The organism is Parabacteroides sp. AF48-14 (assembly GCF_003477465.1).
GTDB lineage: Bacteria > Bacteroidota > Bacteroidia > Bacteroidales > Tannerellaceae > Parabacteroides > Parabacteroides acidifaciens.
The window spans coordinates 1-57,671 of the sequence record NZ_QUDI01000020.1 but is presented as its reverse complement, the minus strand read 5'-3'; the positions used below and the strand labels follow the sequence as shown (position 1 = coordinate 57,671).

Below are 57,671 nucleotides of genomic sequence, written 5' to 3'. Positions count from 1 at the left end.
GGATCAAGCCGGTTGTCGAAAACAAGCAACAAGTAGACTGGATCCGAGCCTCGCATCCCCTGCTCTACCTCTCGCTGCAAAAACAGAACAAACAGGTCGTTCCGCTCGACATTATGCTGGAAGAGAACAAGCGGCTGCTCATCATTTCCGGTCCGAACGCAGGCGGAAAATCAGTCTGCCTGAAAACAGTCGGGCTGCTGCAATATATGCTGCAATGCGGGCTGCTTATCCCGGTATATGAAAGTTCGAAAACAGGCCTGTTCGACAACCTGTTTATCGATATCGGTGACGAACAAAGCATCGAAAACGACCTGAGCACATACAGTTCCCACCTGACGAACATGAAGTTCTTCGTGAAGAACTGCAACAGCAAGACGCTGATCCTGATCGATGAGTTCGGCAGCGGCACGGAACCGCAGATCGGCGGAGCCATTGCCGAGGCCCTGCTGGACCGTTTCAACCGGAACCACAGCTATGGCGTCATCACAACCCATTACCAGAATCTGAAGCATTTCGCGGAAGATACAGAAGGGATTGTCAACGGAGCCATGCTCTACGACCGCCACCTGATGCAACCCCTGTTCAAGCTGTCGATTGGAAATCCGGGTAGTTCTTTCGCTGTCGAAATAGCCCGGAAAATCGGTCTGCCGGAAGATGTCATTGCCGACGCATCCGCCAATGTAGGTTCCGACTATATCAATATGGATAAATACCTCCAGGATATTGTGCGCGACAAACGCTATTGGGAAAGCAAACGGCAGAACATCCGCCAGCAGGAGAAAAAGCTGGAAGATATCACCGCCCGCTACGAGCAGGACCTCGAAGCCGTAAGCAAACAACGGAAAGAGATCATGCGGACCGCCAAGGAAGAAGCACAGCGCATCCTCGCCGAAGCCAATGCCAAGATAGAAAACACGATCCGCGAGATCAAAGAGGCCCAGGCGGAAAAAGAGCAGACCAAGCTGGCCCGCAAAGCACTGGAAGAGTTCAAAGCTTCCGTGATAGCCGCCGAAGAGGAAGACGACAAAATCGCCCGCAAAATGGCCAAACTGCAGGAGCGCAAAGAGCGTAAGAAACAAAAGCAGAACACGCCGGCATCCAAGCAGACCTTCAACCGCGATATCATAGAAGTGGGCGACAATGTCCGCCTCAAAGGACAAATGTCTGCCGGGACAGTTATGGAACTGCAAGGCAAACAGGCTGTCGTAGCCTTCGGCATGATCAAAAGCACCGTCAAACTGGATCAACTGGAAAAGGTCAGTAAAGGCCAGATCAAGAAGGAAATCCAGAAAAGCACCTTTGTCAGTGTCCAGACAGCCGACGATATGCACGAAAAGAAATTGAACTTTAAGCAGGAGATCGATGTTAGAGGTATGAGGGGAGACGAAGCATTGCAGGCGGTGACCTACTTTGTCGACGACGCCATACAGGTCGGTGCGGCCCGCATACGCATCCTGCACGGAACAGGGACAGGCATCTTGCGCCAGTTGATACGCGACTACCTGCACTCCGTACCCGGCGTCCGCCAGTATCACGACGAACATGTCCAGTTCGGAGGTGCCGGCATAACTGTCGTAGAACTCGAATAAAAAACATAAGGGTATGAGGCGAAAAGAATCCGTGCGCCTACACAGGCACAAGCATATTTCAAACCGGCACCTGGCCGAACGGTATTATTATGCAGGTGAACATGAAACAGTCACGAACATTCGCCTCACCCAATATAACGCCACCAACCTGCACACACGGAATCTCAGAACAGACGAAACATCATTCCGCAAATTGGCCGATGCAAACAGCATCAACTGGTTTCAAGTGAGCGGCCTGACCGATTCGGAAGCGATCACCCGTATGGTCAACGAGTTCGGGATGCATAACCTGGATGCCAAAGACATCCTGACGCCCCAGCACGTGGTCAAAATAGAAGAATACGACAAGCACACGCTTATCATACTCAATTCTTCCTATTACAATGCCAATATGGAACTCAACTCCGAACATATCAGCCTGTTGATTACGGGAAATGTCGTGATCAGTTTTACGGAAAGCAATAATCCGGTGTTTGAAGACGCCTACAAAGCATTGGAATCCAATATGCTGAATATCCGGAAGAAAGGTAGCGGGCTGCTGTTGGCATTCCTGCTTAACACTATTATCGCCAACCTGGTGGAAGCGGCCTCCAAAGTGGAAGAGATGCTTGAAGACATCGAGGAAACCCTGCTCGACATCAAAAACGACCAGGGAAACATGGGGCAGTTGATCCAACAACACCGGAAAGAATATATGATTATCAGGAAAAACAGCCAGCCGCTGAAAGAACAGTTTGCCAAACTGCTGCGTACCGAAAACGGGCTCATAAGCCCCGACATCCTGCCGATCTACAACGATCTGTCCGACCAATTGCTATTTGTTATCCAGACAACAGAGAGCTGCCGGGAAATTATCTCCTCTCTGGTCGACCTGTACATATCCAATAACGACCTGCGCATGAATGCGATCATGAAACGCTTGACTATTGTTTCCACACTCTTCATTCCGCTCACATTCCTGGCAGGTATATGGGGTATGAATTTCAAGATTATGCCGGAGTTAGACTGGAGATACGGATATGGCATAGCCTGGTCGCTTATGCTGCTCACAGCAATTGTAACCTGGCTATACATGCGGAAAAAAGACTGGTTTTAGAGTCCGTAGTTCCGTTTGAACATATAATACGTATTTCTGGAGACATTAAAACGCTTGCAAATCTCAATCACGGTGTCTCCGCGTTCGAGCATGCTGATCACCTCCTCTTTATGCGCATCCAGGAAAGATTGTTTAGCGGCCGATCCTTTCGGACGTCCTAAAGGACCTCCCGTATTCTTCTTGTGGGTCAAGGCCTCTTTTGTCCGGGTGGACATCAAACTATGTTCGATCTCGGTTACCAGATTGAATACACTTCCCATAACCGGAAGATTTAAGGCGCCATCCAAGGCATACCGGTCTTTTATACTGTAGACCTGAACTCCTTTTTCCATGCAGCGGCTCATGATTGCCATGACCTCCGACAAAGTGCGTCCAAGGCGGGAAATGTCCAAAAATATCAGCGTATCCCCTTTTTGCATACGGTCTACAACCATATCGATATTACGTTCGTCTTCCTTTCCTTTACCGAAACCGATAGTGACATCCGTAACCCACTTATCGACATTCATCTGATGATCCGACGCAAAGCGTTTTATTTCATCTTTCTGTATTTCAAGATGTTCTTTGTTAGATGTTCCAACTCTCAAATAAGCTATTATCATATTTCCAGAAACTTAATAATTAAAAAAACATAGAACCAATGTTTAATTTTCGGTGAAGATACGAAAAGTAATAATAGTACAATAGCTAAACTTTCCATTTTATTTCAAGAAAATGTTAGGAACCCTCTCTTTTCCACCACAAATCGAGTCGTATGCGAACAGTTATTCCACTAAAAATGACAGCCCGGACAAAATACCGGATAACCGGCGATTTATGACCCTTTCAATATCTTTCCAACTTCTATGAAATTCATATTTTTTCGTTAGCTTTGCAGTTTCAACCGTTAAATAACAATTTTCAGAAATGAAGCAGCACCTTAAACCGATCATGTTTGTCGGAACTTGTTCCGATGCAGGTAAAAGCGTTATCAATGCAGCATTTTGCCGCATATTCAAACAAGACGGATATCATCCGGCTCCATTCAAGGCGCAAAACATGTCGCTGAACTCCTACTCCACTCCCGAAGGCGGAGAAATGGGGCGTGCCCAGGTCGTACAGGCGGAAGCCTCGGGGATCGCCCCGCATACGGATATGAATCCGGTGCTGCTGAAACCGACGAACGATAAGAACTCGCAGGTCGTACTGAACGGACGTCCGGTCGGGAATATGTCGGCCAAGGACTATTTCGGTATGAAAAGCCAGAAGGAGAAACTGTTCGAAGAAGCAGTGAAAGCCTTCAAACGCCTGGAAAGCCGCTACAACCCGATCGTACTGGAAGGCGCCGGAAGCATTTCCGAACTGAACCTGCGCGACCGCGACATCACCAATATGCGGATGGCCATGCAGGCCGAAGCAGCCACTTTCCTCGTTGCCGACATAGACCGGGGTGGTGTCTTCGGCTCAGTCTACGGAACAATCGAACTGCTGAGACCGGAGGAACGAGCTTTGATGAAAGGTATTATCATCAACAAATTCCGGGGCGACTCTTTTCTGTTTGATGACGGCAGAAGGATAATCGAAGAGCTGACAGGTATCCCTGTGGTCGGCGTCATCCCCTGGTTTCGCGATATCAAGATCGAAGAAGAAGATTCGGTCGCCCTCGACATGAAGCACAACACATACCGGGATGGAAAAATCAACGTGGCGATTATCCTGTTAAAACGGATGTCCAATTTCACTGATTTCGATGTGCTCGATATGGACCCCCGTTTCAACGCCTATTACACGAACAACATCGACGAAATAGAAAAAGCGGACATCATCCTGCTACCCGGCTCCAAAAATACGCTTTCCGACCTGCAAAGCCTGCGGGCGAACGGCATAGCCGACGCAATCATACGCGCTCATAAAGCAGGCAAAAAGGTGATCGGAATCTGTGGAGGCTACCAGATGATGGGCGCACGGCTGGAAGACCCGGACGGGATCGAAGGCTCTCTGCCGGCTGTCCCCGGATTGGGGTTATTGCCGCAATGTACGGTCATCGAACAAGAAAAAGTAACCCGGCAAAGCTCCTTCGCTTTCCTGCCCGGAAAACATATAGAGACGCACGGTCACCACGTAGAGACGCACGGCCGTGCGTCTCTACAACAACATTGTCGCGGCTATGAAATCCATATGGGACGAACCACCCTGCTCGGTGACGCACCCGAAAGCCCGGTGGCAATCCTTAGCGACGGACGGACGGACGGCTACTATCTGGACAATAGCTGTTGGGGCAGTTATATACATGGAATACTGGACAATCCGGAAGTACTGGACAACCTGGCCGAAGGTTTCGACAAGACAGCCGAAAGCGCACCATTCGATTATGCCGCCTTCAAAGAAGAACAATATGACAAGCTCGCTGCCTTAGTACGCGAACATGTCGATATGGAGTATATCTACCGGCAGTTACTTTAAACGGTCCACCCGGGCCACGTCATCCATTTTCACACAGACTGTGGCCCCCAACTGTTCAAGGTAAAGGAGCAGATGGTTCTTCTTGACCTTCTTCACCTTACCGGACACGTGCTTCATCGCCCCGCAAAGGATTTCCACCTCTTCGCCGGGACACAACGTATGGTTGGAGGCTTGCTCGAGAAACTCTTTTATGGCGTCGATCTCCCTTTGGCGCACGATGGCCGGTTTCCCGTTATAGTAGACAATACGGGCAACACCGTACACCCGGATCAAATTCCTTAACTCCGGATCGGTACAACGTACGAACAAATAAGAATTGAATAACGGGACCTCCACAATCTTGACGCGGTCCGACCAGACCCGGGGTGCACGATGAAGCGGAAGCCAGCACTCCACTCCCAACGCATCGATCCGTCCTTTCACCTGTTTTTCCGCACGCGGAGATGTATATAAAACATACCAATTAGTCTTATCTGCAACCTTCATGAACTCTTTTTTCTCTTTGATCCATACACAAAGATACAATAAATCCCCGACATAAGAATATATCCTCCAAATTCGCTTGAATCTCAATAAATATCTATAAATTTGCATTAATCAATGAATATGTCTGTTTCAAAATGAATACATACGAATACACACGAGAAGATCTGATAGAAGAAAACATCAGCTCCAGCAAAGTCTTGGTCAATACAATCGCATTGCGGAGAACGATCTCGGATGTCCTTACCCTTTTGCTTAGCGCCAATGACAATGCAGCCATTGACAACGCCTTATTATCCATTCTACGTTTTTTTGAAGTAGAACGCGTATATATCGGTATTTTTGACGAAACTTGTTCCGTTGTCGACTTCACCCACGAAGTCACGTCCGACGGAATAATCTCCATGCGGGAAGATATTTTGCGGCAATTGACCGACGAGGATATTCCCTGGTGGATCGAACAAATTAAAACAGGAAAAGATATCATAATTTTCGATACGGCAAAAATGCCGGAAGAAGCGGCCACCGAACAACATATGTTGAAGCTGCAAGAAGTTCTTTCTCTTTTGGCATTGCCGGTTTCCAGCGCAGGTAAAATCTGCGGATTCATCGGTCTGGACTCTGTCCGCCGACACCGTACCTGGAATGCCCTCGACATTGAAAACCTGCGAATATTGGCAGATATCGTATCTATTGCCATTGAACGGGAGCACGACAAGCATGTCATGGAACACTCGGCAAACCTGATGCTGAAAAGCGAAGTCAAATTCCGTATCATCTTCGAAAAGTTACCCTGGGGAGTCGAACTGTATGATGCCGACGGCACCATGCTCGACCTGAATGATGCCGATTTAGAGATATTCGGAACGACACGCGAGAATGTGATCGGCGTTAATATGTTCCAAAATCCGAACATCCCGGAATGGGTTAATCAGAAACTGAAAAAGGGAGAAGACGTGACCTTCACGCTGGACTACAACTTCCATATTGTCAGAGAAGAGGGATATTACCCCACATCCATCGAAGACGAAACCAAGCATCTGCTGGTGAAAGGTGTAGCCTTAAAAGACATCCAAAACAAGATATTCGGATACCTGTATATCGTTTTCGACAACTCGGAGGACCACCATAAAACAGAACAGATCGAATACAACCTGATAAAACTGAGAACTGCCGTCGACACCGGCGAATCTTTCATCTGGGAATATGACACAGCCAAACAAACCTTTTCAGTGGATTTAAGCCTGAATAAAAACATAGACAAAAATTCTGCCCTTTCCTACCTGAAAAAGCATCAGCCCAGAACCCTGGAGGATTTTATCAGCACGCTTCATCCGGACGACATAGACAAGATTTACAACCGGAAACTCAAGCGCCTGATGAACGGAGAGATAGACAGCTATATTGCCATCTACCGGCGTATCTTGGGAGGAAAACAGTTTTGGCTCAACTCCAATGTCCGCGCCTACAAATTTAATGAAGACGGCACGCCCAGCAAGATCATCAGCTATACCTCCAACATCACCGAGCAGCGTGAAAAGGAAAACGAACTGATCCGCGTCAAGGAAGCCGACAAACTGAAATCAGCTTTTCTTGCCAATATGAGTCATGAGATCCGCACACCGCTGAACGCCATTGTCGGCTTTTCCGATATCGTAGCAGAGACATCGGACGAAGAAGAACGAAAAGAATACCTGGAAATCATCCATAAGAACAACGATCTGCTTCTCCACCTGATAGACGATATCCTGGATTTTTCCAGAATAGAATCGGGCACATTCGACTACCATATTACCGAAACGGATATCAAAGAAATCTGCGGGGAGGTATTCTTAGCAAGCTCGCTGAAGATGAAACCGGGTGTAACGTTGGTATTCGATAAGGACCTGCCTTCCATCCGTTTGAAAACCGATCCCCAGCGCATCATGCAGGTTGTGTCGAACTTCGTCAACAACGCCATCAAGTTCACCGAAGAAGGAAGCATCACAATCTCTTATAAAAAAGAAGGGAACAACCTGCGCGTGAGCGTACAGGACACCGGTATCGGCATTTCCGAAAAAGACCGCTCCCGCATATTCGAGCGTTTCATTAAAATAAACGAATTCAAACAGGGAACCGGCTTAGGCCTCACAATCAGCAAAACAATCATCGAAAACCTGCAAGGCACAATCGGGGTAGATTCGGTTCAAGGCTCAGGCTCCACTTTCTGGTTCACTTTGCCACTTACTTTTTGAACCAAACAGACCTCGTAGAGGCGGTTCGCGAACCGCCCTGCAAATTTTAAAAATAGACAATAACCCCCTGTTTCGACTATTTTTCTATTTCGTCCGAAATCTTGATCGATTTTGGATTGACTCTTTTTGCGGTTCAAGCTCCCCTTTCTGACAATAGGAAAAACGAGGTGCGCAGCCTGTTTCGAAAAGCATTCTTTTTGATTGACAGAAAGCATAAATGCCGTCAAAGTGATAAACCTTAACTCCCGGAGAATCGAATATTTGCGGACGAAGGTGGACGGCGTTCCAAATATCCCAAGGAAATTTTGGAGGCTTGTTGCGATGAGGTGCGCAGGAAATTGCCTTGAAGTAACGCTTCATCGCTCTGAAGTGACTTCGTGCTATATGAAGTCAACCTCAGAGCAACAATGTTCCGGGTCAGAGCGATAAAGTCCCTCTTCATGCGATAAGGTGCCGGAACATAGGAAAAAGCCCCTTTTTGACAGTTGAAAAGTGGGTTGACGTTTGTTTTGTTTCGGATGTTTTTTTACCCTGAAAAACACGTTTTTTACAATAAGCCCCATGCCGCAGGAGGTTCAACACTTGCCAAATTTGAGGATAACTCGGACAGTCTTATCATACAAAAAAAGCCTGAAGTCGCAAAATCGCGGCTCCAGGCTTCTTATCAGGTTGTATAATCTTTTTACTTATTATTCAGGCATCGGGGCGGCTGAAGGCGGCGGGGTTGCGAGGCCCCATTCCTTATTCGCTTTCGGACCCATTTTCACATTCAGGATACCGCCGGATGCAATCTGGCTGTGCTCAAACCACGGCTGGTTCAACACTGCACCATTTAAGGAGGCAGACTGTATATATTTGTTCTTGTCGGAAGCACCGTCTGCTACGATCTCGAACACATTACCGTTACCCAGGTCGATCTTCACACTCGTAAAGACCGGACTACCGACATTATAGGTGGGCGATCCCGGAGTAACCGGATAAAATCCCATCATGCTGAACACGACGAATGCAGACATTCCGCCACCGTCTTCATCACCCGGAACACCCATCAGGTCGTTGCGGAACCATTGATCCAGCAACACGCGGATGCGCTTCTGCGTCTTCCAGGGCTGTCCGGCATAATTATACAGATACGGGATATGAAGGCTCGGCTCGTTTGCCATCGAGAACATGCCGACATTACCGGTATGATCCGGCAGGAAGGAATAGAATTGCCATTTGGACATACCTAACGGCGTGTCGAACATCGAGTCGAGATCGGCTGTAAAGGCTTCGTTGCCACCGACAAGCGAAACCAGGTCGCCGATGTTATGCTGCACGTCCCAACGATAGACATAACCGTTATTTTCGTCATAATAATCGCGTGCACCCAGACCACCGGAATAGCGATAGTCCACGTCTTCGATAAACTTGCCGTCTTTATCCTTCGGATGGAAGAAACGGGTGGCAGGGTTAAAGAGGTTCCGGTAGTTGTAGGACTGGCGGAGGTAATAGTCCGCCTCATCTTTCTTGCCCAACTCGGCGGCGATCTGCGACAGACACCACTGGTCATAGGCCGTACCCAACGTAACGGCTACCGGCTGACGTTTTTCCCAGGGAGAGACATTTGCGACTGTTTCCTTTTCTCCGGGTTTCAAAGCCGGGATATAACCATGTTCGCGGTAGAACTCGTCCAACCAGCCGGATGGAGCGCCTGACCAGGGGATCAGGGTCTTTTCTTCGATACCGGCTTTGGCAGCCTGATACGCTTTTTCCAGATCGAAACCGCGCACGCCTTTCCGCCAGGCGTCGATGACAGTTGCCACGGCATGGTTGGAGTTCATGCGGCGTGAATCGCCTGTCACTTCCGGGAAAGTAGGCATCCAGTTCGTTCCCATCTGCTGTGCCATCAGCAGGTAGGAGTTGATGATATCCGTCTCGCGCTCGTTGTCGATCAGGATACGGAGCGGATGAGTCGCCCGGTAAGTATCCCAAATCCAGTCGTCGGTATAAAACGAATGGCCGCCGTCGTCGTGTATCTTTCCGTCGAAAGCGCTGTAATACTTTCCGTCTTCGCTCAGGTTGACCGGACGTTCATAGCAACGGTACAAAGAGGTATAAAAGACAGTCTTGTCGTTCTCTGTTCCTCCCGTCACCTGGATTTTACCTAACGCATCGTTCCAGTCGTTACGGCCGACCTCGGCAATCGCATTCACATCATAGGAAGCGATCTCGCGTGCCAAGTTCTTTTTTGCCTGCTCGGCGCTGATGAACGAGATTCCGTAGCGAACGCCAACCTCTTTCTGTTTGCCGTAAGCCAAGACCAGGGCTGCGTTACGACCTTCGGCTGAAGATTCGCCGTACTTCACCGCTCCGTCTGCCAGGACACCGCATTTCTCCGGCTTCTTATCCGTTTCGGCATACAGGTAAACCTTTGTTTTCTTATCCACATACTGGAAACCGCTGACTGCATTTTCCTCCCATTTCAATGCTCCGTTGCGGCTATTGAAAACCAAATAGGCCGGAGCGTCTTTCTCGAATGTGAGGCTGTAAACCGCACTCTGGTGGGAAGGCGCAAAGTCCACATCGATGTTGGCATCGTCCAGGTAGACCTGATACCGGTAAGGCACGATCTTTTCCTGGTCGTAGCTATATTCGATGACCGGCTTCAAGCCGTTCTCCGTTCCCTGATAAGGGCTCAGGTTGAAAGCCGAACTTCCGCGGTGGCTGGTCACGATCAGCGGCAGTCCGCTCAATTTATCACCCGTAAAATCTCCCGTTCGGGATAGACACGCATCATGCTGTTAGGCAGATGAACAGTCGGATAGGTCGGGACCAGCAAGTGGCTGATGTTTCCCATATAGGGATTGACATATTCCACCGGGCCTTTCTCCATGCCGTCTGCCACAGCTTGTTTCCCTTTGACATAATACTTGTTGAATACCAACACCAAGGCAACCCCTACCAGGATGCCGAATAAAAACTTACCAATTTTTTGTAATCGCTCCATCGTTTATCTCTTTTGTTTATCGTTCACCGAGAATGAATACGGGAAATCTTCCGGGTTCACGCCTCTCTGCATATTCGGCTTGTCGCCCGTCTGGATGTCCAGCACACCGCCTTTCAACAGTTCGAAGTGTTCCAGGTAGTTCTTCGTATAGTTTTTCCATTGAATGTCATCGATTCAATGTAGATGTTCTTGTCGCTGTTGGCGGGAGCATTGATCACCAGATTCTTTCCGTTCTCGAAATGCAGTGTGGCTTTCTTGAACAGCGGAGCGCCGAGCACGTACTGTGTCGTCCCCGGAGCAACCGGATAGAATCCGAGGGCGGAGAAGACATACCAGGCGGAAGTCTGCCCGTTATCCTCGTCACCGCAATAACCGTCAGGAGTCGGCGAGTACATACGGTTCATCACCTGACGCAACCAGTATTGGGCTTTCCAGGGTTCGCCTGCATAGTTATACAGATAGATCATGTGCTGGATCGGCTGGTTGCCGTGTGCATAGTTACCCATGTTCATAATCTGCATTTCGCGGATTTCATGGATCACCTGTCCGTAATAGCTGTCGTCGAATACAGGCGGCACGGCAAATACGGAATCCAGCATGGCCACAAACTCTTTTTTCCCGCCCATCAGGTCGATCAGTCCCTGCGAGTCATGGAAAACAGACCAGGTGTAGTGCCAGCTGTTGCCTTCCGTGAAAGCATCGCCCCATTTCAGCGGAGAGAAGGGAGCCATAAAGGTACCGTCCTGGTTCTTACCGCGCATCAGCTTGGTTTCCTTGTCGAACAGGTTCTTATAGTTCATAGCCCGCTTTGCATAGAGGTCCAGTTCCTTTTTAGGACGGCCCAGATCTTTGGCTATCTGGTAGATGCACCAGTCGTTATAGGCATATTCCAGTGTGCGGGCTGCATTCTCGTTGATTTTTACATCGTAAGGCACATAGCCCAGCTTGTTGTAGTATTCATATCCGAGACGGCCGGTAGAGGAAACGGTCGGATGTACATTTTCCGTTCCGTGGATCAGGCCTTTATAGAGCGTTTCCAGGTCGTCCACCTTTATGCCTTTCATATAGGCATCGACCAATACGGAGGCAGAGTTATTACCGACCATACAGCCGCGATGTCCCGGACTTGCCCATTCGGGAAAGAACCCGCTTTCTTTATAGGTATTAATCAAGCCTTCCTGCATCTCCTTCGCCATCGTCGGATACATCAGGTTCAGGAACGGGAACAGGCAACGGAATGTATCCCAGAAACCGGTATCGGTAAACATATAACCCGGCAGCACCTCGCCGTTGTACGGGCTGTAGTGCACCACTTTTCCGGCAGCGTCGATTTCATAGAACTTGCGCGGGAACAGCAGTGAGCGGTACATACAGGAATAGAACGTGCGGAACTGGTCCGTCGTCCCTCCTTCCACTTCGATCTTGCCCAATTCCTTATTCCAGGCATCCTTGCCTTTCTGAACCAGCGTATCGAAGTTATCGTTGCCCAACTCCTTCATGTTGACGGCTGCCTGGTCGAAGCTGATAAAAGAGGAAGCCACTTTTGCATGTACAATTTCTCCTTTAGCCGTCTTGAAACCGATTACCGCTCCGACATGGTCGGAAGTCTGCTCGCGTGCGCCTTCTTTCAGGGCTGCATCCGCAAAGGTCGCTTCGTAGGTGAACGGTTTATCGAATTCGATGATGAAATAGTTCTTGAAGTTATCCGGAACACCGCCACTATTCTTGGTCGTATAGCCGATGATCTTGTTTTCTTCCGGGATCACCTTTATGTAAGATCCCTTATCGAGTGCATCCACTACGATGTAAGAATGTTCGTTTTCAGGGAAAGTGAAGCGGAACATGGCGGCACGGTCGGTCGGTGTCAGTTCGGTCTTCACGTCGTGCTCGGCCAGATAGACTTCGTAATAATACGGTTTGGCGATTTCGCTTTTATGCGAGAACCAGCTGGCACGTTTATCCTCGTTGAATTCCGGAGCGCCGACAACCGGCATGATGGCAAACTGACCGTAGTCGTTGATCCAGGGACTCGGCTGGTGGGTCTGCTTGAAACCGCGTATTTTGTTGGCGGTATAAACGTATGCCCATCCGTCGCCCATCTTTCCGGTCTGCGGTGTCCAGAAGTTCATCCCCCAGGGACGCGCAATGGCAGGATAGGTATTACCGGTCGACAATTCAAAAGTCGACTGTGTCCCCATCAAAGGATTCACATACTCCACCGGGTCGAAAGCCGCATCTGCCGCAACGGCAGGCCTTCCTAAGCTGGTTAGCATAGCAATAAGGCAAAGGCCCATATACTTTTTTTCTTCATAATATCGTTACTATTTATATTAAAAATTTAACCATGAATATCTTATAGCGTTTATTATTCAAACGACTCTAATTCATACAAATATAATGATTATTCCAATAATAAAAAAGCGCTGAAAAAAAAGGGGAGACAAATAGAACTGTCTCCCCTTCCAATAAATCCGTCTATATTTTGATTTCCGGTTTATCCCTCCGGATAAACGCCGTCATTTATTTAAGAGAATAGCCGTCATTCTGGGTCAGACTCGGGTTGCGTTGGATTTCATTGATAGAAATCGGCCATAACAGGTCTGTTTTCTTAAATGTGGCTCCCGATGCATTTGTAGCACCAATCAGCTCTTGGAAATCAACTTTGCCCGCTTCCGTCTCGGAGATTACCGGGAATTTGCCGGTACGCAGACAGTCATCCCAAATCTTAAATTCCAACGGGAACTCGCGCAAACGTTCCAACCAACATTCTTTTATAAATAAATCTTTCGACAGGGCCTGCAACTCGCTTGCATATTGTGCGACGGTCTTGCCATTCATGTCGGCACGGGCTTTCACCTGCGCCAGGCAGTTGGCAGCTTCAGCCGTAACACCAGTGCTTTGTGCTATGGATTCGGCGGCAACCAACAACGCTTCCGCATAACGGAAGAAGTTCTGGTCTTTCGTTCCGCGTCCTGTTGTCAACAAAGCCTCTTCATCAAACCAATACCAACAGCCGGCTGCCGATTTCGATTCCCATACAGCTCCGGTATTCGGGTTCGTGTATTTCCAATGGAAGAACTGATTCGGCTGGATACGCAAGTCTTCCTTGTCATATACATTCAAGAAGCGGTTGGTAGGACCGTACACGCGTTCCATGATCGAATAGGTTCCGAATGTAGCCACGGCAGAAGCATCGCAGGAATAAGTAGGCCACCAGTCGCCGGTATGAATAGAAGCATCATATTCGACAGCATAGATCACCTCATCCAAATCGTCTGTCGTACGAAGTTTATTAAAGGCGCTATTCATGGCAAGATCCTCGTTAGCCGTCAGTTTGTGGGGAGATTCCACAACCATTCTGGCATAAGTGGCGGCATCCGCATACTTGCCTTGCTGCAAATAAACATCGGCCAGCATCATGGCAGCCGCATATTTCGTAATACGATGTGCGTTATCTGCAAACTTGGCAGCGGGAAGGACCTCTACGGCTTCTTTCAAATCCGCCTCGATCAATGTATAAACAGTTTCAACCGGAGTACGTTCGAGATACAGGTTTTCGATCGACTCATACGGTTCGGTCGGCATCGGGACTGCTCCTAACATTTTCACCAGGTAAAAATAATTGAATGCGCGGAAGAATTTTGCTTCTGCAATCAACCTCGCGGATGTCGATTCACTCATTGCGATGTCCGGAATATGCTTGATCGCGCCGTTCGCAATATTGATAGATTTATAACACTCATCCCAAACGCCATCTATCATACTGGATACAGTACTGGTATTCTGCTGGCGGGTCAGTTCGCGTGCATATTTACAAACAACTTCCTGTCCTTCATAACTGTTCGTAAAATATCCGGTCAGCATACCGGAGATCGAAGCGTTCGGACCAATATAAGCAGAGGGAGCCTGCGCGATACGCATAACAGCCCCATTGCGATACAAGTAATTGACATTCGCCTCTGCCTGTTCTGCAGTCTTGTAATAGTCAACGGAAGTCAAGGAAGATTTAGGATTTTCATCCAGGAAATTACAGGACGTCATACCTGCCAGGCCGACGCATAATATAGCGATTGTTAATATCTTTCTCATTTTCTTCATCTGATTAATTGTTGATTAAAAAGTCACATTCACACCGAACGTAAATGTCCGGGCTCTCGGATATGAGAAGAAGGTCATATTCTGACCGAATTTGTCCATCTGGGAAGAGCTTTCAGGATCATATCCGTTAAACTCTTTCGAGCAAAGCAAGAATGCATTGTTCACATTTGCATACAAGCGCAAACCTGATAAACCGAGAGATTTAATCATATTCGGCTCAAAGTTATATCCGAGCTGAATCAGGTTACAACGCAGGTAAGAACCATCGGCCACCCACTGGGAATCTGTTTTTGTATCCTGTCCTGCATGGTCAATACCGTTATGCTTGCCGCTGCTCAGGTAAATCATCTGCTGCATCGCATCCGGATTTGTTCCGTCATAAGCATCATACAAGATGTTGCTCAAACCGTTGGTAATACCAAAACGGTCGTAGGTAGAGTGATAGAAACGTTGCAAGGTTTCGACACCCCAGACAAACTGCATATCGACAGTCAAATCAAAATTCTTATAGCTGAATGTATTCACAAAGCTACCGGTCCAATCAGGCAAACCTTTACCGATGATCTCTTTTTCTTCAGAACGTTTGGCACGTCCGATCTGATTCTTCTCGCAGTTTCCTGCTTCAAAGTCTTCCTTGGTATATACGCCGTAACGTTTATATCCGTAGAAACTACCCATACTTTCGCCGACACGCAGGATGCTACCTCCGTTTACCCAATCGTACATGTAGATGTCCTCGTCGTTATCGCCCAATGCCAGGATTTCATTTTTATTGTAGTTCAGATTCAGCGTAGAAGACCATGTAAAGTCGTGCGTCTGTACAGGCGTACCATTAATCATGATATCCAATCCCTGGTTTCTTACCGAGCCGATGTTCTTGAATACGGAACTGAAACCGGTTGCATGGGGCAACGGACAATCCAGCAACAAATCTGTCGTTTTCTTATTGTAGTACGAAATATCAAAGTTCAGACGGTTCTGAAACAGGCCCAAATTGAAACCGACATCGAACTGTCCGGTTTTTTCCCATTTCAAATCCGGATTGCCCATTGTATTGATATACGACCACGGTCCTCGTTTGCCATCCAGCAAATCGGTTCCTGCATCCACATTTGCCAACGATTTGTAAGGATCGATTTCCGAGTTACCGGTCAGACCATAGCTGGTATGCAATTTCAGGTTACTGATCAGTTCGCTGTCTTTCAGGAAGTCTTCCTGTGAGATATTCCATGCCAAACCGGCAGAAGGGAAGAATGCATATTTATTGTTTTCACCGAATTTAGAGGAACCGTCGACACGGGCCGTCACTGTTGCCGAATAACGGTCTTTATACGTGTAGGCAAAGCGCAGGAAGTAAGAGTTCATGGCCCATCTGTTCCAATCGGATTCGGGAGCCGAAGGATTTGTTCCTACCTGCATATTGTTTTCTTCATAGAAATCATCCGAGAAACCTTCCGTATATGAGCGGTCATAGCTTCTTGTACGTTCCTGCCAGGACAGACCGGCCATGGCATTCAAACGGTGTTCACCAAATACTTTATTGTAAGTCAGGTAAGTTTCTTCCTGCCAGTATAAGGTATTAGTATGATTGATTTCGGCACGTCCCTGTTGCTGCATGGAGATGTTGTTCAGGTCGCGGGCTGAATATTCCTTATAAGTACGCTGGTGAGAGTCGATACCCAACTGGGTTTTCAGATCCAGGCCATCCAACAAATGGAATGTCAGGGCCATATTTCCGAATATCTGGGTGTTATATCTCATTCTTTTCTGCTTTTCCAGAATCATGACCGGATTCGACATACCTTCCAATCCGAACATATTGCTCTGTGTCATTGAAGTCGTACTGGTCGTATATTTGCCGTCCATATCCCGCACCGGATACCAAGGCACCATTTCAATCATGGTACGGCGTGCATCCTGTCCGCCTCCGTCTTCCGGCGTATAGCGGCCCCAAGTATGGTTCACCAACAAGTTAACGGCTGTCGACAACCAGGTAGTCGGATTGGCATCATAGGCTACTTTGGCATTCAAACGCTTGTTGTAAGTATTCATCACAATACCCTGCTGATCCGTATAGTTCAGGAAAGCACCCATAGAAGAGTTCTTGCCGGCCTGCTGGATATTGATCTGGTGGTTATGGGAGATAGCAGTACGTGTCGCTTCTTTCTGCCAATCCGTATCATAGAGCGGATTGCCATTAGCATCAAAATAATTCCGGTCACTGAACCAGTAAGAGCGATCCAAAGACCAATCCTTGCCCATGTATTCATTCTCATTGGCCAGACCGATCATGAAGGCATCACACCACTCCTGTGAATTTAGAAGATCCATGTAACGCGCCATCTGGCTAAGGCTTACAGATCCCTGATAGCTTACCTGCGTACCTTCGCCGCCTTTTTTACCACGTTTGGTTGTCACCATGATTACACCGTTGGCACCGCGCGCACCATAAATGGCAGCGGCAGAAGCATCTTTCAAGACTTCCATGCTTTCGATATCGTTCGGGTTAACCAACTGGAAATCTTCCATAACGACACCGTCCACTACATACAACGGATCGGAAGATGAGTTGATAGTAGCCATACCACGGATCACTACACGATTGGCATAAGCACCCGGCTGGCTGGAGTTTGAAAAGATATTTACACCGGACACTTTACCGCGAAGGTTTTCCAGTGCGCTGAAGTTTTGCGACTTTGCCAATTCTTCGCCTTTGGCTACTCCGATAGAACCTGTAACATCCGATTTACGCATCGTACCGTAACCCACAACTACGACCTCTTCCAAAGCCTGTGAGTCTTCCGTCAGCATGACAGTAAAGGATGTCTGGTTTCCAACCGGCAGTTCCTTTGTCAGATAACCGATAAAAGAAACTTGCAGGACAGCACCCTCCGGCACATCGGAAATCGTAAAGTTTCCGTCCATATCCGTCATCGTGCCGTTAGTCGTGCCTTTAATAATGACATTGGCACCGGCTACCGGACCAAATTCATCATTTACAACACCGGTAATCGTTTTGCCATTCTGGGCTACGACCGGACTTGCGTTCTTTGTCAAAACGATATAATCGTTTTCAAACGCATACTTTACATTCGAACGACCGAATGCTTCACTTAAATACTGAGCGACAGTTTTATTCCCTGATTTAACAGAAACTGTTTCGTTCGTATTCACTTCATTTTTACTATAGACAAACAGATAATCCGTTTGTTTCTCTACCTGATCGATAAACTCACCGATCGTCAAATTCTTTCCGCTGATATTGACCCTTGCATTTTGCGAACTCGTTTTGGCTGCAAATGAAGAGAATACGCAAAGGAAAAGAAGGAAGGCTGAAATTCTCATGACATTTAGAAATTTCGGTTCTTTTTTCATAACTTTGCTTCGTTTACTTGTTAATACTTAATTTGTTGGAATTTTGTGTTAGCTTTAGGGCCGGTAGGTGCGGGAACACTTATCGGTCCTTTTTATATTTTCTGTTCTCTAAATCATAGGCAGTAGCATTAAATTAAAGATTAGACATGTTTAGCGTATTGTGATGCAATTCGTTTCCTCGTCCTTCACGAAAGAGAAATAATAGACTTTCTGCAGGGTTTGGAGCACGCTCTCGACCCCGTCGCGCTGGCGGAACTTACCACTGAACCGATATTGATCCAGCTTCCGGTTTTTCTGTATGATCGTTATGTCATAATAGAGTTCGAGTTTCCGGATGATCTCGCTGAAAGGGACATCGTCAAAAGCGTAAATGCCTTCTTTCCACAAAAGGAAATCGGTGTTGTCATAATAGCTCTTTTCCAGCTTTTCCCCCGTCCAGAAAACACATTCATGCGGGGCGATCTGCAGGGCTTCCGCATCGTTATCGCCGCTATATACTTTGACCGAACCTTCGACCAGCGAGGCGTTAAACTCTTCATCTCCTTTATAGGCAAAGACGTTGAACTTCGTACCTAACACTTTTATATTGGCTTTCTCTGTCGAGACGATAAAGGGGGCTTCTTCATCTCGCTTCACTTCAAAGAAGGCTTCCCCGTCCAGTTCCACCCGCCGTTCTTTCTTGTCGAAGTGGTTCGGATAACGCAAAGTCGAACGGGCATTCAGCCATACGGTCGTCCCATCGTGCAGTTTCAATAAGGCACGCTGTCCGGAAGGAGTGGAAAATTCTTCATAAGCAATCACCGGCTGTTCTACGGCGGGTTCCGGCCGGTTAGTGACGAGCCAGGTCGAGACAACTGCAATACAAACAGCTGCCGCATATCCTACAATATGCTTGTAAAGAATCGCATGCGATTCTTTTTTCCTGGAGTGTTTAAACTCCAGGAGCTTTCCTACGGCACGCGGTTCATCTTCTTCCGCCGGCATCCACGAAGTCAGGGCACGAATATTCTGTACTGAAAAGAATTCTTTCTTCAGTTCGGCATCCGTCTCCATTGCGGCAAATAACTGTTTTTTCTCTTTTGCAGTTATTTCCCCGTAAAAATATTTAGTTATCAGCTCATGCATTTCTTCTGCGATTATGAAAGGGGAGCGATTATCTTTTCAGTTACCACTAAAAGACAATCGTAAATAAATATTATTTAACACTAACAAGAAATAGCAACAGGGGCAGGTAGTCTTTCAGTTCGACACGAAGTTTCTTTAAAGCTATGGCGATATGGTTCTCCACCGTGTTTGCCGAGATATTCAGTTCTTCGGCAATTTCCCGGTATTTCATTCCTTCAATACGGCTTTTTAAAAATATTTCACGACAACGTTCCGGCAGTTTATCAATTGCATTTGCAATTACTTTCTCGATTTCTTCCTCTGATGAAAAGGTATAGTTCAGCTGTTCGAGAGACATCAGCTTAAAGGATAGTTCCTGTTTATATTCTTCCGCCACCACCTTATGGCGAAGATAATCGAGGCTCCGGTTCTTTACAAGTGAAAAAAGATAGGAAACCAGGCTGATACGGATATCCAGCACTTCCCGCTTCTCCCACAGAAGAAGGAAAACATCCTGAACCACGTTCTCGGCATCTTCTTCAAACACGACATATTCTTTTGCAAAACGGAGCATACGCGAATAATACATGACGTATATTCTATCAAAGCTATTCTGTATGTCCTTTCCCATAGAAGTAGAAACGTTTATTGTTTAGACTCTAAATATATGCATCGAAGGCAAAGATATAAAAGATTTGTAACATACATTACAGAAAGTGCGTTTGCATTTTTAACCAAAGACTGTTTTCTTTGTATTATGAAACAATATAATACGTCCAAGAAAAAGAAAAAATTCTCCTTTCCTCTTTATATGCAGATACTTGCAGGGATGATTATCGGGGTGATTATCGGGATTGCCGCCATACAAATCAATGGCGAAAAGTTCATACAAGACTGGATTCGGCCCTGGGGACAAATCTTTATCCGCCTGCTACAATTGATTGCGATTCCGCTTGTATTCATTTCGCTTATCAAAGGCGTTACGGGACTGAAAGACATCAGTAAGTTCTCCCGTATCGGAGGAAAAACGGTTCTTATTTACTTAGGGACAACGCTTGTTGCCGTACTGATCGGGCTCTTTATGGGACTGGTCGTAAAACCCGGCAAGCTGGTCAACCGGGAACAGGTTGCCCACCTGCAGGAAAACTATCAGTCGATAGTCGAAGAGAAAAAACAGGCGGCGGTGGAGACGCATGACAAAGGTCCGCTTCATTTCCTGAATGATATCGTGCCGAATAATATTGTCAGTGCGACGGCGGACAACTCGAAGATGTTACAGGTGATCTTCTTTGCCATCTTTTTCGGAATAGCGGCATTAGCTGTTCCGGCGGACAAGATTGCGCCGGTCATCGCCCTATTCGACGGGTTGAACGATACGATACTCCGCATGGTGGATTATATCATCAAGTTTGCCCCTTGGGGAGTCGCGGCGTTAATGGCGGGACTGGTGACGGATTTCAACGGGGATGCCAGCATATTCAGTGCCTTGGGTGTATATGCATTGACTGTCGTCGCAGCGATGTTCGTCCTGGTGTTGGGCTTCTATCCGGTGCTGATACATTTCTTCACGAACATACATTTTAAGGATTTCATACGCACCCTGTATCCGGTCCAACTATTCGCTTTCACGACCAGTAGTAGCGCGGCGACTCTTCCGGTCACTATGGAGACGGTGGAAAGAGATCTGCATGTCTCGCAGGAAGTCAGTTCGTTCGTCCTGCCTGTCGGAACGACTATCAATATGGACGGAACTTCCTGCTACCAATCCATCGCTATCCTGTTTATCGCACAGGTGTTAGGAATCGACCTCAGCCTTACGCAACTCATCATCATCGTTGCCATGACCATCCTCTCCTCTATCGGAACGCCCGCCATTCCGGGAGGAAGCTATGTAATTCTCACAATGGTATTGACCTCAGTCGGTATCCCGGCAGAAGGACTGGCACTGATACTCGGCATAGACCGTCCGTTGGATATGCTCCGCACAGCAGTCAACGTCACAGGGGATGCTGCGGTCGCAACGATTGTAGATCGAAGCACAACAAAAATATGACTGAATTTGTTTCCCATATAGGAACGTTGTTATATCTTTGCCAACGTAAATACAAAATAATGGAAGCAAAGGTTAGGTTCAAAATCATATATTCGGAAGAAACCATCAAGTTTCTGAATAGTCTTGATGAAAAGGCAAAGGCTAAAATCATGTATAACATAAATAAAAGTAAATATGTGATTGACAAAGAACTTTTCAAAAAGCTGGAGACTACCGATATATGGGAGTTCAGGACTTTATATAATGGTATTGCGTATAGGTTATTTGCCTTTTGGGATACGGATAAAGAGGCGTTAGTACTCACCACGCATGGATTTATCAAGAAAACACAAAAAACTCCAAATAAGGAAATTGCGAAAGCAGAGGAAATCAGAGAACAGTATTTTAACTCTAAAAAACAATAATATGGAACAAATGAAATTTTATACAGAGGAAGAAGCTCTTGATAGAGTTTTAGGAGTTAAAGGTACTCCTGCCCGTGACAAATATGAAACTGACGTAAACAACTTTCTCATAGGTGAAGCGATCAAACAGGCCAGAGAGGCTAAAAACCTCACTCAGGAACAACTTGGCGAACTTATGGGAGTTAAGAGAGCGCAAATATCAAAAATAGAAAGCGGAAAAAGTATTTCTTTTTCTACAATTGTTAGGGCTTTCAAAGCAATGGGAGTAAAAACGGCAAGTTTAGAGCTTGGTTCTTTGGGTAAAGTTGCTCTTTGGTAATAACCTTTAATACACCTCCTTAAATTAGGGCCCTAATAAGTAAACCGGATCCCGAACTGAAAAGTAAAGGTAAACGGATGTGCCGTCCGGATGCTTTCAAAGCGGATGCTGCTATTGCGGGACTGCGGGTTCAGGTTGTAATAGTAGCTTACGCCCGGTTCGATGAACAGCGAGAGCGGACGGCGAAGTTCCGCCTGCATACCGGCGGCGGCATTCCAGGAAGGTTGCCAGCGGTTGATATGCAGATGCATGCCCGTCTTCTTTGCCGATATGCAATATTCGATCATTCCTCCGCCGGAAGCATAGAAAGAAAGATTCTTCCATTTATAGAAAGTCCAGCTGAGCTTTAACGGTACACCGATATAATGCAACTTCTGGGAGCCGTCATAAGTCGTCTTCTCTTCCAGGATCTCCGAATACAGATAGGTATAAGACAAACCCGTCTCCAACGCGAGCCGGGGCGTGATGTACGTGCGTGCGGAAAGACCGACTGTAATCGGCAGGTGATGCCGGTAATAATAGTCCGTCGTATAGTTGCCCGAACCACCGTTGCCACCGCCGATAGCCGCTTTTGTCGGAAGTTCCTCTGACGGTTTATCGCCCGGCTTTTCCGGTTTATCGTCGGGATTCGGACGTGGTCCCGGATCTGAAACCCAGTCATCGTAATGCTCAAGGCCGCCTCCCATATTCGTCACATTATTGCTACCGGTCTGGATACCGAAAGCAACGCGGTTAAAGTCGAACACTTTCTTCTTTTCCTCCATATGGCGATACGGAATACTGTTCCGCCTGTCCGGCTGCGGACCGGAATCTTTATGGACGGGGCGAGGCGGTTCCGCCTGTCCGACACTGTCTTCTGCGGATTCGGCAACCAAGACTTTTTCCGGCAAATCGACCGGAGACAACTCCGGCATCAGGCTGTCTATAACCTGTATATAGGGGAAGAAGCGAGCCTGGGCGGGCTTCTCCGGAATTTCTTCCTGCGGCAAAGCGGACACCGTGTTTTCCTCTTTTGTCGAAGGGGTGACGACAGGACGTTCCGCTACAGCCGTCTGCGGTCCTCACGGCGGAAAACGACAACCGATATCATCAGACACAACAGGGCGACAGCTGCCACAGCCATCCAACGATACAGCAGCCTGCGGCGAACGGGCTTCATCGCTACCGCCGACGACTCCTGGTCAGGCAAGAGCGCAGGAAGTTCTGCCTCCAGCTTTTCCCAGCCGTCCCTGCGGAGAGGAAGATGAAACTCATCTTCCCGGTCGCGAAGCATTTGCAGTATGTCATTCTTGTCGTTCATGTCTGTCTATTCGGTTTTCTTTAATTGTTCTTTGATACGGGTAACCAGCAGGCGGCGTGCACGATTCAGCTGGGAGGCCGACGACGCTTCGTTGATATGCAAGCTGTGCGCAATCTCCCTATGGCTCCAGCGTTCAAACACATACAAGTTGAATACGGTACGATAACCGGGAGGTAACTCCGCCACAAACGCCATCAGGATATCCATCGACAGGCCGTTCGCATCCGGTTCCTCTTCGTCCGGCAATTCCGGCAGTTCATCCAGCGGCAAGCCGTCGCGGAGCAGGTCTTTATGGCGAAGGTATTCCAGTGAAACATTGGCAAACACCCGGCTCAGCCAGGCGCGCAGGCTCCCTTCACCCCTATAAGTAAAAGATGAAATGGACGAGAAGACCTTCAGAAAACCGTCGTGCAGGAGGTCGTGGGCCGTCTCCTCATCGCCGGCATAGCGATAGCACAAGCATAGCATCCTCTCCGCAAAGCGCTCATACAGCTCCTTGCGGGCAAGATTGTCTCCGGTCTTGCATCTATCGGTCAACTCCGTTTCTGTCATCAAATCTTATAGTGCTTTTAAATGTAAATGCAGGTTTGCATGAAACCTTGCACGAAGGAAGGGAAAAAATTATTTTTATTACAAATCAGAGCATCTCTTGTTATTTTTTTCCTGTTCATAAATATAAAATGCATGTAAATAACATCCAAGTGCCACAAACTGGACAAGAAGAAACAATCCGTATTCTTCTTTGAGACAACAATATAATGAAATAATCAACATCACAGTGCTACATCTAAACACAGCGAAAGGATATGACCTAAATCCTAAAAGATCCGTAAGCCGATCATATTTCCAGAATTTATCACTCACATAAAAAGTAGCGATACCTATCAATATAAATACCACTCCGTCATATTCCGCAATGACAGGGACATACTTGAACAACAACAAAAGGATTATCGTAAACAGAGCAATAAACAAATCAACCCACAAAAAGCCAGGCAAATAATCCCGGAGAAAAGGTTTAAGCGGAAGACTCTTGCTCCGATAGTACCTCTTTCTTAAATAAACGTTTTCATTCCGTTTGGCAAAAAGACAGACATAGCCCAACCCGAATGTATAGGAGATCAATGCCGGAACAAATACCAATATATTTTTCAAACTTTCCATTAACAGACTTCCGTACAAAAGACATACACTTGTAAGGAAAAGAGTCACATTGGTAATAATAATATGATTCGCCATTTTCCAATAAGGCCCCCCAGACCAATGTCTGAATAATAATTTCCACAATAGTATACCGGATAAACAAAAACTTCCAACTGCGAATAAAATATTGGCCGTATCGCTTTCCATATACCGCCCCAAAGCCAACAATCCAACCGACAGCCCAACCAGTGGAACCGATATACACACAAATGGTTTAATATACTTTCTTGTCATTTCATATCATTTTGCAGAAACCTCTTGTGCAAAGGAATAGAAAAAAATTCATTTTTCAGAGCAAGAAGAGCCTCCGCTGATTGCAAAATGTATTTTTTATTGTCAGCGGAGGCTCTTCTTGCCTCAAAAGAAATTATTTATGGCCAGCGGAGGCTCCGCTTAGTCCAAAAATATCATTTTGTAATCAGCGGAGGCTCTTCTTAAACAAAACGACAATATTTATAATCGGCGGAGGCTCCGCTTGGCACAAAAATATCATTTTGCTACAAGCGGAGCATTTTCAGCCTTAAAGTTTATATTTATACAGCTGCGCCATCACCTTCTGATACTCGTTCTGCAACTGCATATAATTCTGCATGCTTTGGTAGAGCGTCGTGACGTCGACAAAATACTCGATCATCGAGATCTGCCCTGCCTGGATTGCCTTGTTCAGCAACGCCAGGTTGTTCTGGCTTTTCAGCACATCGCTATATTCGTCGATCGAGGTTTTCAGGGCGAGCGACTGGTTATAGAGGCGGAGCAATTCGTTCTCGACCGTCGTCGTCGTGCTTTCCAACTGCAAGTCGGTGTAAAGGCTTTGCGCCTTTGCCTGCTTCACATTGTTGCGGTTCGAGAAGAGAGGGATGCTGATGCCGACCAGGAAGCCGTTGAAGCGTTCGCCTCCGGCAGCCGTATTCAGACGGTAACCCAACTCGAAGCCCGGCAGGTTCAGCGATTTACTGACGCTGAGCTGACGCAGGGCGGCGGCCTTCTCGCTTTGCAGGGAAAGCAACTGGCGGTCGGCGGGAACTGCTTCCTGTTTCAGGTCGACGAACGACTGCGGGGCTTCCACCGGTAGATAAGCCGTGTCAGTGAAGTTGATCGCGATACCGCCGTTCAACATCGCTAACTCGCGCAGCTTGGCTACGCGGGCGGCTTCGTTCATGCGGGCTTCATTCTTCGCGTTGAGCAGTTCGAGGTCGATTTTGTTTACTTCGAGCACGTTGGCATCGCCGTTTTGCAACCGTGTCGCATAGAGGGCGGACAGTTGTTCGGCATTCTGCCGGCGGGTGTCCAGCAGGCTCTTCTGCTGGTTCAACAAGATCAGATCGAGGCAGACTTCCTTGGCTTGCAACAGGATTTGCTGGCGGACTTCCGCCCCTTGCCGGTCGAAGCCCTCTCCTTTCGCCTGCGACAGTTTATTCTTCTGCACATAGACAGAAGGGAAATCGAAAGACTGGGAAGCGACCAGCTCGCCCTGTATGCCCATTCCCTCCTTATTCCCATACTGGTGCGTATAGGAGACGGACGGGTCGGGCAGGTTATTTCCCAACCGGGCTTCCAGCTTCTGTGCCGTCACCAATTGGTGGTTCGCCTGCAACTCCTTGTTATTGGCCTCGACGCTGCGAAGACCTCCTCGATGGAGGTCTGCGCACCGGCGGCCATTATAGAAGAAAGGAATGCTATTGTGAATATGAATCGTTTCATTATTTATCTTCTTTATTCATTAATAAATAAACAATCGGGATGATGAAGCCGTTCAGGAAGGTGGATGTCAGCAAACCTCCCAGGATAACAGTTGCCATCGGGCTCTGTATCTCGTTACCGGGCAAGTCGCCGTTCAAGGCAAGCGGGATCAGGGCGAGAGCCGAACTGAGCGCCGTCATCAGGATCGGGTTCAGACGGTCCAGGGAACCTTGCACGACAGCTTGCTTTAACGGCATATTCTCGACTGTCCGGAGATGTGTATAATGGCTGATCAGCAGCATACCGTTACGGGTGGCAATCCCGAACAGGGAGATGAAACCGATGATCGCAGGAATACTCACCTCGCCGGAAGTCAGCTTCAGGATAAACACGCCGCCGATCAACGCCAACGGCAGGTTCAGCAAGACGACTCCGCTCTCCTTCGCATCCTTAAACTCGTTATAAAGTAGCAAGAAGATGACAAGCAAGGACATCAGCGACGTAAACAGGAGCGTACGGCTGGCGGCCTGCTCGCTCTCGAACTGTCCGCCGTATTCGATATGATAGCCTTCGGGCAACTGAATGGAGGCGTCCACCTTTTGCTGGATCTCATTCACGACGCTGCGGAGGTCGCGTTCGGAAACGTTTCCGCTGATCACGATCTTACGCTGGACATTCTCGCGGTTAATCGTGTTCGGACCTGTCACGGAACGGATCTCGGCGACATAGCTCAACGGCACTTTCTTCCCGCCGGCGTCGATCATCAGGTTACGGATATCCTCCATCGTCGCACGGCTCTCGTCGGAAGTCTTGACCGTCAGGTCGAACGTCTTGCCGTCGTCATAGACTTGGCTGACGGCTTCACCGCCCAGCATGACATTCACATATTCTTCAAACTCCGGCAAAGAGATACCGTATTGCGCCATCAGTTCGCGTTTCGGCGTGATGGTAAGCTGCGGGCGTTCGATCTGCTGCTCCACTTTCAGGTCCATCAGGCCGGGGATGCCCTGAATGGCTTCCTTGATCTGGTTGCCGACCGTAAACATCAGGTTCAGGTCCGTACCGAACAGCTTGATTGCGATATTCGCTTCCGTACCGGAAAGCATGGCATCGATACGGTGGGAGATCGGCTGTCCGATTTCGATATTGGCGCCACTGATAGTCGACAGCTTCTTGCGGACATCGTTCATGACGGCGTCGCGGCTACGGTCTTTCAGGATGAAAGGAGCCTCGATCTCGGATACGTTCACGCCTAAGGCATGTTCGTCCAGCTCGGCGCGTCCGGTCTTACGGGCAACCGTCTGTATCTCGGGAACCTGCATCAGCAATTCTTCCGCGCGGCGTCCCATCTCGTTCGATTCGTCCAGGGAGATACCCGGAAGGGAACTGACGTTAATCGTGAACGACCCTTCGTTGAACGGCGGCAGGAAGCTACGTCCCAACGTAAAGAAAGTCCCCAGGGCAACAACGAACAGGGCTATCGTACAGCCCAGCACAATCTTTTTATGCGCTAATGCTCCGTTCAGTGCCTTGCCATATACACCTTTCAGCTTGCGGGCCACCCAAGCTTCTTTCTCTATGCTCTTATCCGTTGCCTTCCGGTTCAGCAGGTAACTACACAACACCGGAGTCAATGTCAACGCCACAACCGTAGAGGCAAACAACGCCACAATAAAAGCAATTCCCAACGGGATCAACATACGTCCTTCCATCCCGTGCAGGAAGAAAAGGGGCACGAAACTGACCACGATAATCAACGTCGAATTAAGAATCGGCATACGGACCTCACGGGAAGCGTCGAACACGACATCCAGAATGGAACGCTGCTCTGCGGGCGGCAGCAAGCGGTTCTCGCGTATTCGCTTATAGACATTCTCCACGTCGACAATCGCATCATCCACCAACGAACCGATCGCAATCGCCATACCTCCCAGGCTCATGGTGTTTATGGTCAATCCCATATAATGCAGCGCCAGAATGGAAACCAACAGGGAAAGAGGAAGGGCAACCAGCGAAATCACCGTCGTACGGATATTCATCAGGAAGAGGAAGAGGACGATCACCACAAAGAAGCTCCCCTCGAACAGACTATTCTTTACGTTATTGATAGAGCTGTCGATGAAGCGGCTCTGGCGGAAGATATCCGTCGAGACATGCACGTCTGACGGCAAGTTTTTCTGTAAATCCGCCACAATCGCATCCAGCTTATCTGTCAGGTCGATCGTACTCGTATTCGGCTGCTTGGTGACCGTTATCAGCACGGCCGGTTTAGCCCGTTCGGAAGCCGTTCCGAGTTTCGGGCTCTTGCCGCCGATCTTCACCGTCGCCACATTCTCCAAGAGGACAGGGAAATCGCCGACAGTCTTTACAACACCTTTTCCGATCTCTTCCGCTTTGGCAGTGGAAAGGACGCCCCGGATGATGTATTCGTTATCGTATTCATAGAGTACGCCACCGTTGGCATTCCGGTTCATATTGCGAGTTACGGTCAGGACTTCATTCAAGCTGACGCCGTAATGCTTCATGCGAGCCGGATCGAGCAGAATCTGGTATTCCTTAATGTCTCCACCAATCACAGCCACCTGTGCCACGCCGCCTGTCGAAAGCAGTCGCGGACGGATTGTCCAGTCGGCAATCGTACGCAGGTCCATTTGGGTGGTGACAGCCGTCGAATCGTCAACCGTCAATCCGATAATCATCATTTCCCCCAGAATGGAAGACTGCGGGCCTAATGTCGGTTTCCCGACATTCTCCGGCAAGCTTTCACCAACAACGGCCAGCTTCTCAGATACAATTTGGCGGGCCCGGTAAATATCCGTCCCCCAATCGAACTCAACCCAGACAACCGAAAAACCGGTCGTAGAAGACGAACGCACACGGCGCACATCCATCGCACCGTTCACAGCCGTTTCCACCGGGAAAGTAACCAGGCGTTCCACCTCTTCGGGCGCCATGCCATTCGCCTCCGTCATGATAACAACAGTCGGCGCATTCAAATCCGGGAACACATCCACATCCGTATGGAACGCCGTATATGTTCCAGCAATCATCAGCAGCAGGGAACAGACCAGTACAACCAGCCTGTTATGCAGCGAGTAATATATTATCTTGTTCAACATAATTTAATTGACAATTGATAATTGACAATTGACAATTAAGAAGACTGTGACAAACTAATTGTCAATTCTCCATTGTCAATTGTCAATTTATTAATGATTATGTGTATGTGCAGGAATAGCATTAGAGGCAGAAGCTAACTTGATCTGGTACGCGCCTTCGGTCACGACTTCGTCACCGGCTTTCAGGCCGCTCAGGATCTGCACTTCGGAACCGTTATCGGCTCCTAACGTCACAGGCACTTTCTTGTAGGCTTCCTCATGCTCGCGAACATAGACAGAATAGACGCCCTGCTCCTCGATAAGTGCAGAGACGGGAACGCTTATCACGTTTTGTAGCGGTGCGGTAAGCAGATAGATTTCGACGAATGAACCGGGAATGATAGCGCCTTTGTTGTCGAACTCGAACGTTACCGGCACATAGAACGAGTTTGCATCGGAAGCCTTCCCATACGAAAGCAGACGTCCGCGCAGGTCGGACAGTTTATAAGTCGCATTGTCATACGGTGTACGGAAATTGGCAGACTGCACGGAAGGCAGATAGTTATAATATTTCTCCGAAACCTCTGCACGCAGCACCAGGCGATTATTCTGTGAGATAGTCGCCAACGGCTGGCCGACAGTCACATAATCACCCTCCTTCACTTGCAGGTTCTTCAGATAGCCATTTATCGGCGAAACAACGGAAACACCGTTAGCCGTCTGTTTTCCTGCAACAGCTTCCCAGGCGACTTTCGCATTCTCATAATTCAGGCGTGCCTGCTCGAAATCTTTGGCTGAAACGATCTTATCTCCTATCAAGGCTTCCATGCGTTCATATTCCTTCTTTGCGTTCTCATACGCATATTTGGCTTTGGCTGCCACATTTCCGTCAGACAGCCCGCTGGATGCAAGACTCAGGATTGCCTGCCCCTTGCGTACAGCCGCTCCATCGACAAACGACAGGTTGCCGAATGTCACCACACCGGGAACCGTAGCGACAACAGCCGACTCTTCTCCCTGGGCAGCCATCACGCGGCCGCTTGTTTTGATCACATCCGTGAATGCGCCCGGTTCCACTTTATGCGTCTTCAGCCCGACTGCTTCCGCAAGCGCCTTTTTAAAGGATATTTCTCCGGCATGTCCTCCACCGGCTTCTTCATGTGCATGATCATGTCCCTCGTGTTCATGGTCATGCCCCTCATGATCGTGATCATGTCCTTCTTCATGCTCGTGAGCTTCGTGTTCGTGCTCTCCGTGAGTCGCAGTATTCCCACTGCAACCCGCTAACAGGTAGGCGAAAATCACCCACGCTAAATATATCTTCTTCATTCTGATAGATTTGTCTAATGTATATTCGATAATAAATAATAAGGATAGAAGGTTGCATCAAAAGCGGGAATTAACACTCTTGACACGACTTCACTCAATCATCAATTATACATAGAACGGAGGCGCACGAAGCCCTGACGCAGATATTATCCACGTATCATGCAGGGACTCGATGTAAAAGGACCGGTCTTTCTCAAATAAGAGTTTATAGAATACCGGAACAGGAGGATTTATATAGTCAAAAAGTACAAGCAAGGGGAACAGATATTGGCTTGCATCTCCATCTGTCGTATGTGAAAAGATAGAAGTATAGAGCGCGATGTTATGCCCGTTGCAGCCGCAGTCATGCGATTGCGAACTGCCATGCCCGCCATGAGCCGCTTCGGTCGACAGCGATTTATAGCACGGCAACCCGTTACTATGGTGATGATGCGGCACAACGACCGACAGTAACACCACGATACTAACAAGCAGCATCACATACTGATATATTTTCCGTTTCGCTCTCATACTTAGTGATGCAAAAATAAGAAGTTTTTCATTACTACGCAATTATACATCTAAAGAATAAGGCCAATTTGACTCTCATAATTGACTTTTGATTCATTTTTATTTCATTTTTCGGAACAAAAGGGCTCTTTCTTGCGTTATAAGAGTAAATACTACATATACATATTTAATAGGGAGAAATAAAATGACAACAGATGTACTCAACAATAATCTGATAGAAGCGTTAAAAATGAAAATTCCCGATGGTTCAAATCTCGCAAATGAATTAATGGACATTTTATACATCGGGAAAGAAGCTGTCTACCGCAGATTAAGAGGCGAGGTACCTTTTACATTAGCAGAAGCAGCCACCTTATCAAAAAAATTAGGCGTTTCACTGGACCAGGTCGTCAGTGCAGGTTTTACAAATAATGCCATGTTCAATCTGAACTTTTTGCATTATTCGGAACCACTAAAGACCTACTCATCTATCATCAGGCATTACACAGATGTATTGGAAACTATAGCCGGTGATCCTGAATCCGATCTTTGCACAGCATCCAATATGATACCGCAAGCGTTTTATCTGAGATATGAATATCTTTCACGCTTCCGCTTGTTCAAATGGATGTATCAGCATGAGAAAGTAAACTGCGTTAAAAACTTCTCAGAACTTCAACTGACGGAAGAACTGGCCGATGCACAAAAAAAATTTGTCAACATCTCCCAAGAAATCGAGACGACCAATTACATATGGGATCAATTGATCTTCAAGCACCTGGTCAATGATATCAAATATTTTCAGGATATGCATTTAGTCACGGAAGAAGAAGTTGCAAAACTGAAAGAGGAACTTTTTCATTTGCTTGACGAACTGGAAGAGATTGCAACCATCGGCAAGTATCCGATTAGCGGAAAGAACGTTAATATCTATATTTCGAATATTGATTTCGAAGCGACTTACAGCTACGCCAGCATGAAGAATTTCGAATTCGGGATGATTCGCATCTTCTCGATCAACTCGATCTCTTCTAAAGACAAGGAGTTCTGTCAGAGCCAGCGGGAATGGATCAAATCTCTCAAACGCTTCTCGACCAACATATCGGTGAGCGGAGAAATACAACGCATCCAGTTCTTCAACGCACAACGGGAACATATCAAAATGCTCTGAAAGAGCATTTTGATAGTTGAAAGTGTTAACCGATTTTCGCACAGATAAGTTCAGCCGCTTTCTTTCCGCTCATCAGCATACCGCCGAAGATCGGTCCCATACGGAAACTACCGCTTACACCATTAGCAGCCATACCGGAAACGAACAATCCCGGATAGATTTCCTTTGTATTCTCGACAGTCGTAGATTCGCCTAACTCGACGTTCAACGAACGTTCGCCGATCACACCGCCAGTCGGAGTGTTCAATTTAATATCGTTCTTGCGGGCAACTACGCGGGCAATTTCGCAATCGTGACCTGTTCCTTCCAGAACAGCCTTTGCCATGATCGTCAGCGGGTCCACATGCATACCTTCACGGATGACCGGAGCCCAGTTCACAACCACGCCGGCTACGGCGTCGTTATGGAACACAACGTCTTCTACAGAATAGCAGTTGAAAATAGTTGCACCGGCCTTCGTTGCGTTATAGATCAATGCAGAAGTGGTGTGTACGGAGTCCATAATATAAGTACCGTTACCGGCATCCTTATAGCTAACGCCCAACTCTTTCACGATCGGCATGGCTTCTTCCTGCACGACGATGTCGTTAAACATCATGGCGCCGCCCCACATACCTCCACCGGGAGCCAGTTTACGGTCGAACAAAGCAACTTTCTTTCCGGCTTTAGCCAGGTAATAAGCGGCAACAATACCGGAAGGGCCACCGCCTACAATAGCGACATCAATAGACAAATTACTCTTCAACTTCGCAAAGTAAGAGTCAATAATTCCTGTTGAAACAATCTGTTCCATACAAAATAATAATTAGAGTTTAAACATCGGGAAGCACATAGAGGTAACGCTCCCCTTTATTTAGCAATTCTACCTTTTCCCTTCACGGCATTACCCGGGCAGGTTCTATGGGTATAATCTCAGCCTGATAGTAAGGCACCCCTATGATAAGTCGGTTGCAAAGATAATAAATTATCCGAAATGCGGCGGGCGTTTATTCATTTTCCGTTCTACAAAACTTTTCATAAACTCGACTGTTTCGTCCACTCCCAACACGGAAACATCAATCGAGAAGTTATAGCTCGAGGCAACTCCCCATTCTTTATTCGTATAATAGTTATAGTAGGCAGCACGCGATTTGTCGGTTTTTGTCATCAACTCTTCCGCCTGTTCCACCGTAACATGCTGGTTTTCGATAATCCGCTGGATCCGGTTTTCTTTGTTGTTATGGATAAAGAAACTCAAACAATCCGGATCGTCGCGCAAGATATAATCGGCGCATCGGCCCACGATTATGCAAGAACCTTTCTCCGCCAAGTTCCGGATCGCATCGCTCTGGTAGAGGAACAAACGGTCGTTAGACAACACATCGGCATACGGAGGAAACAGCCCCATATAAGAATAGCCCATCGTAAAAGCGTATGCCAGCCCACTGGATGCCCGTTCGTCAGCCTTCTCAAAAAACTCTTCACTGAGCCCGCTCTCCTTGGCAGCAATCGCCATCAGTTGTTTGTCATAATAGGCAATACCCAGCGCCTTTGCCAACTTCTGCCCTATCTCGCGGCCACCACTGCCAAACTGCCGGCCGATGGTGAGTATGATTTTATTGTCGTCCATAATTATTTCTATTTATCTGCATTCTCTTCTAATGCATCTTTCTCTAAATCTATTATAATGCGATCAATTTCATTCTGTAATTGAGGAACATTTACTTTTACGATACGAAGAATTATTTCTGCATCCACATTAAAATACTGATGTGCAATTATATCACGCAGCCCCATCACATTCCGCCAGCTTATTGCCGGATATTTTGAGAAAAGAGATTTATGTGTATACTTATCAATATTCTTTACTGCTTCACCAATAGTAACCAACAACATACAAATACTATCCAATCTCATCATCCCATCAGGAGAATGAGTAAAATCATCAGCTGTATTTACAGGTATAGAACGAGTAACAATCGTACACAACGAATCTCTGATTTGTTTAAATAATAATAGAACTTCTTCCTTACACATATATCCCGTCCCTCTCTATATTTCTTTTTAGTAAGATATTCATATTATCACGAAGACGAATTATGTCAATCTTACAGTTCAGCAATTCTTCTAATTCGTATTTAATATTTAGAAGAATAAAGCCATCCGGCTCCTTCATCTCTACACAAACGTCCAAATCGCTATCTATATTTTGTTCATTACGGGAAACAGAACCGAATATTCCCAAACGGATAATACCATATCGTTCGGCCATCTGTTGTTTATAACAGCGAAGTAGTTCCAGATATTCTGCTCTTGTCCTCATACTTACATTGAATATTAGTTTATCTAAATAGTATGTGTTGTCACAAAGATATACATTTTTTATTTAGCACGAAACTTCCTGAACTGGTTTATTAATACAACAGCGGTCACGGCGGTGGCAGTCGCATCGGCAATCGGAATACTGATCCAGACGCCCAACGTGCCAAGCCAGGGAGGAAGAATCAGCAGGCAGGGTACGAGGAACAGCAACTGACGCGTCAACGAAAGAAAGATCGCCTTTTTCGACATCCCGATAGAAAGGAAAAAGTTCGTCGCCACCATCTGGAATCCGACAATCGGAAAAACGGCAAAGACGATATGCAAGCCTGATACAGCCGCCGCAATCAACTCCGGATCGGTTGTAAACATACGGACAATCATCGAAGGGAACAGCTGGCAGAGCAGGAAACCTGTTGTCGCCACCCCAATCGCCCACTTCATCGTCAGCTTCGTCACCTCCGTCACACGCGGATACAGACGGGCACCGAAATTATAACCGGCAATCGGCTGCATTCCCTGGTTGAATCCCATGATAATCATAATAAAAAGAAATATAATCCGGTTCACGATCCCGTATGCCCCAATCGCCATATCGCCCCCATGTTCTTTCAGCCCCCGATTAATCAGGATTACGATCAAACAAGCGCAAAGGTTCATCAGGAAAGGCGACAGCCCGATGTAGAGGATGCCTTTCACAATCTCATTCTTCAGCCGGAAAATGCCCTTTTTAAAATGCAAGAGTTGTGTCGGCCGGGAGAAATGGATCAATTGTCCGGTCAGGGAAATAACCTGAGAGATAACCGTTGCCCACGCCGACCCCTTGATTCCCCAGCCGAAACCGAAGATAAAGAGCGGATTCAACACACAGTTGATCACCACGGATGCCAGCGTTGCATACATAGCCATCTTCGGAAAGCCGGAAGAGCGCAGGACTGAGTTCAGTCCTAAATACATATGCGTCACCACATTCCCCATCAGAATCACTTTCATGTAATCACGCGCATACCCGATCGTATTCTCACTTGCTCCGAAGAAATAGAGGATAGGATCGAGAAACATCATGAAAGCCAGCGTAAACGCAAGTCCTAACACCACATTCAGCACCAGCACGTTTCCCAACACCCGGTTCGCCCCCTCGTAATCCTTTTGCCCTAACTTCACAGACACCAGTGTGGAAGCCCCCACCCCGACCAGCGAACCGAAAGCGGCAGCCAGATTCATCAACGGAAAGGTCAGGGCAAGGCCCGAGATCGCTAACGCCCCGACACCATGTCCGATAAAAATACTGTCAGCCATATTATAGAGCGAAGAGGCCGTCATGGCAATAATGGCAGGAATGGCGTATTGCGTCAGTAGCTTGCTGATCGGCTCGGTACCGAGCACTAAAGGAGAATTCTGTTTAGTCATGCTGCAAAGGTACGCAGATTTAGAAAAAAAGGTTACTTTTGTTATCTTATAAAGTATAAAAATTATGGCGGAAAATTTAGTAATCAACGACGGAAGCAAAAAAGAACAATACGAAACACTGCTTCCTCAACTGAAAGCATTGACAGCCGGTGAGACCGACGCAGTGGCAAATATGGCAAATATCGCCGCCGCTCTCCGGCAGACATTCGGTTTCTTCTGGGTCGGTTTCTACAGAGTGATAGAAGACACGTTAATATTGGGACCATTCCAAGGTCCGTTGGCTTGCACGCGCATCCGCTACGGGAAAGGCGTATGCGGCACAGCCTGGAAAGAAGCCCGCACAATCATCGTTCCGGATGTCGATAAGTTTCCCGGCCATATCGCCTGCAGCTCCGCCTCCCGTTCGGAAATCGTCGTGCCGGTCATCAAAGAGGCTAAAGTCGTTGCCGTCCTGGATATAGACAGTGATGCGCTTGGCACGTTCGATGAAACGGATGCCACTTATCTTGAAAAGATTTGTGCGGAAATTGTTGCGTTATTGAAAATATAAATTTTACAATAACCCCCTTTTTCAGCCGTTTTTCTATTTCATCCGAAATTCCGATTCATTTTGGATTGACTCTTTTTACGGTTTTAGCCTCTCTTTTTGACAAGTAAAAAAAAGAGGTGCCGGGACTGTTTCAAAAAGTGTGCATTTTGATTGCAGAAAAACGGAAATACCAACAAAGCGATAAAGCTTAACTCCCGGAGAATCGAATATTTGAAAATAAAACGGACGGCGTTCCAAATATCCCAAGGAAATTCAGGGCCTTTTTTGCCCTTTGGACGGTCGTAATGGAGGAAAACACTCAAAAAAGTAGAAAAAGTCCCTTTTTGAGGTCAAAAAAGCGGATTAACATTTGTTTGGATTCAAACCTCTTTTTTCTCTTGAAAAATACGTTTTTTACAATAAGCTCCCCTAAATAATAATTGATTGTCCCATATCCGGCAAAATTTGAATTATCCGTACTTTGATTAAAAGATATAAAATAACCACTCAGCACAGAGGGCTACTAACTAATTGTTTTTTTATACGCAAGCACCGCAATTATCCTCTGTTACTGAATGGTATTTTAAATCATAGCCTACAGTTTTAATTAAAGCCTGTCAGGTGTTCGGTTTCAAGGCCTATTATTAATTGTGAATATGGATAAATAATAATAGTGCACCTTATCTTAATTACTGTCACACAAATATATAACTATATATCACAAACAGAGTGTTCTTTTTTACGGAATAAATGGCAAATATTCGCATATTTACAGCAAAAAGCCTCAAACAGGAAATACGGAGAAAAATAACAGAAGCCATGACATTGTCTATGCATTTTTTTATACTTTTGTACGCATAAGACAGAATATACACAACAATGAAAAGTAAAAGTTTAGTTTCTATCGATCAATGTACCAAAGAGGACATTCTTCGTATTCTGGATAACGCCAGGAAGTTTGAAGCGAATCCGAACCGTAAAGTGCTGGAAGGCAAAGTGGCAGCGACCTTGTTCTTCGAGCCCTCCACCCGTACCCGTCTCAGTTTTGAGACTGCCGTGAACCGGTTGGGCGGACGTGTGGTCGGTTTCTCCGATGCATCCACGACCAGTTCTTCCAAAGGCGAAACACTGAAAGATACCATCCTGATGGTAAGCAACTATGTCGACCTGATCATTATGCGCCATCACCTGGAAGGCGCTGCCCGCTACGCTTCGGAGGTAACAAATATTCCTATCATCAATGCCGGAGACGGTGCAAACCAACATCCCTCACAAACCATGCTGGATTTGTATTCCATCCAAAAGACACAAGGCAAGCTGACCGACCTGACCATCACGATGGTGGGCGACCTGAAATACGGACGTACCGTCCACTCGCTGATCGTAGGGATGTCCCATTTCAATCCGACATTCAACTTTATCGCTCCGAACGAACTCCGCATGCCGGACGAACAAAAGAATTTCTGCGATAAACACGGCATCAAATACAACGAATATACCGAATTTACGGAAGAGATCATCAACCAAACGGATATTCTGTACATGACCCGCGTACAACGCGAGCGCTTCACCGACCTTGAAGAATACGAACGCGTGAAGAATGTGTATATCCTGAAGAACGACATGCTGAAAAACAGTCGCGAAAACCTGCGCATCTTGCATCCGCTGCCTCGTGTAAACGAGATCGCTTACGATGTGGACGACAATCCCAAGGCTTACTACATCCAGCAGGCACGCAACGGATTGTTTGCCCGCCAGGCTATCATCTGTGAAGTATTGGGAATCCCTGTTGAAGAATAAGAACCCAGTTCATTAATTTTCAATTTTCAATTATCCATTTTCAATTATAAAGCTATGTCAGCAGAAAAGAAAAAAGAATTACAGGTCGCCGCTTTAGAAAACGGTACGGCTATCGATCATATCCCCCCCAGCCAGTTGTTTAAAGTAGCTAAATTGCTGGGACTGGAAAACATGGACAATACAATCACAATCGGCAACAACTTCCACAGCAACAAAATGGGATGTAAAGGTGTAATCAAGATATCCGACAAATTCTTCTGCGATGCGGAAATCAACCGGATCGCCCTGATCGCCCCGAATGTGATCCTGAACATTATCCGCGATTATGAAGTTGTAGAGAAGAAGACGGTTACTTTGCCGGACGAACTGGTTGGTCTGGTTAAATGTAACAATCCGAAATGCATCACCAATAATGAACCGATGCCGACCCGCTTCGATGTGATCGACAAGGAAAAAGGCACGATCAGATGTCATTATTGCGAGCGTAAGATCAATAAAGAAGATATTATCATCAAATAATTTGTATGAAACACGACTGGAAGCCCGGCACGATGATCTACCCTTTACCAGCGGTAATGGTAAGTTGTGGCTCAGAGCCTTCAGAATATAATATCATAACCGTCGCGTGGGTCGGTACGATCTGTACCAATCCGCCGATGTGTTATATCTCCGTACGTCCGGAACGTCACTCCTATCCGATCCTGAAAAAGAATATGGAGTTTGTCATCAACCTGACGACCCGGGAACTGGCTTATGCAACCGATTGGTGCGGTGTCAACTCCGGTAGGGACCACGCTAAGTTTGAAGAGATGAAACTGACGCCCGGCAAAGCCTCGGTTGTCAATGCCCCGATCATAGAAGAATGTCCGCTCTGTATCGAATGCCGGGTGAAAGAGGTTATGGCGTTGGGAAGCCACGATATGTTTATCGCCGATGTGGTAAACGTACAGGCCGACGACAAATATTTAGATGCGGCAACAGGGGCTTTCGATATGCAACGCGCCGATCTGCTGGCATATTCCCATGGCAAGTATTATGGATTGGGCGACTTTGTCGGTAAGTTCGGCTGGTCGGTCAAAAAGAAAAAATAAAGATGAAGAAGATTTACCTGCTATTGCTGATACTTCCACTCTGCTTTCCAGTAAATGCCCAGAAGTTTATCTCCATAAAAGACAAGACATTCAACTGGGGAGGAAAAGTCGGAATGAACGCAGCCCTTCCTATTGTCAACTCCCTGACAATCGATGATGTGGAGATGGAAGACATACGTCTGCAATATAAGGTAGGTTACCAAGCTTCGGTATTCGCACGTGTAAATATCGATCGTTTTTACATACAGCCGAGCCTTACCTGGCAATATTCGGAAGGCGATATCCGTTTCAACATTCCACAGAAAGACAACTTTCCACTTGACGGACCACTCGCCCCAAACCCTGTAAGCAAAAACAGGATCACCTATAAGGCAGCCACACTGGAATTACCGGTAATGGTCGGCTATTACCTGGTCAAAGAAGGCCCTTATGCGTTAAGCATGATGTTCGGCCCTAATATCAAATACAACTATAAGAATCGCTACAGTACGAGCCTGACAGACATGCCCCGCGAGTTTGTAGACAACAGTACGCCTTTCGGTATCAGCCTTGCCGCCGGATTAGGAGTCAGCATCTGGCGTCTCTTTTTTGACTTCAGCTATGAATTCGGCTTGAACGAAGTTGCATCCGACTTCCACGAAATCAACAATAACGCCGCCAATAAGGAAGGAACGCTCAGCATCGACAAGCGAACGAATATAATGAGTTTCTCACTCGGCTTCCTGTTCTGAAAAGATATCATATTCCCATAATAAAAAAGCCCTGTAATTATTAATTACAGAGCTTTTCTTTGTTTTGCTTTCTTCGAAAGCGGTCCGGACGGGACTCGAACCCGCGACCCCATGCGTGACAGGCATGTATTCTAACCAGCTGAACTACCGAACCAAAGTTTAGTGCGATCTCTCTTGATTGCGGTGCAAAGGTAGATATTATTTTGAATCTTGCAATAGTTTCATGACAAATATTTACTTCGGAAGGATTATTTTCCTACTTTTGCCCTTCATATAAATAATAATAATCATGAAGAATACTCCTGTAGATTATCAGACTGCCAGACGAATAATCGATGGCTACGGACTTCCCGACTTCGGGAAAGCTACAATACGTGAGGTTGTTGCGATATCCACACAACTCGAACAAGAGACAAAAACAGAATTTATCCACATGGAAATGGGTGTTCCCGGCCTCAAAGCCGCCCAGGTGGGCGTCGATGCCGAGATCAAAGCGCTCCAAGACGGCGTTGCATCCATCTATCCGAATATCAACGGGACACCGGAAGTAAAAGCCGAAGCCTCCCGCTTCATCAAAGCGTTTATCGATATTGACGTCGCACCGGAAGGTTGTGTGCCCGTGACCGGCTCCATGCAGGGAACATACGCTTCGTTCCTGGTCAGCGGACAATGCACGCCGGGAAAAGACACGATCCTGTTCATCGACCCGGGTTTCCCTGTGCAGAAACAGCAGATCGTGGTGATGGGCTACAAATATGAATCGTTCGACGTTTATGAATACCGCGGAGAAAAGCTGCGTGAAGTACTGGAACAGTATCTTTCCAAAGGAAACATAGCCGCCATGATCTACTCCAATCCCAATAATCCCGCCTGGTTCTGCCTGAAAGAAGAAGAACTGAAGATTATCGGAGAGATGGCGAATAAATACGACACGATTGTAATTGAAGACCTCGCCTACTTCGCCATGGACTTCCGCAAGCCGTTAGGAAAACCGTTTGAGGCGCCTTATCAGGCAACAGTCGCACGCTACACAGACAATTACATCCTGCAAATCTCCGGTTCCAAAGCCTTCAGCTATGCCGGCCAGCGCATCGGTGTAACAGCAATCTCCGACAAACTCTATCACCGCGCCTATCCGGGACTGACACAACGTTACGGCGGAGGCACATTCGGAACGGTGTACATCCACCGCGTGCTCTATGCCATGTCGTCCGGAACAAGCCACTCGGCGCAGTTTGCACTGGCAGCCATGTTCAAGGCGGCAGCGGACGGAACGTTCGACTTCATTTCGGAAGTGAAGGAATACGGACGCCGGGCGGAAAAGCTCAAAAAGATATTTACGGACTACGGCTTCCGGATCGTGTACGACCACGACCTGGACGAACCGATTGCCGACGGGTTCTACTTCACGATCTCCTATCCGGGCATGACCGGAGGCGAGTTGATGGAAGAACTCATCTACTACGGAGTAAGCGCCATCTCATTGAGCACGACGGGAAGCAACCAGGAAGGCTTGCGCGCCTGTACCTCTTTTATCAAACCGCATCAGTATGCACTCCTCGAAGAGCGCTTGAAGCTCTTCAAAGAGAATCACACGGCATAATTAACACGAATCGGGCTTCTGTTTAATATACATTAACACGGAAGCCCGGTTTTTCATTTGTTTCTTTAACCCAAAAGCTATATATTGTCGCAGTTTTATTATTAACCAGCAAGTTAAAGTCCCGCTATGGCAATGTATAACAACATATTTAAAATAACACATAATGATGTGCTCCCGGCTCAGGGAAGCATACTGATATCAGAACCTTTCCTGCAAGACGCCTATTTCCAACGTTCCGTTGTATTGCTGGTGGAACATGCACCGGAAGGCTCGATGGGACTCGTCCTGAATAAAAAGACCGAACTATTGGTCAACACATTCTTTGAGGACTTGAAGAAGTATCCGGATATGCCGATCTACTTAGGCGGTCCGGTCAGTGCAAACCGCCTGTTCTTTATCCATTCGTTGGGAGATATGATTATTCCGAATTCGGTCAAGATCAACGAGCATCTCTACTTCGACGGAGACTTCAATGCGCTGTTGCGCTACATTCAGAACGGGCATCCGATCGATGGGAAAGTGAAATTCTTCCTGGGCTATTCCGGCTGGCAGGAAGGACAGTTGACGAATGAAATCTCCAAGAACTCATGGGTTGTGAGCCATGCCTCCAACCGGAACGTATTGCTTGCCGAGGGTGAAGATTTCTGGAAGCGTTCGCTCGAATCGCTCGGCAGCCAATATGAAACCTGGACTAAGTATCCGAAAGATCCTTATCTGAACTGATCCCCGCCCCTCATTTACACGCTTATTTATTGATACGTTGCATAACCAGTACGTCCGAATAGCCGTCTTCAGTGGCTATCCAGTCTGTCAGTATGCCTGTCACGGTGAAGCCGCAACGGGTAAACAACGCTTTGCTGGCTTCATTGCCAACCGGAATATGCACGTATAGCTGACGCAGTTTAAGGAAAGAGAAGGCATAGCGGATCAACAGGCCGAGCGCCTCCGTTGCCAGGCCGTTCTTCTGATAAACAGGATCGACCAGTATGCCGACTCCGGCACGGCGGTGGTGCGGCTCGAAATCGTACAGGTCCAACATCCCGACAGTTGCTCCGGTCGGACGATAGTCTATCATCAGGCGCAATTGTTTCAGGTCGAACAGATCCCGGTGGGATTCGGCAATATATTCTTTAAGCAGATAGCGCGAATAAGGCGCCAACGTATTTCCCAATCCCCACCATTCGGGTTTATTCTCCCAATGATATAACAACTCCAGGTCTTCCGGTTCCGGAGCGCGAAGGCTTATAGTTTCGTTCGACAACAATTCCATCAGATCAACTTTTTACTTTCCTTATTATATATATGGTAAGAGATCTTCTTATCCACCATCTTGTCCATCAGCAGAAGCATCTGCTCGAAGCGCGCATCGGGATAGCAGAATGCTAAATCGGTAAAACGCTTCATCTGGTTGCGACGGCAGATGGCATCCATCACACGCTCTTCGTCCAAGTCCCAGAGATTGACATACTCCAACTCCGGCATCCGCTTGACGCAGGCGGCTTTCACCTCCTCGAACATCTCTTCGCGGCAGAGGATCAGCAGGCGACGATGGCGTGAGCGCGGTTTCCGCTTCAGCCCCAACAGGCCGACGAGCGCGGACAGCGAACCTTTCAGCAAGACAGCCAGCCGGATCAGCAAGCCCATCAACCAGCCGGAATGCGGATAATATTTCCGGTAGAAGATCAGCATCGCACCGTAGAACGCTTTCACATACTTGACGTCGCCATGCTTCGTGCTCTCGCCCTTATAATGGAGGATGCGTTCGGGGATGTAATAGTTCTTATAGCCTCCCTGCACAATCCGGTACGACAGGTCTATATCTTCGCCATACATAAAGAACGACTCGTCCAGCAGCCCCACCTTGTCGAGCGCCTCACGCCGGAGGAACATAAACGCGCCGGCCAAGACTTCCACCTTATGCTGCTTCTCCTCGCTCAGATACGGAAGGCTGTAACGGGCAAACACGCGGGAACGGGGAAACAGTTTAGACAACCCGAACAGCTTGCAGAAAGAGACCCAGGGCGACGGAAAACTCCGCTTGCTCTCAGGCAGGAACGCTCCGTGTCCGTCCAGCATCTTCACGCCTATCCCGCCCGCTTCCGGATGCTCGTCCATAAAGAAGCAGAGGGAACGCAGGCTCTCCTCTCCGATCACGGTGTCGGGATTCAGCAGGAGGACATATTCGCCGCTACTCATCCGGATCGCCTGGTTGTTGGCTTTTGCAAAGCCGGGATTATCGGAGTTCTCGATAAAGGTCACTTCCGGAAAACGCGGGCGGAGGTATTCAAGGGAACCGTCCGTCGAATGGTTGTCGACCACCAGCACTTCCGCCTCCATGCCCCGGACGGCGGCGCGAACGGAGCAAAGGCATTGCTCGAGGAAATACTTTACATTATAATTGACTATGACTATTGATAGTTTCATATCTTTATGGAATCATTAAAACTTGTGCGGTTCACGATGGAACGGCCCAGGGTTATTTCGTCGGCATACTCGATCTCGTCGCCAATGGAAACGCCGCGGGCGATGACGGAAATCTTTACATCGTATGGCGATAGCTTGCGATAGATGAAGAAGTTGGTGGTGTCGCCCTCCATCGTCGTACTAAGCGCCAGGACCACTTCGCCCACTTCGCCGTCCGCCACACGCTGCACAAGGCTGTCGATCTGCAGGTCGCCCGGTCCGATCCCGTCCATCGGCGAGATAATGCCGCCCAGGACGTGGTAGACGCCCCGAAACTGTCCGGTGTTCTCGATCGCCATTACCTCTTTAATGTTCTCGACTACGCAAACCGTCGAACGGTCGCGTTGCGGGTCGGCACAGATGGAACAGATGTCCTCATCGCATATATTATGGCATACCTTGCAGTATTTCACATCCCGCCGAAGCGCCACCAAAGCGGCGGCAAAGCCTTCCGTATATCCGGCATCCCGGCGGAGCATGTACAAAGCCAGACGGAGCGCAGTCTTCCGCCCTACGCCCGGCAAGGACGACAACTCGTTCACTGCATTTTCCAATAAGACAGATGGATATTTCTGATTCATTCCTTTTATCTTCTTTCTGCGCAAAGATAAGCAAAATCTTCCTTATGCATTAACTCTTTCCATGTATTCCCTTAGTTGTCCGCTTGGCGGCGGACGATCGTTCGCCGGCCGCCGGACGATCGTTCACCACCAAGCGGACGATCGTTCACCGCCAAGCGAACGGTTTATCTGTAGTAAGGAAAGAGTTAACGGATCGTAGACAAAACTCTACTTCACCGCAGTCTTTCCTCTTGCTTCTTATTGAGAAATAGTGTAGATTTGCGTGATTAATCAGTAAGCGATAAGTGTATTCAAATTAAATCTAACTAAATAAGTAAACACCGTGAAGAAGGAAGACGAAGAAAAGGTGGGCGGGCTACCGGAAAATGCCTATAGAGAATTGAAAGAAGGTGAGGTCTACGAACCCATCATGTCGCCCGACAAACAATATCGGGAAGTAACACCCTGGTCCGTATTCTGGGGACTGGTCATGGCTGTCATATTCAGTGCGGCAGCAGCTTTCCTGGGGCTGAAGGTCGGACAGGTATTCGAGGCGGCGATCCCGATTGCGATCATTGCTGTCGGACTGTCGAGCGGTTTTAAACGGAAGAACGCATTGGGCGAGAATGTCATTATCCAGTCTATCGGGGCGAACAGCGGGGTGATCGTGGCTGGTGCTATCTTTACGCTTCCCGCACTTTATATCCTGCAAGATAAATATCCGGAGATTACGATCAACTTCTTCGAAGTGTTTATGAGCTCACTGTTGGGCGGAATCCTCGGCATCCTGCTGTTGATCCCGTTCCGGAAGTATTTCGTTTCGACGATGCACGGCAAGTATCCGTTCCCGGAAGCCACTGCAACCACGCAGGTACTGGTGTCCGGCGAAAAGGGAGGCAACCAGGCTAAACCGCTTATCTATGCCGGGCTGATCGGCGGGCTGTATGACTTTATCGTTTCGACGTTCGGTTGGTGGAGCGAAACTGTCAGCACGCGTATCGTTGGTTTCGGCGAAATGTTGGCCGATAAGATAAAGGTTGTGTTTAAGGTAAACACAGGTGCGGCCGTTTTAGGGCTTGGATATATCATCGGGTTGAAGTATTCGGCTATTATCTGTGCCGGCTCGTTCCTCGTCTGGTTAGTGATTATTCCGCTGATGTCCGCTTTCTTCGGCGCCGAAGTGCTGACGTTCGGCAACGACGCCATCACGGCGACAGTGGGAAGCATGAGTGCGGAACAGATCTTTACGACCTATGCACGCCACATCGGTATCGGCGGCATTGCGACAGCAGGCGTGATCGGTATTATCAATTCATGGGGAATCATCAAGGGCGCAGTCGGCCTGGCAGCCAAAGAGCTGAAAGGAAAGACGGGCGCTGTGCAGACGGAAGAGCTCCGGACACAGAAGGACTTGTCGATGAAAGTAATCGCTATCGGCATCTTTGTGGCGTTGATCGCAACGTATCTGTTCTTCCATTTCGGCGTATTGGATAACTGGTATTACGCGCTGATCGGACTGCTGATTGTCGGCATCATCGCATTCCTCTTCACAACTGTTGCAGCCAACGCGATTGCAATCGTAGGGACAAACCCGGTATCGGGCATGACGCTGATGACGCTGATCCTGTCGTCCATCATCCTGGTAGCTGTCGGACTGAAAGGGACAGCCGGTATGGTTTCCGCACTGATTATCGGAGGCGTGGTTTGTACGGCACTGTCGATGGCCGGCGGTTTCATCACCGACCTGAAGATCGGTTACTGGTTAGGCAGCACACCCGCCAAGCAGGAAAGCTGGAAATTCCTCGGGACATTAGTTTCGGCAGCCACTGTAGGCGGCGTCATCCTGGTCCTGAACCAGTCATACGGTTTCACGAGCGGACAGTTGGCCGCTCCGCAGGCTAACGCCATGGCGGCCGTGATCGAACCGCTGATGAGCGGGTCGGGCGCTCCCTGGCTTTTATATGCCATCGGTGCCATACTGGCAATTATCCTGAACATCTGCAAGATTCCGGCACTGGCCTTTGCGTTAGGTATGTTTATCCCGCTGGAACTGAACACGCCGCTATTGATCGGAGGCGCTATCAGTTGGTACGTGGGCAGCCGCAGTAAAGACCAGGCATTGAACAACGCACGCCTTGAAAAAGGGACATTGCTGGCCTCCGGTTTCATTGCCGGTGGAGCTTTGATGGGTGTAGTGAGTGCTACAATGCGTTTCGGCGGTATAAATCTTGTGAACGAAGAGTGGATGGAAAGCAACTTTGCAGGGGTGATAGCTGTTGTAATGTATATCATGTTAATGTCCTATCTGGCGATAAGTTCATTAAAAGCTAAGAAATAATATGCAAATGTGCCAATGTGACGTTGCACTAAATGTGCCAATCACGATCTTTCATTGGCACATTGGCACATTTACACATTGAATAATTATTAATATGGAAGCACCTGTAGTGAATGTCGGCATCATGCGTGAGAAGGCCGTCTCGTTTGTATTTCATGGGGAATATGTGCATACGGAAACCGGTCAGTTCCTGACCGGAGAACAACGTGTATTGTTTGTAGGCGGAAACATTGTCTTCAACGGCAAGCTATACAAAGAACTTTTCTTCGAGCCCGCCTCCCCCGCCTCGTCCTTCGAACTGAGGCAGTCACTATAGGCCGCAACTTCCACTGGCAACGGCAGGAAGACCAGTGCTTCAAGGGAGCCTTTAACCTCGTCACCTGCAAGGACAGCATCGTTGTCATCAACCAGATAGACGTGGAAGAGTACCTGACAAGCGTAATCTCTTCGGAGATGAGCGCCGGAGCCTCGAAAGAGCTGTTGAAAGCGCATGCCGTCATCTCGCGCAGCTGGCTCCTCGCACAGGTAGAAAAGAACTTCCGCCTGGCGGGAAAAGAGGAAAAGCAGCAGAGCTACTACCGCGACAACGAGCAATTGATACGCTGGTACGACCGCGAAGACCACGAGATATTCGATGTCTGTGCCGACGACCATTGCCAGCGTTACCAAGGCATTACGCGTGCCTCCACTCCGATCGTACAGAAAGTCGTTCATGAGACGCGCGGCGAAATACTGACGGATGTCGAAATGATCTGCGACGCCCGCTTCTCAAAATGTTGCGGAGGCGTCACCGAGCAGTTCGAGCATTGCTGGGAACCGGTTCCCCACTCCTACTTGGCTGCCCTGCGCGACAGCCGCGAAACAACCTTCCCGGACCTTACAAAGGAAGAAGAGGCGGAGAAATGGATACGTTCCGCGCCCGAAGCATTCTGCAATACGTCCGACAAGGAAATACTCAGCCAGGTATTGAACAACTACGACCAGGAAACGACAGACTTCTACCGCTGGAAAGTATCTTATACGCAGGAAGAACTGGCCGAACTGGTGCATCGTAAGAGCGGCATTGATTTCGGGCAGATACTGGACCTCATTCCGGTCAGCCGCGGCACTTCCGGGCGTATCGACCTGTTGAAGATTGTCGGGACGCACCGCAGCTTTACGATCGGCAAGGAACTGGAAATACGCCGCACACTGTCGGAAACGCATCTCTACAGTTCGGCTTTCGTCGTGGACAAGGAAGATATCCGGCTCGATATTCCCGGCCGGTTCGTCCTGACCGGCGCAGGTTGGGGACATGGCGTAGGGCTTTGCCAGATCGGGGCTGCCATGATGAGCGCCCAGGGATATGATTACCGCCAGATTCTCTCGCATTACTTCCCCGGAGCGTCCATTGAAAAAAGGTATTAATCAAAAAGGCTGCGTATCCGAAGATCGCAGCCTTTTCTTTATTGTGTTTACCTATTTGTCTCCGGTCTTGTAAACCGGTCGCCTTAACTCTCCCGAGCTCCAGCTGATACAAAGGAACAAGAAATTAATCACATACGCAAAACAAATTAGATAAAAAGCTAAAATTTCCCTGCGAAATCGACTATTCTACCGACGAAAAGGCATTCCACAACCCGAACTGCAAATAGTGCGTAACGAATAATTAATGTATCTTTGCCGTAAATTTCTAACAAGCAATGAACAGCTACATCATCCTCTTTATCATAGCCGCCTATTTCGGCATCCTCCTGCTGATAGCCTGGATCACGGGACGGAAGAGTACCAGCAACGAAGCTTTTTTCCTCGGTAACCGCAAATCGCCCTGGTATATCGTGTCGATCGGGATGGTCGGGACGTCGCTTTCGGGCGTCACCTTCGTGTCTGTTCCGGGGATGGTGCGCAGCATAGACATGACGTATATGCAGACTGTCCTGGGGTTCTTTTTCGGATATATCCTGATCGCCAAAGTGCTGTTGCCGCTTTACTATAAATTACAACTGACCACCATTTACTCGTATCTGGACGACCGGATCGGGCGGCACAGTTATAAGACTGGAGCTTCCTTTTTCCTGCTTTCCAAGATCGTAGGCGCAGCGGCACGGCTTTACCTGGTCGTGCTGATCCTGCAACATTACGTATTCAGCACCTGGAACATACCGTTTGCCGTCACTGTCGTGATCAGTATTTTCCAGGTATGGCTATACACCTACCGGAGCGGCATTAAGACGATTATCTGGACGGACACGTTGCAGGCATTATGCCTGGTCGCGATGCTGATCGTGATTATCTGGCAGGTCAAAGACAAGATGCAGCTGGATTTCGGCGGTATGGTGCAGACTTTGCAGGCAAGTCCGCATTTCCGCATCTTCGAGTTCGACGACTGGCACAGCACGCAGCATTTCGTAAAACAATTCTTCAGCGGTATCTTTATCACGATCGTCATGACGGGACTCGACCAGGATATGATGCAAAAGAACCTTTCCTGCAAAAGCCTGAAAGATGCGCAGAAGAATATGTACACCTACGGCTTCGCCTTCACGCCGGTCAACTTCCTGTTCCTTTCGCTCGGCGTCCTGCTGGTGGCACTCGCATCCCAGCAGCATATCGAACTGCCCGCAATGAACGATGATATCCTCCCGATGTTTTGCACGTCCGGGATATTGGGACACTCGATCCTGGTCTTCTTTACGATCGGTATCATCGCAGCTGCATTCAGCAGTGCCGACTCCGCCCTGACAGCGCTTACCACCTCTTTCTGTATCGATATTTTAGGGGTGGAAAAGGAACAGGCACAAACTGCCAAGCGTACCCGTCTGGCGGTTCATTTGATGATCTCTGCCTTATTTGCAATAATTATTCTTATCTTTAAGGCCGTAAACAGCCGGAGCGTGATCGACGCGATCTATATGATAGCCTCTTACACCTACGGCCCTTTATTGGGATTATTCGTTTTTGGATTGTTCACGAAGCGGCAGCCGCGTGATAAGTTCGTGCCTTATATATGTATCCTTTCGCCGTTGCTCTGTTTTGCTACGGACTATTTAGTAAAGCAATATACAGGATATGTATTCGGGTATGAAATGTTGATGCTAAACGGCGGCCTGACCTTCTTAGGATTATGGTTCAGCTCCCTGAACACAAAAAGGATTCCCACTATTTTATAATTCGTAATTCATAATTCACAACATGGAAATCAAAAGTGCAGAATTTGTTATCAGTAACACAGACGTGAAGAAATGTCCCGCAGGCAATCTGCCGGAATATGCTTTTATCGGGCGAAGTAATGTTGGCAAATCCTCCCTCATCAATATGCTGACCGGAAAGAAAGGGCTTGCCATGACCTCGCAGAAACCGGGTAAGACAATGCTTATCAATCATTTTCTTATCAACGGACAATGGTATCTGGTCGATCTTCCCGGTTACGGCTTTGCCCAGCGGGGAAAAGAAGGACGGGATAATATCCAGCGGATCATCGAAGATTATATCCTGGAACGGGAACAGCTGACGAATCTTTTTGTCCTGATCGACAGCCGCCACGAACCGCAGAAGATAGACCTGGAATTCATGGAATGGCTGGGCGAGAACGGCATTCCATTCTCCCTTATCTTCACAAAGATCGACAAGATCAGCAAAAGCCGCCTACAGGAAAACCTGAAAGCTTATCAGACAAAACTGCTGGAATCATGGGAAGAACTCCCTCCCATCCTTCTCTCCTCTTCAGAGAAGAAAGAAGGACGGGATGAAATCCTGAATTATATTGAAGAGATCAACAAGAGTTTATGAAACTTACAACACTCAATCACAACTTGGGGTGACAAGAGGTACGGGTGGTATGGAAATCGCCAACAACTTTACCGAAGCCGGCACAGTCTATCCGACTTCGAGAGGGCAGCACCCCGCCGAGTACAGTTGACCAGCCACCGTACTACTGTTTTACATCTTAATAACTGATCCGCATTAATTTACAATGAAATAATTTCTTTCCTGCCGGAAAAGAGCTACATTTGTAAACGTTATACAACCAAAATAAGTAAAGATATGAATACAATGAATTTACAAGGAGAACAGCTCGAACTGTTCAACCAGATTGCCAGGCTTGACAATGAAAGTTTTGTTAAGGTGAAGAAATACGTCAAAAGAATTATCCACAATCGCCATCATGTGAAAGAGGAAAGAGCTATTCTCGATGACATAGATATCGTCACTGATGAAGAAATCGAAAATGCAATGAAACCATTAACTCATGAAGAAAAAGTTAGACGGCTCATTGAAGCTGAGAACGATCCGGTTTATTACACCCATGAAGAAGTAAAAAAAGCAGCTTTAGAATGGCTCAAATGAAAATACACTGGAAACGTAAAGCCTTAACAAAATATAAAAGCATCATACTCTGGTATAAAAAGAAGATGGGAACATCAGCTGCAGGAAAATTTATGCAGGGTATCAATGATGTTGTTGCTGTTTTAGAACAGAATCCTTATATGGGAAAAGAGGAACCAGAACTTAAGGCATACAAAAAGAACTACCGTTCCTTTGTTGAGCACCGCAATCACAAGATTATCTATTATGTAGAAAAAGACACTGTCTACATTGCCGATATTTGGCCTAACAGCCAAAATCCGGAAAACATGAACGAGCGATTGAAATAAAAGACAAAAGTCCGATAAAGGTTTTACACTTTACCGGACTTTTGTCTTTAGTAACTGATCTTGCACCCAACAAAGTAACTTCTTGGAGTTCCCGGTCCATAAATATATTTGGAGTCGCGATCCTTTCCCTGGTCGAAATCGTTCTGATATGCTTCGAAGATATTCTGAATACCGGCATTCAGTTGTAACGTCACCGACTTATACAAGGGGAAATCATAGGACACCTTCATATTCAGATCGAAGAAATCGGAAGTTTTCTCTTCCCGATCTTCCGGAATGTAACCGGCGAGGTGTTGCACTAACATACTGCCCGTATAGGTTCCGGTCAGGGAAACAGCCAGGCGTTTTACCGGAGTAAAAGTAGAGGTGAAATAACCATACACATCCGGCGTACGGAACATCTTCTTCTGAGCCGGAAGATCCGGATTCGTCTCGCTCCACGTCAAGGCTTCTTTGTAACGGCTGCGCTGGATCGTTGCCCCGGCTTGAAACTGCATCCAGGAGTAGGCCATCTTTCCCTCCAGGTTAAGCCCCATCACGCGTGCACCATCCTTATTGCGGCGCTCTAATATCAGGTTGCCCTTGTCATCGTGTCCCTTTTCCTGCAGGAAGAACACATCGTTCAAATCGGTATAGAAACCTTCTACCAAGAAATTCAGCTGGACAGCACCGAAACGATGATAGAAATCAGCCGAGGCACTGATACTTTTCGACTTCTCCTCTTTCAGGTCATCGGCAAGCTGAATAATCGCCACCTCGCCGCCGACAGCCGCCACGTGCAAGTCTTCGTCAAACGCCTGCGGAGCACGGAAACCGCTGGAATAGGATAGACGTAAATTAATGTCCTGCGTCGGATTGAAGCGGATATTTGCCCGGGGACTGAAGATCAGATGATCGATCAGGTTATGCTTGTCAAAACGGCCACCGACCAGGAAACTCCATTTCTCATTCTTCCATTCGTTCTGTAGGAACAGGCTACCGATATAGACCGTCTGATCCACAACACGGTTGTACCCTAACATCTCATCCTTCAGTTCATCGAAGTTATATTCCAGCCCTCCGGTAAACTCAGCCGGCATAAACAAGCACTTATCCGCAGAATAAGAATATTGAGAACCGCCGACAAACGTCATATCCGTCGTATGCCCGTATGCATCCAGATTTTGGTTCGTACCGTAATAGCTCTTACGGTTCGTATGTTGTGCGGAAGTGTATATATTCAGACGGTGCTTGTAGTCTTTGGAGAAAAGATCGAACTTCAGGCCGCCGCCGTTGATGCTGTGATCGGTCTGTTCCGCCACCCAGGCTTCATGGGGCGGCCGGCCGATCTGGTCGCCACCGCGACGGTATTCGCTGATGTTATGATATTCGAAGCCTAATTTGGAATAAGTACTTGTCTTCAGATAGGAACGGAAACCAACCGTACGCGCCTCCAACTGGCCGAGTTCAGAGAAACCGTCTCCGTCGTGGTCATAAGCCGAACGATGGCGGCTCTGGCCGAAGATATAAATCCCCGCCTTATGATCGTCCGTCACAAGGGAAGCATTCAGTGTCGTGTTGTTATCCGGCCGGTCTCCCCCGATCATCGTCAGCGAGTGGGCGATCTGGGCCGAGTTGCGCAAAGGTTCTTTCGTGATGATATTGATCGTCCCGGCAATAGCCGAAGAACCGAAAAGAGCCGAACCGCCGCCACGCATGATCTCGACACGTTCGATCATGTTGGCAGGAATCTGCTCGAGCCCGTAGACTCCGGTCAATGCGCTGAAGATCGGACGGCTATCCACCAATATCTGCGTATAGGGTCCTTCCAGACCGTTGATACGCACCTGCTGGAAACCACAGTTCTGGCAGTTGTTTTCCACACGCACCCCCGGCTGGAAGTTCAGGCCGTCGGCTAACGAAGTCGAATGCGTCGTCTCGAACGTCTTTGCGTCCAACACGTTCACAAGGGATGGTGCCATGCGGCGTGTCGTCTCATTCCGGTTTGCGGAAACGACCACTCCGTCGAGCGACATTGCCTCCTCTTCCGCTTTAAAATCTACTTCCAGCGTCTTGCCCTTTTTCAGTGTCACAGGCTTCTCAACCGTTTTATACCCCATCGTCTTCATAACGATGGTGAATTTGCCTTCCGGCAGGTTCTTCAGATAATAATGGCCTGTCGCATCAGTCGAAGTCCCGATAGTCGTTCCTTTCAGAAAGATTGTAATAAAAGAAAGATGTTCGCCGGTTTTCTTGTCTAATACATGACCGACAATATTTGCATCCGACGGATTCAAAGCCGGATCGCCCTCTGCCCGCATTACTGTAAAGAGACAGCACAGGCATAACGTAAGCGTAATAAATTTATTCATTTCGTTCGTTTTTAATAAAATAGAGATTTAGGCATAAAGAATCTATTCCACCGACAGAATACAATCAGATTGTCGAATGGAACACAGGAATAACCCAATATTTTATTAAACGGCAGGAGGTGCGCGAAGCGACAGTTTCCCCAGGACAGGGATCAAATGGTCCGGATAGACCGGACGTTCGGTTATCTTATAAATCGGTAAAGCATAGAAATGTAATTGTAAAGGATGGACAGCCCCGTCCTGCACATGGACAGTCGTCAGCAAGTGAAACAACTGGATTTCCGACAGGGATGAGTGGTGATGACAAGTGCCATCGGCGGCCTTCTTAAACGGATGCGCGTGAACAATCGTCGTCCCATGCTCGATATGGACGTGCATAAACAAAGAAATACTACTGTAATACCCGATGAAGAGTATCGGCAGCAGCCATTTCATATATTTTACAATTGTCTGTTTCACATTCTATTCCCTGTTCAATTGAGATTGCAAAGATAAAGCGAATCCTTGACATCTGCAATATCATATTTTCATAAAAGAGAGGAAAGAGCGGCAACTAAATGTAAGCTATCAATACCATTATCATAATAATTTGTTACTTTTGTGCTCGATTTTCAAAAGACACATAACAATATAAAAACTATAAAGTCTATGGCTAAGATTACTAAAGAAGAAGCTCTCCGCTATCATGCGGAAGGCAAGCCGGGAAAGATTGAAGTCGTTCCCACCAAACCCTATAGTACACAGACAGACTTGTCGCTGGCTTATTCGCCCGGCGTAGCAGAACCCTGTCTGGAGATTGAAAAGAATCCGCTGGATGCCTATAAATATACATCTAAAGGAAACTTAGTTGCCGTAATTTCAAACGGAACGGCCGTATTGGGATTAGGTGATATAGGCCCATTGGCAGGCAAACCGGTTATGGAAGGAAAAGGACTGCTGTTCAAGATATTCGCCGGCATCGACGTGTTCGACATCGAAGTCAACGAGAAAGACCCGGACAAATTCATCGAAACGGTAAAGGCCATCGCTCCTACCTTCGGAGGTATCAACCTGGAAGACATCAAAGCTCCGGAATGTTTCAAGATCGAAACACGCCTGAAAGAGGAACTGGATATTCCGGTGATGCATGACGACCAGCACGGAACAGCAATCATATCCGGTGCCGGCTTGATCAATGCATTGGAAATTGCAGGTAAGAAAATCGAAGATGTAAAGATCGTCGTGAACGGAGCCGGAGCTGCATCCATCTCTTGCACGAAGCTGTACATCATGCTGGGAGCCAAGAAGGAAAATATTATCATGTGTGACAGTAAAGGCGTTATCTCTACACATCGTACGGACCTGAACGAATCGAAGAAATTCTTTGCCACCGACCGCGATATCAAGACACTGCAGGAAGCAGTCGTTGGTTGCGACGTGTTCCTCGGCCTGTCCGTAGCCAACGTCCTGACGCAAGATATGGTCCGTTCCATGAACGAAAACCCGATTGTCTTTGCACTGGCAAACCCGAACCCGGAAATCTCTTATGCAGACGCAATGGCTTCACGCGACGATATCATCTTTGCGACAGGCCGCTCGGACTATCCGAACCAGATTAACAATGTATTGGGTTTCCCCTATATCTTCCGCGGCGCATTGGACACACACGCCAAGGCAATCAACGAAGAAATGAAGTTAGCTGCCGTTTACGCAATCGCCGAGCTGGCCAAAGAACCGGTTCCCGACGTTGTGAACGCCGCCTACAAGCTGAAACGGACGACTTTCGGACGTGATTACATCCTGCCTAAAGCACTCGACCCGCGCTTGCTGACACGTGTTTCCTGTGCGGTTGCCAAAGCGGCTATCGAATCGGGCGTTTCCCGCAAGACGATCACCGACTGGGACGGCTATGCCAACCATCTGCGCGAAATGATGGGATATGACAACAAACTGCTCCGCCGCTTCACCGATATGGCAAAGGCCAATCCGAAACGTGTGGTATTCGCCGAAGCCAACCATGTCAATATGCTGAAAGCCGCTGCCGAAGCCAAGGCCGAAGGTATCTGTATTCCGATCCTGCTGGGTAACGAAGAACGCCTGGCCAAGATTGCTGCAGAAGAAAGCATCAGCCTGGAAGGCATTGAAATCGTCAACCTGCGCCACGATCGCGAAACGGAACGCCGCCACCGCTACGCCAAGATCCTGTCGGAAAAGAAGGCCCGCGAAGGCGTCACCTATGCCGAGGCCTGTGAAAAGATGGTCGACCGTAATGCATTCGGTATGATGATGGTTGCGACAGGCGACGCCGACGCATTCGTAACGGGTGTCTACAGCCGCTATTCCGAAGTAACCAAGATGGCGGAACAGATCATCGGTATCCGTCCGTCATACACGCATTTCGGTGCACTGAACATCCTGACTTGCAAGAAAGGTACATTCTTCATTGCCGACACGCTGATCAACCGCCACCCGTCGACGGAAGTCTTGATCGACATCGCCCGTCTGACCGAAGACGCAGTGAAGTTCTTCGCCCATGAGCCTGTTATGGCTATGCTGTCATACTCGAACTTCGGTTCCGACAAACAGGGCAGCCCGCTGAAGGTTCACGATGCGATCAACTATCTGCACAAGAACTATCCGGAGATGATGGTAGACGGTGAAATGCAAGTTAACTTCGCCCTCGACAAGAAGCTGCGCGACGAAATGTATCCGTTCAACAAGTTGAAAGGTCAGGATGTCAACACGCTGATATTCCCGAACCTGAGTTCAGCCAACAGTGCCTACAAGTTGCTGGATACATTAGGCATCACCGAAACGATCGGCCCGATCCAGATGGGGTTGAACAAACCGATCCACTTCACTGACGTAGAAAGCTCTACGCGCGACATCCTGAACCTGACGACTGTTGCCGTCGTAGACGCAATCGTGCAGGAACAGATTGAGAAAGGCGAATAAACGTTCAGTATGCCAAAATAAAAGTGCCCTCAAAAGCTGCTGTATAGCTTTTGAGGGCACTTTCTTTATTCTTTACTAACGCGCAACAGTTGCTCAGAAACCTAATATTACCGCAGGAGGAATATTCAGAACTTTGCATATCATACGCGCTATTTTTAAGGTCGGTTCAGACCGTCCATTCAAATAATCGCTAACACGGGAAGGACTCACACCAATTTCCTTTGCAAAATCCTTTTTAGACATCCCCTTATCTTCTAATGAGGCGGTTCGCGAACCACCCCTATGAAGTCTGTTTGGTTCACTTCTGGCAAGTTTTGAACCTCCTGCAAATCTGATGAATATTACAATAACCCCCATTTCGGACGTTTTTCTATTTCGTCCGAAATTCTGATCGATTTTAGATTGACTCTTTTCACGGTTTAAACTCCCCTTCCTGACAATAGAAAAAACGAGGTGCGCAGCCCGTTCCGAAA

General features: G+C 47.7%; 45 protein-coding genes, 1 tRNA gene, 4 pseudogenes and 1 riboswitch (1 of these 51 running past the window's edge). Of the genes and pseudogenes, 22 read left to right on the top strand and 28 right to left on the bottom strand.

Translation table 11 applies throughout. The annotated features are described in order from the left end of the window. Both DW083_RS10975 and corA read left to right on the top strand, forming a co-directional pair. Positions 1-1,589 carry the 3' portion of an endonuclease MutS2 gene (locus DW083_RS10975; RefSeq protein WP_122332401.1) on the top strand. Its footprint begins 889 nt before the window's first position, so 1,589 of the gene's 2,478 nt are visible here — the last part of the coding sequence; its start codon lies off the left edge, out of view; the stop codon is at positions 1,587-1,589. 13 nt (positions 1,590-1,602) lie between these two features. Further along, positions 1,603-2,685, top strand: a complete 1,083-nt coding sequence (gene corA / locus DW083_RS10970) for a magnesium/cobalt transporter CorA (RefSeq protein WP_115498698.1) — start codon at positions 1,603-1,605, stop codon at positions 2,683-2,685. Here corA and DW083_RS10965 read toward each other — a convergent pair. Continuing rightward, entirely contained in the window at positions 2,682-3,287 is a 606-nt protein-coding gene (locus DW083_RS10965) for a recombinase family protein (RefSeq protein WP_115498699.1), read from the bottom strand. The genes corA and DW083_RS10965 overlap by 4 nt on opposite strands. A 304-nt stretch (positions 3,288-3,591) precedes the next feature. Here DW083_RS10965 and DW083_RS10960 point away from each other — a divergent pair, with 304 nt between their 5' ends. After that, positions 3,592-5,127: a cobyric acid synthase gene (locus DW083_RS10960; protein WP_122332400.1), complete on the top strand. Its 1,536-nt coding sequence runs from the start codon at positions 3,592-3,594 to the stop codon at positions 5,125-5,127. Here DW083_RS10960 and DW083_RS10955 read toward each other — a convergent pair. Further along, positions 5,119-5,613: a UpxY family transcription antiterminator gene (locus tag DW083_RS10955; protein ID WP_115498701.1), complete on the bottom strand. Its 495-nt coding sequence runs from the start codon at positions 5,611-5,613 to the stop codon at positions 5,119-5,121. The genes DW083_RS10960 and DW083_RS10955 overlap by 9 nt on opposite strands. Positions 5,614-5,747: 134 nt before the next feature. On the opposite strand from DW083_RS10955, the gene DW083_RS10950 reads away from it, so the two are divergent. Continuing rightward, a complete protein-coding gene (locus DW083_RS10950) occupies positions 5,748-7,844 on the top strand; it encodes a GAF domain-containing sensor histidine kinase (RefSeq protein WP_122332399.1) in 2,097 nt (698 codons plus the stop codon). A gap of 689 nt (positions 7,845-8,533) precedes the next feature. On the opposite strand, the pseudogene DW083_RS10940 reads toward DW083_RS10950, so the two are convergent. The 6 genes and pseudogenes from DW083_RS10940 to DW083_RS10915 form a co-directional block, all read right to left on the bottom strand. Further along, a pseudogene (locus tag DW083_RS10940) lies at positions 8,534-10,719 on the bottom strand (GH92 family glycosyl hydrolase). Positions 10,720-10,836: 117 nt separating this feature from the next. After that, positions 10,837-13,144 (bottom strand): annotated as a pseudogene (locus DW083_RS10935) (GH92 family glycosyl hydrolase). 209 nt (positions 13,145-13,353) lie between these two features. Further along, a complete protein-coding gene (locus DW083_RS10930) occupies positions 13,354-14,922 on the bottom strand; it encodes a RagB/SusD family nutrient uptake outer membrane protein (RefSeq protein ID WP_122332397.1) in 1,569 nt (522 codons plus the stop codon). A gap of 24 nt (positions 14,923-14,946) precedes the next feature. Continuing rightward, on the bottom strand, positions 14,947-18,306 hold the full coding sequence (locus DW083_RS10925) for a TonB-dependent receptor (RefSeq protein ID WP_115498706.1): 3,360 nt from the start codon (positions 18,304-18,306) through the stop codon (positions 14,947-14,949). 150 nt (positions 18,307-18,456) lie between these two features. After that, positions 18,457-19,431 (bottom strand): FecR family protein, encoded by a 975-nt coding sequence (locus DW083_RS10920; protein WP_122332396.1) that lies wholly within the window; start codon positions 19,429-19,431, stop codon positions 18,457-18,459. A gap of 70 nt (positions 19,432-19,501) precedes the next feature. Next, on the bottom strand, positions 19,502-20,041 hold the full coding sequence (locus tag DW083_RS10915; protein ID WP_115498708.1) for an RNA polymerase sigma-70 factor: 540 nt from the start codon (positions 20,039-20,041) through the stop codon (positions 19,502-19,504). Between the two features lie 180 nt (positions 20,042-20,221). Between DW083_RS10915 and DW083_RS10910 the strand changes: the two genes are divergently transcribed. From DW083_RS10910 to DW083_RS10900, 3 genes are read left to right on the top strand one after another with little or no spacing between them, the layout of a single operon-like run. Beyond that, positions 20,222-21,463 carry a dicarboxylate/amino acid:cation symporter gene (locus DW083_RS10910; RefSeq protein ID WP_233547773.1) on the top strand — a complete coding sequence of 414 codons (1,242 nt, stop codon included), beginning with the start codon at positions 20,222-20,224 and terminating at the stop codon, positions 21,461-21,463. A gap of 59 nt (positions 21,464-21,522) precedes the next feature. Then, positions 21,523-21,867, top strand: a complete 345-nt coding sequence (locus DW083_RS10905) for a type II toxin-antitoxin system RelE/ParE family toxin (RefSeq protein ID WP_122332411.1) — start codon at positions 21,523-21,525, stop codon at positions 21,865-21,867. 1 nt (position 21,868) lies between these two features. Further along, positions 21,869-22,186: a helix-turn-helix domain-containing protein gene (locus tag DW083_RS10900; RefSeq protein WP_122332394.1), complete on the top strand. Its 318-nt coding sequence runs from the start codon at positions 21,869-21,871 to the stop codon at positions 22,184-22,186. A gap of 32 nt (positions 22,187-22,218) precedes the next feature. On the opposite strand, the gene DW083_RS10895 is transcribed toward DW083_RS10900, so the two are convergent. The 8 genes and pseudogenes from DW083_RS10895 to DW083_RS10855 form a co-directional block, all read right to left on the bottom strand. Next, positions 22,219-23,175, bottom strand: coding sequence for an outer membrane beta-barrel protein (locus tag DW083_RS10895; protein ID WP_147382128.1), 957 nt, complete (start codon positions 23,173-23,175; stop codon positions 22,219-22,221). Between the two features lie 53 nt (positions 23,176-23,228). Further along, positions 23,229-23,486 (bottom strand): hypothetical protein, encoded by a 258-nt coding sequence (locus DW083_RS10890; RefSeq protein WP_122332392.1) that lies wholly within the window; start codon positions 23,484-23,486, stop codon positions 23,229-23,231. A 6-nt stretch (positions 23,487-23,492) separates the two neighbouring features. After that, positions 23,493-24,038, bottom strand: coding sequence for an RNA polymerase sigma factor (locus DW083_RS10885; RefSeq protein WP_122332391.1), 546 nt, complete (start codon positions 24,036-24,038; stop codon positions 23,493-23,495). A 78-nt stretch (positions 24,039-24,116) separates the two neighbouring features. Next, positions 24,117-24,923, bottom strand: coding sequence for a hypothetical protein (locus DW083_RS10880; RefSeq protein ID WP_122332390.1), 807 nt, complete (start codon positions 24,921-24,923; stop codon positions 24,117-24,119). 286 nt (positions 24,924-25,209) lie between these two features. Next, positions 25,210-26,390: pseudogene (locus DW083_RS10870) on the bottom strand (TolC family protein). Continuing rightward, a complete protein-coding gene (locus DW083_RS10865) occupies positions 26,390-29,488 on the bottom strand; it encodes an efflux RND transporter permease subunit (RefSeq protein WP_122332388.1) in 3,099 nt (1,032 codons plus the stop codon). The pseudogene DW083_RS10870 and the gene DW083_RS10865 overlap by 1 nt, the downstream one beginning before the upstream one ends. Positions 29,489-29,578: 90 nt before the next feature. Further along, complete coding sequence (locus DW083_RS10860; protein ID WP_115498715.1) at positions 29,579-30,796, bottom strand: efflux RND transporter periplasmic adaptor subunit; 1,218 nt, start codon at positions 30,794-30,796, stop codon at positions 29,579-29,581. A gap of 105 nt (positions 30,797-30,901) precedes the next feature. Next, positions 30,902-31,306: a DUF6769 family protein gene (locus DW083_RS10855; protein ID WP_115498716.1), complete on the bottom strand. Its 405-nt coding sequence runs from the start codon at positions 31,304-31,306 to the stop codon at positions 30,902-30,904. A 184-nt stretch (positions 31,307-31,490) separates the two neighbouring features. On the opposite strand from DW083_RS10855, the gene DW083_RS10850 reads away from it, so the two are divergent. Beyond that, positions 31,491-32,456, top strand: coding sequence for a hypothetical protein (locus DW083_RS10850; protein ID WP_199659168.1), 966 nt, complete (start codon positions 31,491-31,493; stop codon positions 32,454-32,456). A gap of 25 nt (positions 32,457-32,481) precedes the next feature. On the opposite strand, the gene DW083_RS10845 is transcribed toward DW083_RS10850, so the two are convergent. From DW083_RS10845 to DW083_RS10825, 5 genes are all read right to left on the bottom strand, one after another. Beyond that, on the bottom strand, positions 32,482-33,249 hold the full coding sequence (locus DW083_RS10845) for a sulfide-dependent adenosine diphosphate thiazole synthase (RefSeq protein WP_122332386.1): 768 nt from the start codon (positions 33,247-33,249) through the stop codon (positions 32,482-32,484). Between the two features lie 59 nt (positions 33,250-33,308). Next, positions 33,309-33,402: riboswitch (TPP riboswitch) on the bottom strand. 18 nt (positions 33,403-33,420) lie between these two features. Beyond that, on the bottom strand, positions 33,421-34,065 hold the full coding sequence (locus tag DW083_RS10840) for an AAA family ATPase (protein ID WP_122332385.1): 645 nt from the start codon (positions 34,063-34,065) through the stop codon (positions 33,421-33,423). A gap of 8 nt (positions 34,066-34,073) precedes the next feature. Continuing rightward, the gene (locus DW083_RS10835; RefSeq protein ID WP_122332384.1) at positions 34,074-34,472 is read right to left on the bottom strand and encodes a DUF86 domain-containing protein; all 399 of its coding nucleotides are present in this window, start codon (positions 34,470-34,472) and stop codon (positions 34,074-34,076) included. Continuing rightward, positions 34,465-34,758 (bottom strand): nucleotidyltransferase family protein, encoded by a 294-nt coding sequence (locus DW083_RS10830; RefSeq protein WP_122332383.1) that lies wholly within the window; start codon positions 34,756-34,758, stop codon positions 34,465-34,467. The genes DW083_RS10835 and DW083_RS10830 overlap by 8 nt, the downstream gene beginning before the upstream one ends. 59 nt (positions 34,759-34,817) lie before the next feature. After that, positions 34,818-36,164: an MATE family efflux transporter gene (locus DW083_RS10825; RefSeq protein ID WP_115498720.1), complete on the bottom strand. Its 1,347-nt coding sequence runs from the start codon at positions 36,162-36,164 to the stop codon at positions 34,818-34,820. A 64-nt stretch (positions 36,165-36,228) separates the two neighbouring features. Between DW083_RS10825 and DW083_RS10820 the strand changes: the two genes are divergently transcribed. From DW083_RS10820 to DW083_RS10790, 5 genes are all read left to right on the top strand, one after another. Further along, positions 36,229-36,714 (top strand): GAF domain-containing protein, encoded by a 486-nt coding sequence (locus DW083_RS10820; protein ID WP_122332382.1) that lies wholly within the window; start codon positions 36,229-36,231, stop codon positions 36,712-36,714. A gap of 858 nt (positions 36,715-37,572) precedes the next feature. Next, positions 37,573-38,493 (top strand): aspartate carbamoyltransferase, encoded by a 921-nt coding sequence (gene pyrB / locus DW083_RS10805; RefSeq protein ID WP_115498729.1) that lies wholly within the window; start codon positions 37,573-37,575, stop codon positions 38,491-38,493. 54 nt (positions 38,494-38,547) lie between these two features. Further along, complete coding sequence (gene pyrI / locus DW083_RS10800) at positions 38,548-39,012, top strand: aspartate carbamoyltransferase regulatory subunit (RefSeq protein WP_115498730.1); 465 nt, start codon at positions 38,548-38,550, stop codon at positions 39,010-39,012. Between the two features lie 5 nt (positions 39,013-39,017). Further along, complete coding sequence (locus tag DW083_RS10795) at positions 39,018-39,584, top strand: flavin reductase family protein (RefSeq protein ID WP_122332379.1); 567 nt, start codon at positions 39,018-39,020, stop codon at positions 39,582-39,584. A 2-nt stretch (positions 39,585-39,586) separates the two neighbouring features. Further along, the gene (locus tag DW083_RS10790; protein WP_122332378.1) at positions 39,587-40,315 is read left to right on the top strand and encodes a porin family protein; all 729 of its coding nucleotides are present in this window, start codon (positions 39,587-39,589) and stop codon (positions 40,313-40,315) included. Positions 40,316-40,395: 80 nt separating this feature from the next. Here DW083_RS10790 and DW083_RS10785 read toward each other — a convergent pair. Continuing rightward, positions 40,396-40,469: transfer RNA gene (locus tag DW083_RS10785), tRNA-Asp, on the bottom strand. A 135-nt stretch (positions 40,470-40,604) separates the two neighbouring features. Between DW083_RS10785 and DW083_RS10780 the strand changes: the two genes are divergently transcribed. Both DW083_RS10780 and DW083_RS10775 read left to right on the top strand, forming a co-directional pair. Continuing rightward, on the top strand, positions 40,605-41,918 hold the full coding sequence (locus tag DW083_RS10780) for a pyridoxal phosphate-dependent aminotransferase (RefSeq protein WP_122332377.1): 1,314 nt from the start codon (positions 40,605-40,607) through the stop codon (positions 41,916-41,918). Positions 41,919-42,044: 126 nt separating this feature from the next. Next, positions 42,045-42,641 carry a YqgE/AlgH family protein gene (locus tag DW083_RS10775; RefSeq protein ID WP_115498734.1) on the top strand — a complete coding sequence of 199 codons (597 nt, stop codon included), beginning with the start codon at positions 42,045-42,047 and terminating at the stop codon, positions 42,639-42,641. 22 nt (positions 42,642-42,663) lie between these two features. Here DW083_RS10775 and DW083_RS10770 read toward each other — a convergent pair whose 3' ends face one another. Genes DW083_RS10770 through recR form a run of 3 tightly spaced genes read right to left on the bottom strand, consistent with a single transcriptional unit; the run spans position 42,664 to position 44,962 of the window. Then, the gene (locus DW083_RS10770) at positions 42,664-43,188 is read right to left on the bottom strand and encodes a GNAT family N-acetyltransferase (protein ID WP_122332376.1); all 525 of its coding nucleotides are present in this window, start codon (positions 43,186-43,188) and stop codon (positions 42,664-42,666) included. Beyond that, positions 43,188-44,342, bottom strand: a complete 1,155-nt coding sequence (locus tag DW083_RS10765) for a glycosyltransferase family 2 protein (protein ID WP_115498736.1) — start codon at positions 44,340-44,342, stop codon at positions 43,188-43,190. Before DW083_RS10765 ends, DW083_RS10770 begins: the two co-directional genes overlap by 1 nt. Further along, the gene (recR, locus tag DW083_RS10760) at positions 44,339-44,962 is read right to left on the bottom strand and encodes a recombination mediator RecR (RefSeq protein WP_115498737.1); all 624 of its coding nucleotides are present in this window, start codon (positions 44,960-44,962) and stop codon (positions 44,339-44,341) included. Before recR ends, DW083_RS10765 begins: the two co-directional genes overlap by 4 nt. A 322-nt stretch (positions 44,963-45,284) precedes the next feature. Between recR and DW083_RS10755 the strand changes: the two genes are divergently transcribed. The 6 genes and pseudogenes from DW083_RS10755 to DW083_RS10730 all read left to right on the top strand — a co-directional run bounded on the left by DW083_RS10755 (position 45,285) and on the right by DW083_RS10730 (position 51,913). Beyond that, positions 45,285-47,279 carry an OPT family oligopeptide transporter gene (locus DW083_RS10755; protein WP_122332375.1) on the top strand — a complete coding sequence of 665 codons (1,995 nt, stop codon included), beginning with the start codon at positions 45,285-45,287 and terminating at the stop codon, positions 47,277-47,279. 94 nt (positions 47,280-47,373) lie between these two features. Further along, a pseudogene (locus DW083_RS10750) lies at positions 47,374-48,686 on the top strand (SpoIID/LytB domain-containing protein). Between the two features lie 275 nt (positions 48,687-48,961). Continuing rightward, a complete protein-coding gene (locus DW083_RS10745; RefSeq protein WP_122332374.1) occupies positions 48,962-50,428 on the top strand; it encodes a sodium:solute symporter in 1,467 nt (488 codons plus the stop codon). A gap of 22 nt (positions 50,429-50,450) precedes the next feature. Next, entirely contained in the window at positions 50,451-51,047 is a 597-nt protein-coding gene (yihA, locus tag DW083_RS10740; RefSeq protein WP_115498741.1) for a ribosome biogenesis GTP-binding protein YihA/YsxC, read from the top strand. Positions 51,048-51,302: 255 nt separating this feature from the next. Beyond that, positions 51,303-51,605: a hypothetical protein gene (locus DW083_RS10735; RefSeq protein ID WP_122332373.1), complete on the top strand. Its 303-nt coding sequence runs from the start codon at positions 51,303-51,305 to the stop codon at positions 51,603-51,605. After that, positions 51,593-51,913: a type II toxin-antitoxin system RelE/ParE family toxin gene (locus DW083_RS10730; protein WP_115498743.1), complete on the top strand. Its 321-nt coding sequence runs from the start codon at positions 51,593-51,595 to the stop codon at positions 51,911-51,913. The genes DW083_RS10735 and DW083_RS10730 overlap by 13 nt, the downstream gene beginning before the upstream one ends. 47 nt (positions 51,914-51,960) lie before the next feature. Here DW083_RS10730 and DW083_RS10725 read toward each other — a convergent pair whose 3' ends face one another. Both DW083_RS10725 and DW083_RS10720 read right to left on the bottom strand, forming a co-directional pair. After that, entirely contained in the window at positions 51,961-54,264 is a 2,304-nt protein-coding gene (locus DW083_RS10725; RefSeq protein WP_122332372.1) for a TonB-dependent receptor, read from the bottom strand. Between the two features lie 105 nt (positions 54,265-54,369). Further along, positions 54,370-54,723, bottom strand: coding sequence for a hypothetical protein (locus tag DW083_RS10720; protein ID WP_122332371.1), 354 nt, complete (start codon positions 54,721-54,723; stop codon positions 54,370-54,372). Between the two features lie 189 nt (positions 54,724-54,912). Here DW083_RS10720 and DW083_RS10715 point away from each other — a divergent pair, with 189 nt between their 5' ends. Continuing rightward, positions 54,913-57,198: an NADP-dependent malic enzyme gene (locus DW083_RS10715; RefSeq protein WP_122332370.1), complete on the top strand. Its 2,286-nt coding sequence runs from the start codon at positions 54,913-54,915 to the stop codon at positions 57,196-57,198. A 93-nt stretch (positions 57,199-57,291) separates the two neighbouring features. Here the strand turns inward: DW083_RS10715 and DW083_RS10710 are convergent, their stop codons facing one another. Then, a complete protein-coding gene (locus tag DW083_RS10710) occupies positions 57,292-57,594 on the bottom strand; it encodes a helix-turn-helix transcriptional regulator (RefSeq protein WP_233552163.1) in 303 nt (100 codons plus the stop codon). Positions 57,595-57,671: the final 77 nt, after the last annotated feature.

Coding starts and splice junctions, on each gene's coding strand:
- recR (WP_115498737.1), bottom strand. CDS start 44,962: ATGAATCAGAAATATCCATCTGTCTTATTGGAAAATGCAGTGAACGAG.
- DW083_RS10830 (WP_122332383.1), bottom strand. CDS start 34,758: ATGAGGACAAGAGCAGAATATCTGGAACTACTTCGCTGTTATAAACAA.
- DW083_RS10780 (WP_122332377.1), top strand. CDS start 40,605: ATGAAGAATACTCCTGTAGATTATCAGACTGCCAGACGAATAATCGAT.
- DW083_RS10860 (WP_115498715.1), bottom strand. CDS start 30,796: ATGAAGAAGATATATTTAGCGTGGGTGATTTTCGCCTACCTGTTAGCG.
- DW083_RS10820 (WP_122332382.1), top strand. CDS start 36,229: ATGGCGGAAAATTTAGTAATCAACGACGGAAGCAAAAAAGAACAATAC.
- DW083_RS10920 (WP_122332396.1), bottom strand. CDS start 19,431: ATGCATGAGCTGATAACTAAATATTTTTACGGGGAAATAACTGCAAAA.
- DW083_RS10725 (WP_122332372.1), bottom strand. CDS start 54,264: ATGAATAAATTTATTACGCTTACGTTATGCCTGTGCTGTCTCTTTACA.
- DW083_RS10965 (WP_115498699.1), bottom strand. CDS start 3,287: ATGATAATAGCTTATTTGAGAGTTGGAACATCTAACAAAGAACATCTT.
- DW083_RS10865 (WP_122332388.1), bottom strand. CDS start 29,488: ATGTTGAACAAGATAATATATTACTCGCTGCATAACAGGCTGGTTGTA.
- DW083_RS10765 (WP_115498736.1), bottom strand. CDS start 44,342: ATGAAACTATCAATAGTCATAGTCAATTATAATGTAAAGTATTTCCTC.
- DW083_RS10835 (WP_122332384.1), bottom strand. CDS start 34,472: ATGTGTAAGGAAGAAGTTCTATTATTATTTAAACAAATCAGAGATTCG.
- DW083_RS10955 (WP_115498701.1), bottom strand. CDS start 5,613: ATGAAGGTTGCAGATAAGACTAATTGGTATGTTTTATATACATCTCCG.
- DW083_RS10775 (WP_115498734.1), top strand. CDS start 42,045: ATGGCAATGTATAACAACATATTTAAAATAACACATAATGATGTGCTC.
- DW083_RS10925 (WP_115498706.1), bottom strand. CDS start 18,306: ATGAAAAAAGAACCGAAATTTCTAAATGTCATGAGAATTTCAGCCTTC.
- DW083_RS10960 (WP_122332400.1), top strand. CDS start 3,592: ATGAAGCAGCACCTTAAACCGATCATGTTTGTCGGAACTTGTTCCGAT.
- DW083_RS10825 (WP_115498720.1), bottom strand. CDS start 36,164: ATGACTAAACAGAATTCTCCTTTAGTGCTCGGTACCGAGCCGATCAGC.
- pyrI (WP_115498730.1), top strand. CDS start 38,548: ATGTCAGCAGAAAAGAAAAAAGAATTACAGGTCGCCGCTTTAGAAAAC.
- DW083_RS10850 (WP_199659168.1), top strand. CDS start 31,491: ATGACAACAGATGTACTCAACAATAATCTGATAGAAGCGTTAAAAATG.
- DW083_RS10890 (WP_122332392.1), bottom strand. CDS start 23,486: ATGAACGACAAGAATGACATACTGCAAATGCTTCGCGACCGGGAAGAT.
- DW083_RS10915 (WP_115498708.1), bottom strand. CDS start 20,041: ATGGGAAAGGACATACAGAATAGCTTTGATAGAATATACGTCATGTAT.
- DW083_RS10910 (WP_233547773.1), top strand. CDS start 20,222: ATGCAGATACTTGCAGGGATGATTATCGGGGTGATTATCGGGATTGCC.
- DW083_RS10745 (WP_122332374.1), top strand. CDS start 48,962: ATGAACAGCTACATCATCCTCTTTATCATAGCCGCCTATTTCGGCATC.
- DW083_RS10790 (WP_122332378.1), top strand. CDS start 39,587: ATGAAGAAGATTTACCTGCTATTGCTGATACTTCCACTCTGCTTTCCA.
- DW083_RS10795 (WP_122332379.1), top strand. CDS start 39,018: ATGAAACACGACTGGAAGCCCGGCACGATGATCTACCCTTTACCAGCG.
- DW083_RS10885 (WP_122332391.1), bottom strand. CDS start 24,038: ATGACAGAAACGGAGTTGACCGATAGATGCAAGACCGGAGACAATCTT.
- DW083_RS10845 (WP_122332386.1), bottom strand. CDS start 33,249: ATGGAACAGATTGTTTCAACAGGAATTATTGACTCTTACTTTGCGAAG.
- DW083_RS10950 (WP_122332399.1), top strand. CDS start 5,748: ATGAATACATACGAATACACACGAGAAGATCTGATAGAAGAAAACATC.
- DW083_RS10855 (WP_115498716.1), bottom strand. CDS start 31,306: ATGAGAGCGAAACGGAAAATATATCAGTATGTGATGCTGCTTGTTAGT.
- DW083_RS10730 (WP_115498743.1), top strand. CDS start 51,593: ATGGCTCAAATGAAAATACACTGGAAACGTAAAGCCTTAACAAAATAT.
- DW083_RS10905 (WP_122332411.1), top strand. CDS start 21,523: ATGGAAGCAAAGGTTAGGTTCAAAATCATATATTCGGAAGAAACCATC.
- DW083_RS10900 (WP_122332394.1), top strand. CDS start 21,869: ATGGAACAAATGAAATTTTATACAGAGGAAGAAGCTCTTGATAGAGTT.
- DW083_RS10930 (WP_122332397.1), bottom strand. CDS start 14,922: ATGAGAAAGATATTAACAATCGCTATATTATGCGTCGGCCTGGCAGGT.
- DW083_RS10735 (WP_122332373.1), top strand. CDS start 51,303: ATGAATACAATGAATTTACAAGGAGAACAGCTCGAACTGTTCAACCAG.
- DW083_RS10840 (WP_122332385.1), bottom strand. CDS start 34,065: ATGGACGACAATAAAATCATACTCACCATCGGCCGGCAGTTTGGCAGT.
- DW083_RS10880 (WP_122332390.1), bottom strand. CDS start 24,923: ATGACAAGAAAGTATATTAAACCATTTGTGTGTATATCGGTTCCACTG.
- DW083_RS10770 (WP_122332376.1), bottom strand. CDS start 43,188: ATGGAATTGTTGTCGAACGAAACTATAAGCCTTCGCGCTCCGGAACCG.
- DW083_RS10715 (WP_122332370.1), top strand. CDS start 54,913: ATGGCTAAGATTACTAAAGAAGAAGCTCTCCGCTATCATGCGGAAGGC.
- corA (WP_115498698.1), top strand. CDS start 1,603: ATGAGGCGAAAAGAATCCGTGCGCCTACACAGGCACAAGCATATTTCA.
- pyrB (WP_115498729.1), top strand. CDS start 37,573: ATGAAAAGTAAAAGTTTAGTTTCTATCGATCAATGTACCAAAGAGGAC.
- yihA (WP_115498741.1), top strand. CDS start 50,451: ATGGAAATCAAAAGTGCAGAATTTGTTATCAGTAACACAGACGTGAAG.